This window comes from Sphingomonas yabuuchiae (assembly GCF_014199595.1).
Classification (GTDB): Bacteria; Pseudomonadota; Alphaproteobacteria; order Sphingomonadales; family Sphingomonadaceae; genus Sphingomonas; species Sphingomonas yabuuchiae.
In genome coordinates this window covers 57,672-113,653 of sequence record NZ_JACHNX010000001.1, presented here as the reverse complement: position 1 = coordinate 113,653, position 55,982 = coordinate 57,672, and the positions used below count along the sequence as shown (strand labels likewise).

At 67.3% G+C, this 55,982-nt stretch carries 52 protein-coding genes (2 of these 52 cut by a window edge); 35 read left to right on the top strand and 17 right to left on the bottom strand.

Features of this window, described 5'->3' with window-relative positions; translation table 11 throughout:
- Together flgC and flgB are read right to left on the bottom strand one after the other, a co-directional pair.
- Positions 1-130: the beginning of a flagellar basal body rod protein FlgC gene (gene flgC / locus GGQ89_RS00480; protein WP_056432238.1), read on the bottom strand. Its footprint begins 281 nt before the window's first position; the window shows 130 of its 411 coding nt (coding positions 1-130); it begins with the start codon at positions 128-130; its stop codon lies beyond the left edge, outside the window.
- A 3-nt stretch (positions 131-133) separates the two neighbouring features.
- On the bottom strand, positions 134-484 hold the full coding sequence (gene flgB / locus GGQ89_RS00475) for a flagellar basal body rod protein FlgB (RefSeq protein WP_056432241.1): 351 nt from the start codon (positions 482-484) through the stop codon (positions 134-136).
- A 222-nt stretch (positions 485-706) separates the two neighbouring features.
- Between flgB and GGQ89_RS00470 the strand changes: the two genes are divergently transcribed.
- The 9 genes from GGQ89_RS00470 (at position 707) to GGQ89_RS00430 (ending at position 8,548) form a co-directional block, all read left to right on the top strand.
- Complete coding sequence (locus GGQ89_RS00470) at positions 707-1,411, top strand: motility protein A (protein WP_184103226.1); 705 nt, start codon at positions 707-709, stop codon at positions 1,409-1,411.
- Positions 1,408-1,959: a hypothetical protein gene (locus GGQ89_RS00465; protein ID WP_221238806.1), complete on the top strand. Its 552-nt coding sequence runs from the start codon at positions 1,408-1,410 to the stop codon at positions 1,957-1,959. Before GGQ89_RS00470 ends, GGQ89_RS00465 begins: the two co-directional genes overlap by 4 nt.
- On the top strand, positions 1,956-2,453 hold the full coding sequence (locus GGQ89_RS00460; RefSeq protein ID WP_184103224.1) for a flagella basal body P-ring formation protein FlgA: 498 nt from the start codon (positions 1,956-1,958) through the stop codon (positions 2,451-2,453). Before GGQ89_RS00465 ends, GGQ89_RS00460 begins: the two co-directional genes overlap by 4 nt.
- A gap of 105 nt (positions 2,454-2,558) precedes the next feature.
- On the top strand, positions 2,559-2,849 hold the full coding sequence (gene flgM / locus GGQ89_RS00455) for a flagellar biosynthesis anti-sigma factor FlgM (protein WP_076714620.1): 291 nt from the start codon (positions 2,559-2,561) through the stop codon (positions 2,847-2,849).
- Positions 2,846-3,157: a hypothetical protein gene (locus GGQ89_RS00450; RefSeq protein ID WP_056432249.1), complete on the top strand. Its 312-nt coding sequence runs from the start codon at positions 2,846-2,848 to the stop codon at positions 3,155-3,157. Before flgM ends, GGQ89_RS00450 begins: the two co-directional genes overlap by 4 nt.
- Before the next feature lie 221 nt (positions 3,158-3,378).
- Complete coding sequence (locus GGQ89_RS00445) at positions 3,379-4,236, top strand: lytic transglycosylase domain-containing protein (protein ID WP_184103222.1); 858 nt, start codon at positions 3,379-3,381, stop codon at positions 4,234-4,236.
- Positions 4,237-4,239: 3 nt separating this feature from the next.
- Positions 4,240-6,321 carry a flagellar biosynthesis protein FlhA gene (gene flhA / locus GGQ89_RS00440; protein ID WP_184103220.1) on the top strand — a complete coding sequence of 694 codons (2,082 nt, stop codon included), beginning with the start codon at positions 4,240-4,242 and terminating at the stop codon, positions 6,319-6,321.
- Positions 6,318-7,136 (top strand): sigma-70 family RNA polymerase sigma factor, encoded by an 819-nt coding sequence (locus GGQ89_RS00435; RefSeq protein WP_184103218.1) that lies wholly within the window; start codon positions 6,318-6,320, stop codon positions 7,134-7,136. Before flhA ends, GGQ89_RS00435 begins: the two co-directional genes overlap by 4 nt.
- Before the next feature lie 185 nt (positions 7,137-7,321).
- Positions 7,322-8,548, top strand: coding sequence for an FtsX-like permease family protein (locus GGQ89_RS00430; RefSeq protein WP_184103216.1), 1,227 nt, complete (start codon positions 7,322-7,324; stop codon positions 8,546-8,548).
- Between the two features lie 134 nt (positions 8,549-8,682).
- Here the strand turns inward: GGQ89_RS00430 and GGQ89_RS00425 are convergent, their stop codons facing one another.
- Together GGQ89_RS00425 and GGQ89_RS00420 are read right to left on the bottom strand one after the other, a co-directional pair.
- Positions 8,683-9,528 (bottom strand): flagellin N-terminal helical domain-containing protein, encoded by an 846-nt coding sequence (locus GGQ89_RS00425; protein ID WP_076714614.1) that lies wholly within the window; start codon positions 9,526-9,528, stop codon positions 8,683-8,685.
- Positions 9,529-9,741: 213 nt separating this feature from the next.
- The gene (locus GGQ89_RS00420; protein ID WP_076714611.1) at positions 9,742-10,608 is read right to left on the bottom strand and encodes a flagellin N-terminal helical domain-containing protein; all 867 of its coding nucleotides are present in this window, start codon (positions 10,606-10,608) and stop codon (positions 9,742-9,744) included.
- 286 nt (positions 10,609-10,894) lie between these two features.
- Here GGQ89_RS00420 and GGQ89_RS00415 point away from each other — a divergent pair, with 286 nt between their 5' ends.
- The 18 genes from GGQ89_RS00415 (at position 10,895) to fliS (ending at position 27,300) form a co-directional block, all read left to right on the top strand.
- Positions 10,895-12,178: a sigma-54 interaction domain-containing protein gene (locus GGQ89_RS00415; protein ID WP_184103214.1), complete on the top strand. Its 1,284-nt coding sequence runs from the start codon at positions 10,895-10,897 to the stop codon at positions 12,176-12,178.
- Positions 12,175-12,549: a flagellar hook-basal body complex protein FliE gene (fliE, locus tag GGQ89_RS00410; RefSeq protein WP_056432271.1), complete on the top strand. Its 375-nt coding sequence runs from the start codon at positions 12,175-12,177 to the stop codon at positions 12,547-12,549. Before GGQ89_RS00415 ends, fliE begins: the two co-directional genes overlap by 4 nt.
- A 1-nt stretch (position 12,550) precedes the next feature.
- Positions 12,551-14,362, top strand: coding sequence for a flagellar basal-body MS-ring/collar protein FliF (gene fliF, locus GGQ89_RS00405; RefSeq protein ID WP_184103212.1), 1,812 nt, complete (start codon positions 12,551-12,553; stop codon positions 14,360-14,362).
- A complete protein-coding gene (gene fliG / locus GGQ89_RS00400) occupies positions 14,362-15,375 on the top strand; it encodes a flagellar motor switch protein FliG (RefSeq protein ID WP_056432276.1) in 1,014 nt (337 codons plus the stop codon). The genes fliF and fliG overlap by 1 nt, the downstream gene beginning before the upstream one ends.
- A complete protein-coding gene (locus GGQ89_RS00395) occupies positions 15,368-16,165 on the top strand; it encodes a FliH/SctL family protein (RefSeq protein ID WP_076714608.1) in 798 nt (265 codons plus the stop codon). Before fliG ends, GGQ89_RS00395 begins: the two co-directional genes overlap by 8 nt.
- Complete coding sequence (locus tag GGQ89_RS00390; RefSeq protein WP_056432283.1) at positions 16,159-17,508, top strand: FliI/YscN family ATPase; 1,350 nt, start codon at positions 16,159-16,161, stop codon at positions 17,506-17,508. The genes GGQ89_RS00395 and GGQ89_RS00390 overlap by 7 nt, the downstream gene beginning before the upstream one ends.
- Positions 17,509-17,531: 23 nt before the next feature.
- Positions 17,532-17,969 (top strand): hypothetical protein, encoded by a 438-nt coding sequence (locus GGQ89_RS00385; protein ID WP_076714606.1) that lies wholly within the window; start codon positions 17,532-17,534, stop codon positions 17,967-17,969.
- Between the two features lie 10 nt (positions 17,970-17,979).
- Complete coding sequence (locus tag GGQ89_RS00380) at positions 17,980-19,554, top strand: flagellar hook-length control protein FliK (RefSeq protein ID WP_184103210.1); 1,575 nt, start codon at positions 17,980-17,982, stop codon at positions 19,552-19,554.
- A 10-nt stretch (positions 19,555-19,564) separates the two neighbouring features.
- The gene (locus tag GGQ89_RS00375; protein ID WP_056432291.1) at positions 19,565-20,269 is read left to right on the top strand and encodes a flagellar basal body-associated FliL family protein; all 705 of its coding nucleotides are present in this window, start codon (positions 19,565-19,567) and stop codon (positions 20,267-20,269) included.
- A gap of 3 nt (positions 20,270-20,272) precedes the next feature.
- Positions 20,273-21,250, top strand: a complete 978-nt coding sequence (locus tag GGQ89_RS00370) for a flagellar motor switch protein FliM (RefSeq protein WP_056432294.1) — start codon at positions 20,273-20,275, stop codon at positions 21,248-21,250.
- On the top strand, positions 21,247-21,537 hold the full coding sequence (gene fliN, locus GGQ89_RS00365; RefSeq protein ID WP_042487397.1) for a flagellar motor switch protein FliN: 291 nt from the start codon (positions 21,247-21,249) through the stop codon (positions 21,535-21,537). Before GGQ89_RS00370 ends, fliN begins: the two co-directional genes overlap by 4 nt.
- Before the next feature lie 7 nt (positions 21,538-21,544).
- On the top strand, positions 21,545-21,901 hold the full coding sequence (locus GGQ89_RS00360; RefSeq protein ID WP_056432296.1) for a flagellar biosynthetic protein FliO: 357 nt from the start codon (positions 21,545-21,547) through the stop codon (positions 21,899-21,901).
- A complete protein-coding gene (gene fliP, locus GGQ89_RS00355; protein ID WP_184103208.1) occupies positions 21,898-22,791 on the top strand; it encodes a flagellar type III secretion system pore protein FliP in 894 nt (297 codons plus the stop codon). Before GGQ89_RS00360 ends, fliP begins: the two co-directional genes overlap by 4 nt.
- A gap of 345 nt (positions 22,792-23,136) precedes the next feature.
- Positions 23,137-23,406, top strand: coding sequence for a flagellar biosynthesis protein FliQ (gene fliQ / locus GGQ89_RS00350; protein ID WP_042487406.1), 270 nt, complete (start codon positions 23,137-23,139; stop codon positions 23,404-23,406).
- Between the two features lie 2 nt (positions 23,407-23,408).
- The gene (fliR, locus tag GGQ89_RS00345) at positions 23,409-24,182 is read left to right on the top strand and encodes a flagellar biosynthetic protein FliR (RefSeq protein ID WP_184103206.1); all 774 of its coding nucleotides are present in this window, start codon (positions 23,409-23,411) and stop codon (positions 24,180-24,182) included.
- The gene (locus GGQ89_RS00340) at positions 24,182-25,309 is read left to right on the top strand and encodes an EscU/YscU/HrcU family type III secretion system export apparatus switch protein (RefSeq protein ID WP_056432304.1); all 1,128 of its coding nucleotides are present in this window, start codon (positions 24,182-24,184) and stop codon (positions 25,307-25,309) included. The genes fliR and GGQ89_RS00340 overlap by 1 nt, the downstream gene beginning before the upstream one ends.
- Positions 25,310-25,400: 91 nt before the next feature.
- Positions 25,401-26,879, top strand: a complete 1,479-nt coding sequence (gene fliD / locus GGQ89_RS00335; protein WP_184103204.1) for a flagellar filament capping protein FliD — start codon at positions 25,401-25,403, stop codon at positions 26,877-26,879.
- A gap of 1 nt (position 26,880) precedes the next feature.
- Positions 26,881-27,300, top strand: a complete 420-nt coding sequence (gene fliS, locus GGQ89_RS00330) for a flagellar export chaperone FliS (RefSeq protein ID WP_056432310.1) — start codon at positions 26,881-26,883, stop codon at positions 27,298-27,300.
- 122 nt (positions 27,301-27,422) lie between these two features.
- Here the strand turns inward: fliS and GGQ89_RS00325 are convergent, their stop codons facing one another.
- The 5 genes from GGQ89_RS00325 to argH form a co-directional block, all read right to left on the bottom strand.
- The gene (locus GGQ89_RS00325; RefSeq protein ID WP_184103202.1) at positions 27,423-28,376 is read right to left on the bottom strand and encodes a zinc transporter ZntB; all 954 of its coding nucleotides are present in this window, start codon (positions 28,374-28,376) and stop codon (positions 27,423-27,425) included.
- A complete protein-coding gene (locus GGQ89_RS00320) occupies positions 28,373-29,146 on the bottom strand; it encodes an NAD(P)-dependent oxidoreductase (protein WP_184103200.1) in 774 nt (257 codons plus the stop codon). Before GGQ89_RS00320 ends, GGQ89_RS00325 begins: the two co-directional genes overlap by 4 nt.
- Positions 29,147-29,299: 153 nt before the next feature.
- Positions 29,300-30,562 (bottom strand): diaminopimelate decarboxylase, encoded by a 1,263-nt coding sequence (lysA, locus tag GGQ89_RS00315; protein WP_056432319.1) that lies wholly within the window; start codon positions 30,560-30,562, stop codon positions 29,300-29,302.
- Positions 30,562-30,798 (bottom strand): hypothetical protein, encoded by a 237-nt coding sequence (locus GGQ89_RS00310; RefSeq protein WP_184103198.1) that lies wholly within the window; start codon positions 30,796-30,798, stop codon positions 30,562-30,564. The genes lysA and GGQ89_RS00310 overlap by 1 nt, the downstream gene beginning before the upstream one ends.
- On the bottom strand, positions 30,795-32,162 hold the full coding sequence (argH, locus tag GGQ89_RS00305; RefSeq protein WP_184103985.1) for an argininosuccinate lyase: 1,368 nt from the start codon (positions 32,160-32,162) through the stop codon (positions 30,795-30,797). The genes GGQ89_RS00310 and argH overlap by 4 nt, the downstream gene beginning before the upstream one ends.
- A gap of 16 nt (positions 32,163-32,178) precedes the next feature.
- Here argH and GGQ89_RS00300 point away from each other — a divergent pair, with 16 nt between their 5' ends.
- Positions 32,179-32,784, top strand: coding sequence for a TlpA family protein disulfide reductase (locus GGQ89_RS00300; protein ID WP_184103196.1), 606 nt, complete (start codon positions 32,179-32,181; stop codon positions 32,782-32,784).
- 105 nt (positions 32,785-32,889) lie between these two features.
- On the opposite strand, the gene GGQ89_RS00295 is transcribed toward GGQ89_RS00300, so the two are convergent.
- Positions 32,890-35,877 carry a TonB-dependent receptor domain-containing protein gene (locus GGQ89_RS00295; protein WP_184103194.1) on the bottom strand — a complete coding sequence of 996 codons (2,988 nt, stop codon included), beginning with the start codon at positions 35,875-35,877 and terminating at the stop codon, positions 32,890-32,892.
- A 196-nt stretch (positions 35,878-36,073) separates the two neighbouring features.
- Between GGQ89_RS00295 and GGQ89_RS00290 the strand changes: the two genes are divergently transcribed.
- Together GGQ89_RS00290 and mdoH are read left to right on the top strand one after the other, a co-directional pair.
- On the top strand, positions 36,074-37,621 hold the full coding sequence (locus GGQ89_RS00290) for an OpgD/OpgG family glucan biosynthesis protein (RefSeq protein WP_240456555.1): 1,548 nt from the start codon (positions 36,074-36,076) through the stop codon (positions 37,619-37,621).
- Positions 37,618-39,417 (top strand): glucans biosynthesis glucosyltransferase MdoH, encoded by a 1,800-nt coding sequence (gene mdoH / locus GGQ89_RS00285; protein ID WP_184103192.1) that lies wholly within the window; start codon positions 37,618-37,620, stop codon positions 39,415-39,417. Before GGQ89_RS00290 ends, mdoH begins: the two co-directional genes overlap by 4 nt.
- Positions 39,418-39,522: 105 nt before the next feature.
- On the opposite strand, the gene GGQ89_RS00280 is transcribed toward mdoH, so the two are convergent.
- Positions 39,523-40,521 carry a ligase-associated DNA damage response exonuclease gene (locus tag GGQ89_RS00280; protein ID WP_184103190.1) on the bottom strand — a complete coding sequence of 333 codons (999 nt, stop codon included), beginning with the start codon at positions 40,519-40,521 and terminating at the stop codon, positions 39,523-39,525.
- 19 nt (positions 40,522-40,540) lie between these two features.
- Between GGQ89_RS00280 and GGQ89_RS00275 the strand changes: the two genes are divergently transcribed.
- From GGQ89_RS00275 to GGQ89_RS00260, 4 genes are all read left to right on the top strand, one after another.
- Positions 40,541-42,952, top strand: a complete 2,412-nt coding sequence (locus GGQ89_RS00275) for a ligase-associated DNA damage response DEXH box helicase (protein WP_184103188.1) — start codon at positions 40,541-40,543, stop codon at positions 42,950-42,952.
- 362 nt (positions 42,953-43,314) lie between these two features.
- The gene (locus GGQ89_RS00270; RefSeq protein WP_184103186.1) at positions 43,315-45,414 is read left to right on the top strand and encodes a RelA/SpoT family protein; all 2,100 of its coding nucleotides are present in this window, start codon (positions 43,315-43,317) and stop codon (positions 45,412-45,414) included.
- A 409-nt stretch (positions 45,415-45,823) separates the two neighbouring features.
- On the top strand, positions 45,824-47,239 hold the full coding sequence (locus GGQ89_RS00265; RefSeq protein WP_184103184.1) for a M48 family metalloprotease: 1,416 nt from the start codon (positions 45,824-45,826) through the stop codon (positions 47,237-47,239).
- Positions 47,240-47,555: 316 nt separating this feature from the next.
- On the top strand, positions 47,556-48,548 hold the full coding sequence (locus GGQ89_RS00260; RefSeq protein WP_056432339.1) for a glycosyltransferase family 2 protein: 993 nt from the start codon (positions 47,556-47,558) through the stop codon (positions 48,546-48,548).
- A gap of 3 nt (positions 48,549-48,551) precedes the next feature.
- On the opposite strand, the gene GGQ89_RS00255 is transcribed toward GGQ89_RS00260, so the two are convergent.
- From GGQ89_RS00255 to GGQ89_RS00235, 5 genes are all read right to left on the bottom strand, one after another.
- Complete coding sequence (locus GGQ89_RS00255; RefSeq protein WP_184103183.1) at positions 48,552-49,700, bottom strand: AAA family ATPase; 1,149 nt, start codon at positions 49,698-49,700, stop codon at positions 48,552-48,554.
- 405 nt (positions 49,701-50,105) lie between these two features.
- Positions 50,106-52,445 (bottom strand): polyribonucleotide nucleotidyltransferase, encoded by a 2,340-nt coding sequence (pnp, locus tag GGQ89_RS00250; protein WP_076714573.1) that lies wholly within the window; start codon positions 52,443-52,445, stop codon positions 50,106-50,108.
- A 244-nt stretch (positions 52,446-52,689) separates the two neighbouring features.
- Entirely contained in the window at positions 52,690-52,959 is a 270-nt protein-coding gene (rpsO, locus tag GGQ89_RS00245; protein WP_007406197.1) for a 30S ribosomal protein S15, read from the bottom strand.
- Between the two features lie 12 nt (positions 52,960-52,971).
- Complete coding sequence (truB, locus tag GGQ89_RS00240) at positions 52,972-53,973, bottom strand: tRNA pseudouridine(55) synthase TruB (protein ID WP_184103181.1); 1,002 nt, start codon at positions 53,971-53,973, stop codon at positions 52,972-52,974.
- Between the two features lie 27 nt (positions 53,974-54,000).
- Positions 54,001-54,609, bottom strand: a complete 609-nt coding sequence (locus tag GGQ89_RS00235; protein WP_184103179.1) for a thymidine kinase — start codon at positions 54,607-54,609, stop codon at positions 54,001-54,003.
- Positions 54,610-54,651: 42 nt separating this feature from the next.
- On the opposite strand from GGQ89_RS00235, the gene GGQ89_RS00230 reads away from it, so the two are divergent.
- On the top strand, positions 54,652-55,245 hold the full coding sequence (locus GGQ89_RS00230) for a YceI family protein (protein WP_184103177.1): 594 nt from the start codon (positions 54,652-54,654) through the stop codon (positions 55,243-55,245).
- Between the two features lie 400 nt (positions 55,246-55,645).
- Here the strand turns inward: GGQ89_RS00230 and rbfA are convergent, their stop codons facing one another.
- Positions 55,646-55,982: the 3' portion of a 30S ribosome-binding factor RbfA gene (gene rbfA, locus GGQ89_RS00225; protein WP_184103175.1), read on the bottom strand. 71 nt of this gene lie beyond the right edge of the window; only the last 337 of its 408 coding nucleotides appear in the window; the start codon falls outside the window, past its right edge; its stop codon occupies positions 55,646-55,648.

Genomic DNA, 55,982 nt, shown 5'->3' with positions numbered 1-55,982 from the left:
ACGCGGTGTCGACCGACCCGGCGATGCCACCGGCATTGGCCAGGTTCGATGCGGTGGTGTTCATCCGCACCAGCTGCGCCGACATGGCGCGACCGGCGACCTGGAAGATGGAAAGCGGTCCGTTCGGCATCGCTTATTCGCCCTTCAGCGCACGGGTGATGGTGGAGATGCGACCGTTCAGGAACGACAGCGTCGTCTGATACTGGACCGCATTCTCGGCGAAGGCGGTCTGTTCCTGGTTGAGTTCGACGGTGTTGCCGTCGAGCGAGGTCTGGATCGGCACGCGGTATTTCATCGCATCCGCGATGCCCCGCCCCTGATCCCGACCGCCCTCGACCGAGGCGAGCGCCGCCTTGAAATCGATGTCGCGTGCCTTGAAGCCCGGGGTCGAGGCGTTGGCGATGTTCGACGCCAGCACACCCATGCGCTGTGCCCGCACCTCCAGTGCGGCACCGTGCACTCCGAAAAGCGTTTCTGCGGCCATCGTTCAACCTCCTTTCCCACGCGGGACTTCGCGATGGCCAAGCCCTCGCAATGACCGTGCCAACTGCTTGATCAGAAGGGCGGCAGGGCGGCGGCAGGCTCGGCCCGGCAATCGGTTGCCGGTTTTTGCCGGTCGGCGGCAACCAGGCGGCAGCGCTCCCGGCAGCCGCCTTGCGCGCCCTTCCCGTGCGCGAATTGGCCCGGTCTTTGCGTGGGTGCGCGCATGACTGCATTTCCTCCGCTTCATCAGTTCTTCGACGCCGCGGCGCTGGCCATCGTGCTGGGCGGAACGCTGATCGCGACGCTGCTGCGCACGCCCTGGCGCGATGCCGGGCGGGCGATGCGCGCACTCGCGGTGCTGCCGAGGCGTCCCTTTTCCGCCGATCCGCTGGTCGAGCAGATCGCGCACCTGTCGCGCATGGCGAAGCGCCAGGGTGTCCTGGCGCTCGACCGCTCGGTCATCACCGACCCCGACATGGCCGAGGCGGTCGCCGCGATCGTCGATGGCGAAGGCGCCGAAGCCGTGACCGCGCGCCTGAACCTCGCGCGCGCCGCGCGGGTCGAACGGCATGTGGCGACCGCCGATGTCTGGACGGGCGCCGCCGAGATCGCGCCCGCCATGGGCATGGTCGGCACGCTGATCGGCCTGGCGGCCATGTTCGCGACGATGAACGATCCGCAGCGGATCGGCGGCGCCATGGCGATCGCCCTGCTCGCCACGCTCTATGGCGCGCTGTTCGCCAATCTGGTCGCGCAGCCGATCGCGATGCGCCTGCGTCGCGCGGCGCGGATCGAGGCGTTCGAGCGGACCCGGATCGTCACGCCGCTGGCCGCCCTGGCCGCGCGCGAGGCCCCGCGCCCGTCACGCGGGGGCACGGACTCCAAGTCGGGTCCGAAGTCCGGCCCCAATCTGGTCAGTGTCGCATGACCGGGCCCTTTTTCCCCGAAACGCCGCCCGCGCGGCCGATCTGGCTGATCACGCTGGCCGACCTCGCGCTGTTGCTGGTCGGCTTCCTCGTTCTGGTCCAGGCTACGGGTGCGGAGCGACGCCCTGCCCTGCTCAACGGCCTGCGCGCGCAGTTCGGCAGCAGCGACCATGTCGACCAGGCGCTGCGGGCGCCCCCTGCCCCGCCGCCCGCCATGCCGGTCGCCACCGCCGCGCTGAACTTCGCCGCCGGGTCCGCCGTGCCGGTCGAGCCCGACGCGCTGTTCGTCCCCTGGGCGCGCGAGGCGCTGGCCGATCCGCGCGTCCGCCTGTCCATCGTCGGCTCGACCGACGGCAGCGCCGCCGATGTCGATCCGGTCACCCGCAGCGCGGTCGTGCTGGCCGCCGATCGCGCCCGCACCGCGGCCGCGCTGATCGGGCCCGCCGCCGCCGACCGCCTGATCCTGTCCACCGCTGGAAAGCCGGGCCCTCGCGTCGCGATGGTCACCCTGGTCTTTGCCGGCGAACCTTCACGGAGACCCTCACGATGATCCTGTCCCTGCTTCTGGCCGGTGCCGCCGGTTTCCAGGATATCGCCGCGCTCGACGCCGCCGTCACCGCCTTTACCGGCCGTCCGATCGGGGTGGAGGGCGGCCCCCGCTCGACGATCGACAACCGGCTGAAGCTCGCCCAATGCCCGACGGTCGCGCTGTCCTGGCGCACGGAGGCGCATGACGCGGTGGTCGTCACCTGCTCCAGCCCGCAATGGCGCATCTTCGTACCGGTGCTCTCCGCCCCCAGGCCCGCGCCCGAGGCGCGCGTGATCCCGGCGGTGGCGGTAAAGGCCGAACCCGTCATCAAGCGCGGCGATCCGGTCGTGATCGAAGCCGGATCGGACGGCTTTTCCATTACGCGGGAAGGGGTTGCCATGGCCGACGCGGCACCCGGCGGACATTTCCCGGTCCGCATCGAATCCGCCCGCCAGCCGATCCAGGCGGTGGCGCTGGCCAGCGGTCGCGCCACCCTGCCCGGCTGGTCCGAATGAGGGGCGCGGGCGTGGCGGAAAACGGGGAAAAAGCGTAAATTCGCGCTAAAGAATCTCCGGCCCCGGCCGTTATACCCCATGTCAGCGGAACCAGAGGGTGCGGGCATGGTGGAAGTAACAAGGCTGAGTGCCGGGGAAGCGAGGGTCGGGCGGGTCGCCGCCGTGACGCGTCCCAACGCGCTCGCTGAAGCCGCCAGCCCCGCACAGACTCCGGTCAAGGCGAACGACATGAGCGGCGTCAGCAACATGGCCCGCACGCTGGCCGCGCAGCCGCCGGTCGACATGGACCGGGTCGCCCAGATCAAGAAGGCCATCGCCAATGGCGATTTTCCGATCCTGCCGGCGACCATCGCCGACCAGATGATTGCGCTGAAGCTGGACTGGAATGGTAAATGACACGCCGTGACGCCCTGATCCGGGTCATCGAGGCCCTCCACCGCGAAATCGCGGCGCTGAAGGTCAACGACGTGGCCGCGCTGGAACGCGCGACGACCGAGAAGCTGGCCGCGATCGAAGAGGTCGCCGCGCTCGGCACCGGTCCCGCAGGCCCCGAACTGCGCGAGCTGGCCGACGAGGCCAACCGCCTGAACGAGACCTGCCGCATCTATGTGAACCTGATGGCGGCCAATGTGCGCCGCCGCCTGCAGACGCTGACCGGCGATGCGGGCATGGGCTATCGCCCCGCCATGCGCGCCTATGCCTGATTGCCGCTTGCCGGGCGGCAACGGGTTGCCGCTTTGCCGGATCGGCGGCGGCATTCCCGGCAGGACGATCGGCAGCCCGAACTAGCCTGAGCGAATAAGAGCCCGGTTTTCCGGGCTTTTTTATTGCCCTCCGCCGATTCCTGTCGCGCCCCTGACGGCACCGTCAGGAATTGGCACGCCCCTTGCTGTGTATGGCCCGAACAAGGGCTTTTTACCGCAGCATGACCGTCCAACCCGTCTCCCACGCCAGAATCCAATCGGCCATCGCGCTGGCATCCAGCCGCACGGGCGTCGATTTCGGCTATCTGCTCGGCCAGGCGAAGCTGGAGTCCGGCCTGAACGCCAATGCCCGTGCGGGCACCTCCTCCGCCTCGGGGCTCTATCAATTCGTCGAGCAGAGCTGGCTGGCGGTCGTGAAGAAGCACGGCGCGGAGCATGGCCTGGGCTGGGCCGCCGATGCGATCGGCCAGTCGGGCGGACGCTATTATGTCTCGGGCGGCGCGCGCTCGGCGGTGATGGGGCTGCGCAACGATCCGACCGCCGCCTCGCTGATGGCCGCCGAACATGCCTCGGACAACAAGTCCGCGCTGGAATCTACGCTGGGCCGCGATGCCAACGGCACCGACCTGTACATGGCCCATTTCCTGGGGCTGGGCGGCGCGACCAAGTTCCTGGGCACCATGGCCAGCAACCCGCAGGCCAGCGGCGCGTCGCTGTTCCCCGCCGCCGCGCGCGCCAACCGTTCGGTCTTCTACGCCTCGAACGGCCAGCCGCGCTCGCTCTCGGACATTTACGACCGCTTCTCCGCCAAGCTGGCCGGCACCAAGGCCGACAGCGACGAGACGCGCGCTGCCAATCTGCAATTCGCGGCCCAGGCGCTCGCGCTCCAGGGCATGAACGGCGACGCGACCGTCGTCACCGGCAACAACGAAAGCGCCGCCGATGCGATCGCCTGGGCCAACAGCACCATGAACCAGCTGGGAATGCGCGGAAACGCCGCGACCGGCGACAGCGTGCTGCGGCCCAAGCCGGATCACGCGCGCCTCGCCTACATGATGCTCGCACGGATGGGTGGCTAAGCGATGGGCAAGCTCTTCTCCAGCGGCCGCACCATGGCCCTGCCCGCCGCGATCCTGCTGCTGGTGCTGGTCATGGTCGTGCCGATCCCGCCGGCGCTGCTCGACATCTTCTTCGTCGCCAACATCGCGATCAGCCTGGCCGTACTGATGGTCGCGCTGAACGCCGAAAAGCCGCTCGACTTCTCGGCCTTCCCGACCGTCCTCCTGTTCGCCACCCTGTTCCGCCTGGGCCTCAACGTCGCCTCGACCCGCATCGTGCTGGTCCATGGCCATGAGGGCGAGAGCGCGGCGGGTCACGTCATCGAGGCGTTCGGCACCTTCCTGATCGGCGGCGACTATGTCGTCGGTCTCTTCGTCTTCGCGATCCTGATGATCATCAACCTGATCGTCGTGACCAAGGGTGCGGGCCGCGTGTCGGAAGTGTCCGCTCGCTTCACCCTGGACGCCCTGCCCGGCAAGCAGATGGCGATCGACGCCGACCTGAACGCCGGTCTCATCACGCCGGACCAGGCCAAGGCGCGCCGCGTCGAGGTGTCGACCGAGGCCGATTTCTACGGCTCGATGGACGGTTCGTCCAAGTTCGTGAAGGGCGACGCGGTCGCCGCCATGCTGATCCTGGCGGCCAACGTCATCGGCGGCCTGATCCTGGGTCCGGTCAGCCATGGCATGGGCATCGCCGACGCGGCCAAGACCTATATCCTGCTCGCCATCGGCGACGCGCTGGTCGCGCAGCTCCCCTCGCTGATGCTGTCGATCGCCGCCGCCGCCATCGTGACGCGCGTGTCGTCGGACAGGGATCTGGCGGGCCAGATCGGGTCGCAGTTCGGCGCGTCCAAGACGTGGATCCCGGTCGCCGCGATCCTGGGTCTGCTGGGCGTCCTGCCGGGCATGCCGCATCTGGTGCTGCTGCCCGCCGCCGGGATCGCCGGGTTCACCGCCTGGAAGCTGCGCCAGATCGAGAAGCGCCCGGTCATCGCCCCCGCCGCCCCCGCGCCCGAGCCGGTCGACCCCTCGCGCATCGGCTGGGACGAGGTCATCGACGGCATGCAGGTGCATATCGACATCGGTTACGGCCTGGTGCCGCTGGTCGACGAGCGTCGCGGTGCGCCGCTGATGGCCCGCATCACCGGCGTCCGTCGCCAGCTGTCCAAGGACCTGGGCTTCGTCGTGCCGCAGGCGCGCGTGCGCGACGACATCAACCTGGCGCCCTATAGCTATCGCATCATCATCAACGGCGTCGTCGCCGCCGAGGATCAGGTGTCGCCCGACGAGATGCTGGCGCTCGACACCGGCCAGGCCTTTGGCGAACTCAGCGGCAAGCCGGTCAAGGACCCGACCTTCGGCCTGCCCGCCACCTGGATCCTGAAGGGCGACGCCGATGCCGCTACCGGCATGGGCTACCTGGTGGTCGATCCGGGCACCGTCATGGCGACGCACCTGAACCACATCCTGTCCTCGAACGCCGCCGAGCTGCTCGGCCCCGACGAGGTCCAGTCGCTGCTCGACGGCCTGAAAGAACGCGCCGCGCAACTCGCCGCCTCGCTCAGCCCGAACCCGCTGCCGCTCACCACCCTGACCCAGGTTCTCAAGGGCCTTCTTTTGGAGAACATCACCTTGAAGGAGTTCCGCCGCATCGCCAGCGCGATCGCCGTGGCGGCCCAGAAGACGCTCGACGCCGAAGAGATCGTCGAGCTGATCCGGCCGCAGCTGGGCGCGCTCATCATCCAGAAGCTGTGCGGGATGCGCGAGCCGCTGCGCGTCATGACGCTGGACGGCCAGCTCGAAGGGCTGCTGGGCCAGGCCATGCGCGCCGATACGGGGCGCCGCCATGTGATCGAACCCGATCTGGGCCGCCGCATCACCGAGGCGCTGACCCAGGCCGCCCAGCCCCTGATCGCCGAGGCCAAGCCCTTTGCGCTGGTCGTGCAGCCGGGCGTGCGCATCGCGATGCGCAAGCTGGTCCGCACCTGCCTGCCCGACACGCCCGTCCTCTCCTTCTTCGAAGTGCCCGAGGACAAGGCGGTCGAAGTCGTCGCCGTCATCGGCTCTCCCCATCATCACCAGCAACAGGCGTTGGCCGCATGAGCGCACATCCCCTGAGCGGCGCGTTCATGGACGCGCAGACCTTCAACCCGGCGAATTTCGATCCCGCGCTGGCCAATCCCACGGTCGCCGACCAGCCGCTGACCTATCGTCCCGCGCCGCGTCGCGCCGGGATGCCCGGCGGCGACGCGAATGCGGTCATCCGCCAGCATCTGCCGCTGGTCCGGCGCATCGCGTGGCATGTGCATGGGTCCATGTCGAGCATGATCGAGGTCGAGGACCTGGTGCAGGTCGGCCTGGTCGCGCTGGTCGAGGCCGCCGCCTCATTCGAGGAGCGCGGCGTCGAGTTCGGCCATTATCTGAAGTCGCGGCTGCGCGGCGCGATGATCGACGAGCTTCGGCGTCAGGCGACGACGACGCGCGGCGCGATGCGTCGCCGCCGCCAATATCACGAGGCGGTCAACACGTTGTCGCAGACCGAGGGCCAGGCCCCGTCCGACGAGGCGGTCGCCGAAAAGCTGGGCATCACGGTCGAACGGCTGCGCGCCGACTACAAGACCGCCGAGGCCGTTCGCATGGAGGCGATCGACGATGTCTATGCGGACGACCTGCCCTGGTTCGCCGACGACACGCCCGACGCCTTCGAGCAGCTGGCCGAAAGCGATCTGCGCGACGCGCTGATCGCCGCCATCTCCGCGCTTCCCGAGCGCGAGGCGATGGTGATCCAGCTTTATTATGTCGAGGAACTGAACCTGGAGGAAATCGGCCAGGTGCTGGGCGTCGGCGCCGCGCGCGTCTGCCAGATCAAGAGCGCGGCGCATGCCCGCCTGAAAAAGGCCCTCGCCAGCCAGCGGTAAATCATTCCTCCCCTGCAAGGGGAGGTGGCAGGCCGAAGGCCTGACGGAGGGGTGTCACCCTCTCGATAGCGGGACACCCCTCCGACGCGCTACGCGCGCCACCTCCCCTTGCAGGGGAGGAATGGGTCGCCATTCCCGATCCCCCCATCTTGCTCTAAGCGCGTCCCCGATGACCGGGGACGCCGATGCTCGCACGCCATGAACGCCATCTGATCGCCCGCTATCTGTGGCCGGGTGCGGGTGGGCGGCTGGTCCTTCTGGTGGCGGCGATCGGCTGCACCGGCGTCATGATCGGGGTCGCCGCGCTGGTGCTGGTCATCGCGGTGATGAACGGCGCGCAGACCAGGCTGGCCGACAGCGTCGCGCCGGTCGACGGGCATCTCAGCATTACCGTGCCCGCCGGTGCCCGACCGACCGAGGCGCAGGTCGCCGCCGCCATCGCCCGCATCGCGGGCGTCATCCGCACCGAGCCGATCCGCGAGATCACCGCCGGTCTGTCGATCGACGGCCGGATCACGCCCATCACATTGCAGGGCCGCGATCCACGCACACTCTATAGACTCGTGCCGACGATGCGCTCGGCGCTGGCGCATAGTCCCGATCCCGCGAGTGCGGTGGCGATCGGCCAGACTGCCGCGCTGCAACTGGGCCTGTTCCCCGGCGACCGGATCGCGATCGGCCGGGTCGTGCTCGGCCCCGACCGCACCCTGTCGCTCGACCTGACCCCGGCGCGGGTCGCGACCTTTTATCTCGACGACGACAAGGGCGGCGATCGGGTGACGGTCTATGCCCCGCTCGATTCGCTGCCCATCCTTCAGAACGACTCGGCCGTCACCCGCCGCGTCGCGGTGGTGTTGGCCGACGCCACGCAGGAAGCGGCCGTGACGGCGGCGATTCGACGGCGGCTGGGTCCGGCCTATCCGATCATCAGCTGGCAACAGGCGAATCGCGCGCTGCTTGCCGCCCTTGTCACCGAAAAGATCGGCATGACGATCGCGGTCGGGCTGGTCACCCTGGTCGCGCTGTTCAACATCCTGTCGTCGATGACCTTGCTCGCACGGGCCAAGCGGCGCGAGATCGCGATCCTACGCACCATGGGCGTGACGGCGCGCAGCATCATGCGGATCTTCGCCACCGTGGGCAGCATCATCGCATTGATCGGGGCGGGCATCGGCCTGTCGCTGGCCGCCGCCCTGTTGACCCAGCGCGGCGCGATCGTCGCGGCCGTGCGCCATCTGTCGCCCGCGCGGCAGGCCGAATGGGACGTATTCCTGTCGCTGCCGATCGGGATTTCGGCGCGCGAGCTGGCGGTGATCGCATTGAGCGTGCTGGCGGGCGCGGTGCTGGCCAGCCTCTATCCCGCCTGGCGCGCGGGGCGAACCTCGCCCGCCCTGGTGCTGCGCGCGGATTGAGTCGATACGAGTAAACCCCGGCGGCATCGCTGCCGCCGGGGTTTGTCCTGCAAACCGGTCCGTGAGGATCTCTCGGCCGGTCGGCCCCGTCACCCGAGTGGGGGCGCGGTGCCGGGGCGCTCAGGATCCGGGGATTACTGTCCGAGCAGCTTGAGCACGCCCTGCTGCGACTGGTTGGCCTGGCTCAGCATCGCGGTCGAGGCCTGGCTCAGAATCTGAGCCTTGGCGAGCGCAGTGGTTTCGGCCGAGAAATCGGTGTCCTCGATGCGGCTGCGCGCGTCCGTCAGGTTGGTGACGTTCGAGGTCAGGTTGTTGACCGCCGACTGGAGCCGGTTCTGCGTGGCACCCAGGCCTGCGCGGATATTGGCGACCTTGCCGATGGCCTTGTCAAAGCTCTCCAGTGTCGCAGTGGTGGCGATGGTGCTGGGGCCGGTCGCCGGATCGACCACGGCGATGGCGCTATTGATATCGGCGTCGGTGGTCAGGTTGCTGAAGGTCATGCTGATGGCGTCGCTGGTGTTGGCGCCCGCCTGAATCTTCACCACACCGGCCGCACCCGCCGAACCGTCGAGCAGCTTCTGACCGTTGAACTGGGTGTTGAACAAGATGTTCGACACCTGCGACGCCAGCGCGTTCTGTTCCGACGTGATGTTCGCCTTGTCGTTGGTGGAATAGATGCCGTTGGCCTTCTGCACCGCCAGTTCGCGCATCCGCTGGAGCATGTTGCTCACCTCGTCCAGCGCCCCTTCGGCGGTCTGCGCCATCGAGATGCCGTCGTTCGAGTTGCGGATCGCCTGATTCATGCCGCGCACCTGCGAGGTCATCGAGGCGGCGATGGCGAGGCCGGCGGCGTCGTCCTTCGCGGAATTGATTCGCTTGCCGGTGGACAGGCGCTGCATCGAAACGTTCAGCGCTTCCGTCGCGGCGCCGTTGGCGCTCGAGGCGCGTAACGCCGAGATATTACTGGCGATAACCGTCATGGTCGTTCTCCAAAGCCGGAGCTCTCCGCCGCCCCCAAGGCGAAGGTCGAGCTGCCAAGACGGGTAACGACCGCTTGAGGCAGGGCTTTAGAGAAAAGAGTCGAATGGGCGCATTTTTTCGGGCGGAGCCCCCCGACACCTTATTATAAGGCATCGGGGGGTCCACCTTCCGCGACCGAGGGGATAACCGCGGTCGGCATTCGCCCAGGGCGATTAGCCGAGGAGCTTCAGCACGCCCTGCTGCGACTGGTTGGCCTGGCTCAGCATCGCGGTCGACGCCTGGCTCAGGATCTGCGCCTTGGCGAGCGCGGTGGTTTCTTCCGAGAAGTCGGTGTCCGAGATGCGGCTCTTGGCTTCGGCCAGGTTGGTCATGTTCGAAGTCGCGCTATTGACTGCCGACTGGAGTCGGTTCTGCGTCGCACCCAGGCCAGCACGGATCGATGATACGTCGGCGATCGCGGCGTCGTAGTTGGCCAGCGTATCGCCACCCGCCTTCAGCTCGGTGCTGCCAGCAGCCGGTGCGAAGTCGACGATGGCACCCAGCTGCGAGCCGGTAGCGGCCGCACCGCCCGTTGGCGCCACATACGTGGCAGTCAGATCACGCAGACCGATGCTGACCGTGTCATTGCTCGTCGCGCCGGTCTGGATCGCAACAGTCGAAGCAGCATTGAACAACTGCTTGTTGTTGAACTGGGTGTTCTTCACGACGGCGCTGATCTGCGCGGCCAGCGTCGTTTGCTCGTTGGTGATATTGGCCTTGTCGGCGGTCGAATAGGTGCCGTTCGACGACTGGACCTTCAGCTCACGCATACGCTGGAGCATGTTGCCGACTTCGTTCAGCGCGCCTTCCGCCGTCTGCGCCAGCGAAATACCGTCGTTCGCGTTGCGGATGCCCTGCGCCATGCCCTTGATCTGCGAGGTCATCGAGTCGCTGATGGCCAGACCGGCGGCGTCGTCCTTTGCCGAGTTGATGCGGTTGCCGGTCGACAGGCGCTGCATCGAGGTGCTCAGGGCCAACGAGGCCGAGGTCGACGCGGCGGTTGCACGCATAGCACTGATATTGCTGGCAATAACGGTCATGTGATGTCTCCAAATCTGCCCGGCGATCCGTCTGTGTCCCCTCTGGACCCCCGAGCCGCCGAGTGGAGTAACGGCCGTTTTCCGGCAGGCTTTAGCCGGTTCCATGCAAATTTTTGCCGGTGGGCTTGCCGGTTTTGCCGAAACGGTCGCGCGCGCGGCCGGGCGTCGCCCGCACACGTACGAGCGCGCGTCGCGCCCGGAAAAAACTTGCCGTTCGCGTTGCCGAATTAACCACGGTTTTACCAAACAGGGGCCATTGCGGAGTCACGAAAGGACTCCACGCCAGATGTCGTCGATTCACCCCTCCGCTGCGCTCGTTAGGCAGAAATACGCCCTGATTTCCGGGCTGCGGGCCCAGGGCATGGCCATTGCCGAGCAGGGCGCGGCCGCCCAGGCCGGGGACCTGTTCCTCGTCACCGACGGCGACGTGGTCGAGCATCCGGCGCGCACCATCGTCGTGTCCGACGGTCCGGTCCCCGCCATCATCCCGGCAATGGGCGGCCAACCGGCCAGCGTGACCTATTCCGCCGCCGAGTCGGGCGTCGGCAACAGCTTCGTCCGCGCGCTGCTGGCGGGTTCGGCCATGCCGACCGCCGCCGATCCGGAGAGCCTGGCACTGTTCACCCTGGCCGAGCGGGTCGCGCAGGCGGACATCACCGTCCTGATCAACGGCCCGACCGGCACCGGCAAGGAAGTCGTGGCCCGCGCCATCCATGCGCAGTCGGCCCGCGCCAACAAGCCCTTCGTCGCGATCAACTGCGCCGCTCTGCCCGAGTCGATGCTCGAAGCACTGCTCTTCGGACACCAGAAGGGCGCGTTCACCGGCGCGGCGCAGGCGGGCGAAGGTTTCTTCCGCGCGGCGGACGGCGGCACGCTGCTGCTCGACGAGATTGCCGAGATGCCGCTCCAGCTCCAGGCCAAGCTGCTCCGCGTGTTGCAGGAGCGCGAGGTGATCCCGCTCGGCGCGTCGATGCCGCAGTCGGTCGATGTCCGCGTCATCGCCTGCGCCAACCGCGACCTGCAGGCCGAAGTGGCGGCCGGCCGGTTCCGTGCCGACTTGTACTACCGCCTGTCGGTCTTCCCGCTGACCACCAAGGCGCTGGCCGAGCGCCGCATGGACATCCCGGCGCTCGCCGCGACGATGATCCTGCGTCACGCTGCGGGCCGCACCGCCATTCCGTGGCCGAGCGCGGCGGCGATCGACAAGCTGGCCATGCACAACTGGCCCGGCAATGTCCGCGAGCTGGAAAACGTCATCCAGCGTGCGCTGCTGTTCGCCGGTGGCGCGACGATCGAGCCCGAGCATATCGTGTTCGACCGTCCGATGGTCGCCAACGACCTGGACGACGAGCCGCTGACCGTGACGACCGCGGAAGCGACGCTCGGCAAGGTCGTACAGATGAGCGAGTTCGCCGCGATCCGCGAAATGCTGGCCGCGTGCGGCGGCAACCGGGTCGAGACTGCCAAGCGCCTGGGCATTTCGGAGCGCACCCTGCGCTACCGTCTCGCCAAGGCACGCGAACAGGGCGAGGAGATCATCCGACCCTCTAGCCGGGCCGTGATGGCATGAGCGTCGGTGGTGTCGGCGGTGCGATGAGCGTCGACCGGGTGATGGCGCTTCGTGCGCAGATCCTGGAACGCAATCAGGCACTCAAGGCGGCAAGCCAGGCCGGTGCCAACCAGGCGGCACAGGCCGCCCAGACTCAGCCGGTCGCTTCCCCGACCAGCTTTGCCGATACGCTCGAGTCCGCGCTGAAGGGCGTGAACGAAGGCCAGCAGCAGGCCGCCCGCCTGTCCGAATCCTACGAACGCGGCGAAACGGTCGACATCGCCAAGGTGATGATGGCCCGCCAGCAGGCGTCGGTCGGGTTCGAGGCGACCCTGCAGGTCCGCAACAAACTCCTGTCCGCCTATAAGGACATCATGAGCATGCCGGTGTAAGATGAGCACTGCCCTCACCCCCGCATCCGCCAATCCCGCACCGGCCCTGCCGCCCTTGCCGGAAAAGTTCGCCAACCCGCTTCGCCAGATCAAATCGGTGATGGCGCAGCCCGCCGTGCGCCGTTCCGCGCCGATGGCGATGCTGATCGGGCTGATCGCCGCCGCCGCGCTCGCCTGGATGGCGCTGTCCAGCCCGCCGCAGAAGACGCTGTTCGACAATCTGTCGGACGCGGACAAGCAGGCGGTGACGACCGCGCTGTCGGCCGCGAACATCAAGAGCAAGATCAACGACGGCACCGGCGCGCTGACCGTGAACGAGGAGGATTACTCCAAGGCACGGATGCTGCTGGCGGGCCAGGGCCTGCCCAAGCAGGCGCCTGGCGGTTATGCGATCCTCGACCAGTTGCCGATGGGCGTCAGCCGCGCGGTCGAGGGCGAACGCCTTCGCCAGGCGCGCGAGAGCGAATTGGCGCGGTCGATCGAGGAGATCGATGCGGTGGCCGAGGCGCGCGTGCACCTCGCCACGCCCGATGCCTCGCCCTTCATCCGCGACAAGTCCTCGCCGTCGGCCTCGGTGGTGCTCAAGCTCAACGCCGGGCGCTCGCTGTCGGAATCGCAGGTCCAGTCGATCGTCAATCTCGTCGCCTCGTCGGTGCCGGGCATGAAGCCCGAGGACGTGACCGTGGTCGACCAGATGGGTGGCCTTTTGTCCAAGAAGGGCGCGGACGGCGCGACCGGTGACGATCGCCGCATCGATTTCCAGCGCCGCCTGGAGGAGAAGTACCGCACCCAGCTGATCCAGCTGCTGACCCCGCTGGTCGGTGCCGGCAACTTCACCGCCGAGGTGCAGACCGAGGTCAATCTGGACGAGACCAGCGCGACCCGCGAACGCTATGACAAGGACGGCGCGCTGCGTGCCGAAACCGGCAACTGGACCGGCAATCAGAAGGACCCGACCACCCCCGGCGGCATTCCCGGCGCGCTGTCCAACACGCCGCCGCCCGCCAGCACGCTGCAGCAGCCGCAGCCCGCGAACGGCGCGAGCGGCAACCCGCCCGCCGATGGCAAGCCGGTCGCCGGTGGCCCGGGCGTGAACCCGGAAAAGCAGTCGGACGCCTTCCAGCGTGCCTATGACCTGAACAAGGAAGTGTCGGTGACCCGCGCCGCGCCGGGTTCGATCAAGCGGCTGACCGTTGCCGTCCTGCTGCGCGATCCCGCCACCGGCAAGCGCAGCCAGATGGAGATCAACCAGATTTCCGACCTGGTGAAATCGGCGGTCGGCTTCGACCAGCAGCGCAACGACAATGTGACGGTGATCAGCCGCAAGTTCGCCGACGCCAATGTCGACGACAAGCGCGCCTGGTACGACAATAGCTGGCTGCCCATCGTGGCCCGCAACGCGACCGCGCTCGTGATCGCACTGCTGGTCCTGCTGCTCGGCGTGCGGCCGATGGTGAAGGCCATGTCGAAGAAGAAGGACGCGGCCGACGCCGCCAAGGCGCTGCCCATGGGTGCGGCCGATGGCGCGGGCGTGGGCAATGTCCTGCTCGGTGCCGATGGCCAGCCGGTGATGGGTCCCGACGGACAGCCCGTGCGGATCGGTGCCGATGGCCAGCCCATGTGGGTCGGCGCGGACGGCCAGCCCATGGCGGGCATGATCGGCCAGCAGCCGCCTGCCGTGACGCTCGACGAGATCGAAGAGACCAACAATTTCAACGAGCGGATCACCAAGGTGCGTGGCTTCACCCGCGACAATCCGGCGCGCGCCGCGCTCGCCGTCCGTGACATGATCCGTTCGGAGGCGCAGCAGTAATGGCATCGGTCGAAGAGGGGCGCGTCTATTCGGGGGTCGAGCGCGCCGCCGTCCTGATGATGCTGGTCGGCGAGGAAGAAGCCGCCGCCATTCTCCAGAAGCTGGAACCCGATGAAGTGCGCGAGCTGGGCAAGGCGATGTATTCGATCGCCGATGTCAGCGAGCAGGATGTCGGCTTCGTGCTCGACGATTTCGTCGGCTGTGCCCGCGCCCGCGCCTCGATCGCCTTTCAGCCCAAGCCGATCGTCGAGAATGTGATGAACCGGGCGCTCGGCCCCGAGCGCGCCAGCAGCGTCCTGTCGCGCATCGTGCCCGCCGAGGCGCAGTGCGAGATCGAGATGCTCGGCTGGCTCGACCCGATCGACATCGCCAAGATCGTCGAGAAGGAACATCCGCAGATCGGCGCGGTCCTGATCGCCAATTGCGACCCCGCCGTGGCGGGCAAGGTGCTGGAGCTGCTGCCCGAGGTGATGCAGCCCGACATCCTGCACCGCGTCGCCCGGCTGGGTCCGGTGACGCCGCAGGCGATCGACACGCTGAACGGCGTGCTCAAGCGCTGGAGCGAAGGCGGCAGCGGCGGCCAGGGCCTGGCCATGGGCGGATCGCGCGAAGCGGCCAAGATCCTGTCGAGCGCACGCAAGGCGACCGAGCAGCGGGTCATGCCCAAGCTGTTCAAGATCGACCGCGACGTCGCCAAGCAGATCGAGGAAGCGCTGTTCATCTTCGACAACCTGCTCGACATGGACGACAAGAATCTTGGCACGCTCATCCGCAACGTCGATGGCGAAGTCCTCACCCGCGCGCTCAAGGGCGCGGACGAGGCGGCGCGCGAACGCTTCCTGGGCTGCATGTCGGCACGTGCGGCGGCCGGTATCCGCGACGAGATCGAATCGCGCGGTCCGATGAAGCTGTCCGAAGTGCTCGAAGCGCAGAAGTCGATGATCACCACCGCCCGCAACCTCGCCAAGGAAGGCACGATCATGATGGGCGGAGGCGAGGACGATTATGTCTGATTTCGTCGCTGGTTTCTCCGCGCGGCAAAATGCGGCGGCGGCCGCGCTGCAACAGGCGTTCGCGCCGCCCGGCGGCTTTGCGCCCTCGGGCATGCCGGGCGTCAACATCGATCTGGGCTCGGGCCCGATCTCGTTCCGGCCGCAGGCGCCGACCGGCGGCCTGGGCGCGACCTCGGCCGACAATGTCGCGCCCGGCCAGCCGCGCCATTTCCACCCCGCCAGCCGCGATCACGATCCGACCCAGGGCTGGGACCCCTTTGCCGCGTGCGAGGATGTCGCCGAACCGGCGATCGATCCGCTCGCCGCCGCCCACGCGTCGGGTCATGCCGAGGGTTATGCCGAGGGGCTGGCCGCCGCCCAGCGCCAGTTCCAGGCGCAGGCCGAGGCCGAGGCGCGCGACGGCCACATGGTCGCTTCCATCGCCGAAGCGCTGTCGGCGCGCATCGATCGCCAGGCCATGGCCGAACAGCTGCGCCAGACCGTGCTGATGCTGGTCGGCAAGCTGGTCGGTGAGATCGGCGTCGATGCCGACCGGCTGACCGGCCGGATCGAGGCGGCGATGGACATGCTGTCCGATGCCAAGGAAGCCGCGATGCTGCGCGTCCATCCCGACGACGTGGCGCTGCTGGCCGAGCGTCTGCCGCAGACCGTGTTCCCCGTCGGCGATCCGAATGTGGAGCGCGGCGGCTTCGTCCTCGAAAGCGCCTCGACCATCGTCGAGGATGGCCCCTCGCTGTGGCTCGACCAGCTCGCCGCCGCGATCGACAAGGTGCCCGTTCCCCAATGCTGAACCGTTTCACGACCGATTATCTGGAAACGCTGTCCCAGGCGGATTTCGCGCCGCGCCCCGTCGTGGCGGGGCGGCTGGCCTCCTATGACGGCCTGCTGATGGAAGCGGTCGGGCTGTCGCTGCCGGTCGGCACGGTCTGTGCTATTGGAGAGAGGGGCGGCGAGAAGGACGGGCACTGCGTCGAGGCCGAGGTGATCGGTTTCCGCAACGGCCGCACGCTGATGATGAATCTGGGCGGCCCCGCCCCCCTGCTCCCGCGCGCGCCGGTGCGCCCGCTCGGCCCTCCGGGCGAGGCGGAAGTCGGTGCCGCGATGCTGGGCCGCGTGGTCGACGGGTCGGGCAAGCCGATCGACGGCCTGGGTCCCATTCGCGGTGCCAGCCACTGGCCGCTGGCGGGCAAGATGCAGTCGCCGCTCGACCGGGGCCGGGTGCTGGAGCCGATGGACGTGGGCGTGCGCGCGATCAACGGGCTGCTGACCATCGGTCAGGGCCAGCGTGTCGGCATCATGGCGGGGTCGGGCGTCGGCAAGTCGGTGCTGCTGGGCATGATGGTCCGCGCGGCACGCGCCGACGTCATCGTCATCGGCCTGATCGGCGAGCGCAGCCGCGAAGTCGCCGACTTCCTGGAAACCAAGGTCGCCGGGGCGGCGCGCGCCCGCTCGGTCGTGGTCGCGGTGCCCGCCAACCATTCGCCGGTGCTGCGTATCCGGGGCGCCCTGCGCGCCACCGCCATTGCCGAGGCGTTCCGGGCCGAGGGCAAGAAGGTCCTGCTGATCATGGATTCGCTGACCCGCGTCGCCCATGCCGGGCGCGAGATCGGGCTGGCGCTGGGCGAACCCGCCTCTGCGCGTGGCTATCCGCCGTCCGCCATCGCGATGCTGCCCAACCTGATCGAGCGAGCGGGTGCCGATGCGCACGGGACCGGTTCGATCACCGCCATCTACACCGTGCTGGCGGACGGCGACGACGGCAACGATCCGGTCGTCGATTCGGCGCGGTCGATCCTGGACGGGCATATCGTGCTCAACCGCCATCTGGCCGAGCGCGGCGTCTATCCCGCCATCGATATCGGCCCCTCGGTCAGCCGCGTGATGACCGATATCGTCGGCCGCCCGCATGCCCAGGCGGCACGGACGCTGCGCCGTCATCTCGCGACCTATGAGGAAAATCGCGATCTCGTCCTGATGGGCGCGTATCGCGCGGGCGCGGACCCGGCGATCGATGCCGCCATCGCCTGCCACCCGGCGGTGATGGAATATATCCGGCAGGACGCCGACGAGGTCGTGCCGCTCGACCATGCGGTCGAGGAACTGGTGGGCATTTTCGGCCAGCCGCTCGGCTGATCCGCATCCAAGGGGGGACATGAATGGCATCCCGGCAACAGACGATGCTGGCCCGGCTTCACCGGGTCCGCACGCTGCAACTCAATCTGACCATGGCCGATGAGGCGCGCGCGCAGGAGCGGGTCGCCTCCGAGCATCAGCTGTCGCAGCGTATCGGCCAGCTGATCGATGCGGTGACGCCGACCCCGGCAGTGACCGCGTCCGCCGCCTCGCTGATGGCGAATGCGCATTTCCGTAACCGCCTGCTCGAATCGGCCGATGCCGCGACGGCGCGCATCCAAGTGGCCGAACACCGCGCCGCGCAGGCGGGCGAACAGACCAAGGCCGCCAAGCGCGACCAGACCGCCGTCGAAAAGCTGATGGACCGCGCGCGCATGGCCGCGATCCGTGCCGAGATGCGCGCGCTGGAGGATATGCCCGCCAGCGGCGGCGCGCGTCGCAATCGGCACGATCCTTGCTGACAGACTTGTCATGATGTCCTCCATCTCCTCGCTCACGCCCCCCGGCACCGCGTCCGCCCGCTCGGCAGCAGGGGGTGTTACCGGCGATCCGATGGCGTCCGCCTTCGCGATGCTCTTCGCGCTGATGCCCGGCATGGGCGATGCGGCGGGTTCGGACAGCGCCGAGGGCTCGCCCAAGTCGGAAGGCGACACGACCAAGGACGGCAGCACGACCGAAAAGGACGGCAAGGACGTGCCGAGCGACGCCATCGCCTTGCCGGTGATGCCGTTCGCGATCCCGACCGTCGCCCTGGCCCCGCCCGAACCCATCGCGTCGCCGGTCGCCGCGTCGAGCGCTTCGCCCGCGCCGATCACCACGCTTCTCGCGGCCATGCCGACCCTGCCGGACGCCGGGCCCGCCCCGACGAGCAAGCCGGTGGCGGACACGCCGATCAGCGTCGACCCGCTCAGGGGCACGATGCCCGTACCGCCCGCCATGACGCTGCCCATTGCGGATGACGGCGCGCCCGAGCTGCCGATCTCGGACCGAACCGCTACGCCGCTGACGGTGACTCCGCCGACCGTTACGGCCACGACGCCATCGTCTGCATCACCCGCGATAGTGGCGCCAAAGGCGGGTTCTACCATTCCGTCCACGCCCTGCCTCGATAGGCCCGTCGCGATGATGACTGGAGACGCGGTGCCGAGTGCCCCGTTGGCGACACAGGCGAATGCGTCCGCGTCCACGGTTGCGCGTGACACGGCGCCAGCCCAGCAAACCGCCGCACCCACAACCGAGCAGGTCGTCCGTGCCGCCGCGCCCGGCATCCCGCTGGCGATTCGCGCCGATGCCTTGCCGACCGCGATTCCGATCGAGGCCCCGGCAACCGACAGCGCATCCACCATACCCATCCGGCAGGACACGCCCCTTCGCTTTGCCGTGACGAACGGGTCCGCGCCTGTCGTCGCCCCCCTGCCGATCCAGGCCCCTGCCCCGATTATCCAGACGGGCCAGAGCGCTCCCGCGATACAGCTTTTCGGGACCGCAATGCGCAGCGAGCAGAGCTTCGATCCGCGCACCGATCGCCGCAAGGACGAAGCCGCGCTGTCGGTCGACCCCGCGACGCTGACCCGCGCCGATTCGCTGACCGCCGCGCCGGTCGTCGCGAAGACGGGGGCCGATCAGGCCCCGCTCGACATGACGCAACATCATTGGCCGCAGGGGATGATCGACCGCATCGACCGGATGCGCGAGGACGCCGCCACCGCCGATACCCGAATCCAGCTGTCGCCCGACGCGCTGGGCGGCATCGCGGTGAACCTGCGTCATGAGGACGGGACGACGCATATCCACTTCACCGCCGATCAGGCGCAGACCGCGTCCCTGCTCGCCGACGCCCAGCCGACACTGGCGCGACTCGCCGAGGAGAAGGGGATGCGCCTGGGTCAGACGGCGGTCGATCTGGGCCAGTCGGGCATGGGCGGCGAGCGACAGGCGCCGCCGCGTCGCCCGGATCCCGTCATGCCGACCCGCCCCGCCTTTGCGGGCACCACCGCTTCCAGCGACGCCGGGGACCCGGCCGCCGCCTCCACCCGAATCGCCTGAGGACTGAACCATGAGTGACGCGAAGGAAACCGACGAAAAGGCGCCCAAGAAGAAGGGCAAGCTGGGCAAGATCATCGTGATGGTGGTCGGCGTGCTCGTCCTGCTGGGCGGGGGCGTGGGGGCCGGGCTGTATGCCGCCAATTCCGGCCTGATCGGCGGCGGCGGCCATGCCAAGGAAGACCATGGCGAGGCCGAGGCCGAGGCCAAGCATCCCGGCCCCAAGCTGGTGCCCAAGTCCGAGCAGAAGCGCGCCGGGGCCGAGGGTGAAGGCGGCGAGGGCGGCGAAGGCGGTCATGGCGGCGGCGAAGGCGGTGGCGAGGGCGGCCATGGCGAAGGCGGCGGCGAGGCCCATGAAAACAAGGGCATGCCGACCCCGGTGGGCGATGGCGGCGAACGCTATGCGTCCAACTATTACGAGCTGCCCAAGGACTTCACCTCGAACATGCGCGACTCGGTGCATATCATCCAGGTGGGGCTGGCCATCTCGACGCCCTATGACGACACGGTCATCAACAATCTGAAGACCAACGACCTGGCGGTCCGTTCGGCCATCCTGATGACGCTGGGCGACGCCAATGAGGAAATGGTGTTTTCCAGTGAGGGCAAGCGCCAGCTGCAACGCAAGCTGGTCGACTCGATCAACGAGATTCTGCGGCAGAAGGAGGGATTCGGAGGCGTCGCTAACGTCTACTTTACCAATTTTGTTGTTCAGTGAGGCATGGTTAACGCCGCCCCTCAGGTTGAACGCCGCGAACGCGGTCGTGAACAGACCGCCGATCACGGCGTGCTGGGCACGACCAAGCTCAATCCGTTCGGCGACCTGCATACGATGCAGCATCTGTCCGCGCGTCTCGCGCGGTCGCTGCGGGGGCTGTTCGAATCCCTTCTGCGTGAGGAACTGCGCTGCTGGGCGGAGCCGCTGGTCGTCCAGCGCTTCGCCGATTACCGGGCCGAGCGTGGCGACGGCCTGAGCGCGTGGCTGCCCATGGCGATGACCTCGCCCAGCGGCATCACCTCCGACGCCCAGGCGCTGATCGTCATCGACGGCGCATTCAGCCTGGCGATGATCGACCTGCTGTTCGGCGGCACCGGGGCCGTGCCCGACGTCCTGCCGCCCGAATTCTCGCCCGCCGCCGAGGCGATGGTGAGCCAGCTGGGCGACATGATGGCCGCGCCGCTTCGCGGTGCCTGGGAATCGCTGGCCCGGATCGACTTTCGCGCCGGTCACCCTGAGGCATCGCCCGCCATGCTGTCGGGCATCGAGGGCGACGACGCGATGATCGTCACCCGCTTCGGCATCGACGGCCGCAACCGCCGTCCGACCATGATCGACATCCTCTACCCCGTCAGCGCGTTGAAGCCGCATGGCTCCGCTTTGACCGGCAAGGTCGTCGACAAGCAGGCCGAGGTCGATCCCACCTGGCGCGGCGACCTGACCCGCGCGGTGATGACGGTGCGCTTCCCGGTCCGCTCGGTCCTGGCCGAACCCGTCGTGTCGCTCAGCCGCCTGATGGAGCTGAAGATCGGCGACGTGATCCCGATCAGTTTCGGCCCGGAAGTGCCGGTGATGGTCGGCGGCGACCTGCTCGGCATGGGCACGGTCGGCACCGCCAATGGCCGCGCCGCCGTCCAGCTTACCTCGCTCAACCGGTCCATCGAAGGACTGGCCCGCGCTCACGAAGGATTCGAAGAATGAACGATATGGCCGGGGGCTTCCCCGTCGATACGTCGGTCGCGGCCAATTTCCGGCTGCTTCAGGATGTCGACGTCAAGCTGACCGTGGAGATCGGCTCGACCCAGCTGTCGCTGCGCGAGCTGCTGGCGCTGTCCGAATCGAGCGTGATCGAGCTGGACCGTCAGGCCAACGAGCTGCTCGACGTGCTGGTCAACGGCACGCTGATCGGGCGCGGCGAAGTGGTGACGGTCGGCGACCGGTTCGGCGTGCGCCTGACCGAGCTGGTCAACCCCGACAAGCGCGGCTGAGCCAAAGATGCTCTGGTCCTATATCCTGAAGCTGGTCATCCTGCTGCCGCTGATCTGCGGCCTGATGATCGGTTGCCTCTATCTGTGGCGCCGTCTGGAAAGCCGGATGCCGGGTCGCCCCGCCACGCGGCTGATCCATGTCCGCGAGACGATGATGATCTCGCCCGGCCTGCGCCTGGCGGTCATCGAATTCGAGGGGCGCAACCTGCTCGTCTCGGTCGGGCGCGGCGGCGTCCAGCTGGTCGACAAGGTCGAGGGCAATGGGACCACGCCTGCGGCGCCGAACCCCGCGCCGCCGACGCCGACCACCCCGCGCCGTCCCGATTTCGTCTCGCGCTTCGCACCCAAGACGTTCGACCAATGAGCATTTCCGTCACTCGCCGGGGCACCGGCCCCGCGTTGATCCGCGCGCAGGACCGCGCCCTGGGCCGTGACATGCCGAAGCGCAGCCTGAAGCCGTTGTGGATCCTGCTCGCCCTGCTGCTGGCGCTGGTCATCGCGATGCCCGCCTTCGCCCAGGCCGCGCCTGCCGCGGCTCCGGCGGCGGCTCCCGCACCGGGCGTCGGCGATGCGGTCGACCGCGCGCTGGGCCAGTTGGGCGGCGGTGCCAATGGCGGCTCGGGCTCGCTGAGTCTGTCGCTCCAGGTCCTGATCATCATGGGCCTGCTGACGATCCTGCCGGGGATCATCCTGATGATGACCAGCTTTACCCGGATCGTCATCGTGCTCGCCATCCTGCGCCAGGCGCTGGGCCTGCAACAGACGCCGCCGAACCAGGTGCTGATCGGCCTGTCGGTCTTCCTGTCGCTGTTCATCATGGCCCCGACGATCAGCCAGATGAACACCAACGCGATCGAACCCTATGCGCAGGGCCGCCTGCCCGGCACCGAGATGATCAAGGCCGCCGGCGCGCCGCTCCACGCCTTCATGGCCAAGCAGACGCGGGTGAAGGACGTGACGATGTTCGCCGAAATGGCGAAGTCCGGCCCCTATGCCAGCCCCAACGACATTCCCTATGCCGTGCTGCTGCCCGCCTTCGTCACCTCCGAGCTGAAGACCGCGTTCCAGATCGGCTTCCTGATCTTCCTGCCCTTCATCGTCATCGATCTGGTCGTCGCCACCGTGCTGATGGCGCTGGGCATGATGATGCTGTCGCCGTCGATCATATCCCTGCCCTTCAAGCTTCTGCTCTTCGTGCTGGTCGATGGCTGGGCGCTGACCATGGGCAGCCTGGCGAACAGTTTCGCGACATAGGTACTTTTTCCCTCTCCCCTGGACAGGGGAGAGGGTTAGCGGAGCTTGCCAGCGTGCTGGCTAGCGCAGCTTGGGTGAGGAGTTGAGCGAGCCTGAAGGCTCGCGCGCGCGTTACGCGCGCCCACCCCTCACCCAGCTCCGACTAAGCCTTTGCTTTCGCAAAGGCCAAGTCTGCGCAACCCTCTCCCCTCTATGAGGGGCGAGAGAGGAATAGCAGTGCGACTCCACCCTGCGAAACGGCCGACGACGCAGGCCTTCGTTAACCATTTTCGCCGATAATTCGCATCAGCCTGAGCGACGCAGAAGGCGACGGAAAACACCCCATTCGGGACCAAAGACCGCATCATGGACGCCCAATATTTCCTGACGCTGGCCAACCAGAGCATGTGGGTGCTGGCGCTTGCCGCCGCGCCGATCCTGGTGCCCGTGCTCGTTTCGGGCCTGGTGATCGGCATGATCCAGGCCGCGACCTCGATCAACGAACAGACCCTGTCGTTCGTCCCCAAGCTGATCGTCGTCGCCGTTTCGATCCTGATCTTCGGCAGCCTGATCGTCGGATTGCTCAGCGACTTCATGGTCAGCATGTTCGAGCGCATTCCCGATCTCGTGAAGTAACCATGCTCGGCTTCGGCCTCTCGATCGAGCCGCAGGCTTGGGCGATCCTGTTCCTGATGATCCGCATCGGGGCCGCCTTCATCACCGCGCCCGTGTTCGGCGCGGTGTCGATCCCCCTGCCCGTGCGGGTCAGCCTGGCCGGTGCGATCGCCTTTCTGGTGAACTCGGTCCATCCGGTCGTGCCGCCGCCCGTCATCTTCTCGGTCCCCACCATCATGTCGGTCGCGGCCGAGGCGATCGTCGGCCTGGCGCTGGGCCTGATCCTTCAGATCGCCTTTACCGCCCCACTGGTCGCCAGCGAGCTGATCGGCGGGTCGATGGGCCTCAACTTCGCCACGACCGTCGATCCGCTCAACGGCCGGTCGAGCCAGGCGCTGGGCCAGTTCTTCACCGTCATGCTGACGCTGTTGTTCCTGTCGGTCGACGGCCACCTCGTCCTCGTCGAGACGATCGTGAAAAGCTATGAGGCGATGCCGCCCGGACAGGCCTGGATGGCCCCGGCACAGTTCAAGGCGATAGCGCTGTTCGGCGGCTATGCCTTTCTGGCCGGGCTGCTGCTGGCGCTGCCAGTCGGTTTTCTGCTGCTCTGCCTGAACCTCGTCATGGGCATGATGAGCCGCGCCGCGCCCTCGCTCAACCTCTTCTCGGTGGGCATGCCCGCTGCGCTGACCATCGGCGTCATTACCATCGCCGTCGCCTTCCCGGCGATGGGCGACTATATGCTCGTCATCATCCGCGAGGCGCTGGCCGCCACCGAGACATTGGTGATCGGCTGATGTCGGAGGGCGGCGAAAAGACAGAAGCCCCAACCCAAAAGCGCCGCGACAAAGCGCGCGAGGACGGGCAGATCCTGCGCAGCCGCGACCTGGCGGCGGCCCTGGTGATGATGGCGGGTATCGCCTGGCTGATGTTCGCGGGTCCCACCTTGCTGGGCGCGTGCAAGGCGGTGATGGCGACGAGCTTTCAATTCACCCATGCCGATGTCGAGGATTTCGAGCCGTTCCGCCCCTTGCTGGAGGCCGGGGGCAAGCTGTGGCCCTCGCTCGCCTCGCTGTTCGCGGTCACGATCGTCGCGACCATCGCGTCGCAGGCGGGCCTCGGCTCGCTCCAGTTCAATCCCAAGGCGATGGCGCCCAAGCCGTCCAAGCTGAACCCCGCCTCGGGCCTGAAGCGTATCTTCGGCGCGCATGGCTGGATCGAACTCGGCAAGTCGCTGCTCAAGGTCGTACTGCTCGGCGCGCTGGGCGCCTATATGCTGTGGAAATCGTCCCGCACGACCTTGGGGCTGGCGCAGTCGGACCTGAACGGCGCGATCGGATCGCTGGGCGGCACCTTCATCACCATCCTGCTGGTCATGGGCTTCGGCCTGATCCTGATCGCCGGGTTCGACGTGCCGATCCAGATCATCCAGCTCTTCTCCAAGCTCAAGATGACCAAGCAGGAGGTCAAGGACGAGCATAAGGAAAGCGAAGGCAACCCGGAGGCCAAGGCGCATATCCGTGGCAAGCAGCGCGAGATGTCGCGCCGCGCGGTGCGCGCGGCGGTGCAGGAGGCGCATGTCATCCTGACCAACCCGACCCATTTCGCCGTCGCCCTGCGTTACGACCGGGGGCAGGACGAGGTGCCGGTGGTGGTCGCCAAGGGACGCGGCGCGACCGCGCTGGCCATTCGCGAACTGGCGGCCGAGCTGGATACGCCGGTGCTGGAATATCCGCAGCTCGCCCGCGCCGTCTATTACACCAGCCGCGAGGGCCAGGAGGTGCGCGCCGACCTGTACCAGGCGATCGCCGTCGTGCTCGCCTTCGTCTTCGGCCTCAATGCGGGGGCGGGCGGTACGTCGCAGCCACCGGTCGAGGTGCCAGTGGGCGCCCGCTTCGACGAGAACGGCGTCGAGCAGCCATGATGCGTCTCGCTCCCCGTCATTCGTCGCATCCCCCTAAAGCCCGGCGGCTGGCGGCCGTTAAGCATGGCAAGCGCGCGCCGGAGTATCGTCGATGACCACCGTTTCCTCGAGCACATCGTCCAATACCACGACGACCTCCTCCAGCTCGACGAGTTCGACCAATGCGGCGCAGAATGCGACGAAGACCGCCGCCCAGCAGCTGTTCAACTCGTTGCAGGCGGGTTCGGGCATCGACCTGTCGACGGTCGTCCCCTCGCTGATCGAGGCGCAGTTCGCCGCCAAGACCGCGGCGCTCAAGGCGCAGTCCGACACGCTGACCGCAAAGATTTCGGGTGTGTCGTCGATCAAGAGCGCGATCACCGATTTCGCCTCCGCGCTGGCCTCGCTGGCGAGCGGGGGAACGCTGGCGACTCAGGCGACCAGCTCCGATCCGTCGACCATGAGCGTGACGACGGCCGCGGGCGCCAAGCTGGCGGGCATGTCCAAGTCGATCACCGTCAATGCGCTGGCCAGTGCGCAGGTCTCCTCGACCAAAGCGTCCTTTTCCAAGACGGCCTCGCTGGGCACCGGCAGCCTGTCGATCAAGGTCGGATCGAAGGATGCCGTGTCGGTGTCGTTCGGCGCCAACGACTCGACGCCCGACCAGCTGGCGGCCAAGATCAATGCCGCCAATACCGGCATCACCGCATCGGTCGTCACCGACGCCAGCGGCAATGCCTTCCTGTCCTTCACCGGGACCAGCGGCAAGGACAACAGCTTCACCATCACCGCGACCGAAGGCGATACGGCGGGGCTCGCCCGGCTGAACGTCGGCAACGGCGCGACCGGCACCGCGACATCGTCGACCGCCGCCAATGCCAGCATCACGATGGACGGCGTCACCGTCGAGCGGGCCAGCAATACCATCAACGACCTGGTGCCCGGCGTGAACATGACCCTGTCCGCGGTATCGACCAAGCCGCTGACGCTGACCGGCTCCAGCCCCAGCGCGGCGCTCAGCACCGTCGTGTCCAACTTCGTCTCGACCTTCAACGACAATATGACCGCGTTGAACAAGGCGATCGACCCGATCACGGGCGATCTGCGCGCCGATCCCGCCGCGCGTTCGCTGGCCCAGTCGATGCGCTCGCTGACCACCACCAAGCTGGTACCCGGCAGCGACGTCGATCTCGGCCCCAAGACGCTGGCCGACCTGGGCGTCAGGACCGAGAAGGACGGCACGCTGACCATCGACCAGACGCAGCTGTCCAAGGCGCTGTCGACCTATCCCGGTTCCGTCGAGAAGATGTTCCAGGCCAGCGGCGACAATTTGATCGGCCTGTCGGCGCGGATGAACAGCATCCAGCTGTCGGCGACCAGCAGCGTCTATGGCCTGACCGCGTCGTACAGCAACCTGACACAGGCGCAGAAGGACCTGGCGGATCAACAGAGCCGCCTGTCCGACAATCGCGAACGGGCCAGCGACGCGCTGACCGCGCGCTTCGCGGCGATGAACAGCCGCGTGTCGGCCTATAAATCAGCACAGGGGCTCATGGATCAGCAGGTCAAGATGTGGACGAAGAGCAACTGATATGACTTATGCCTCCGCCCTTCTGACCGATCCCGCCGCCGTCTATCGCCAGATCGACGTGGTCGGTCGCACCGCCATGGCCGACGGCCCTGCGCTGGTGCAGCTGCTCTACGAGGAACTGATCTCCGCGCTCCGTTCCGCCGCCTGGGCGACCGAGCATGGCCAGCTCGCGCGTAAGAGCGAGCGGGTGACGCGCGCCACCGCCATCCTGTTCGCGCTGGAGGCGGGCCTGGATTTCGAGAATGGCGGCGAGATGTCGATCACCTTCGCCCGCCTCTATGGCGGCGCGCGCAAGCAGATCGTGGACGCCTCGCTGGGCCAGGACGCACAGATCTTCCGCAACGTCGCGGCCAGCATCGCCGATATCGCGGAGGCATGGGAAACCGTGCGCAAGATGAACGCGCCGAAGAAGGGTAATTGAATCGGGCCGCGAATCGCCGCCCTCCGTTCGCGCTGAGCGAAGTCGAAGCGCACGTTACGCGCTATGTTACCCTTGGCCTTCGACTACGCTCAGGCTGAACGGAGCATTGGGCTGATCCCGTCTTACCGCCGGAACCAGTGTTTCTGGACGAAGTAGATGACGATCCCCGCCGCGATCAGCGCGCAGGCGCCCAGGATCGCATCGCACGCCCAAGGTTCCTCGGCATAAGGCAGGTTCTTGACGTTCATCCCGTAAAGCCCGGTGATGAAGGTCAGCGGCAAGAACACCATCGCCACGATCGAGATGACCAGCGCGCGATTGTCGATCTGCTCGGCCCGCATGTCGGTCAGCGTTTCGTGGACCAGCGCGGCGCGTTCTCGGATCGACTCCAGCTCCTCGGCCATGCGCGCGGCGCGGTCGGCGGCGGCGGACAGGTGCAGCCGGTCGTCATCGGCCAGCCAGTCGCCGGGCAGCGCCGCCAGCTTCTCCAGCGCGGCGCGCTGCGGATTAAGGAAACGACGGTAACCGATCGCGGCGACGCGCACCCGGCTGACCGTGCGGCGCAGCTGGAAGACGCGGTGTTCGTCCAGCTGCTCCTCGCAACTGTCCAGCTCGTCGCCCAGACCCGCCACATCGGGATCGAGATCGTTGGTGATGGCCGTGGCGAAGGCGGTGATCAGGTCGCCCGGATCGGCGATGGTGCCGCCCTCCACCTCCTTGCGCACCGTATCGACCGCCAGCAGCGGGCGGCGGGTGACCGAATAGACGCGGCCCTTCATCGCCCAGATCCGCACCGAGGCGAGCATGTCCGATCCGTCGAGCGGCGCGCTGCTGCGCCCGCGCAGGTTCAGGAACGCCCCCTCGCCCACTGCCTCGCAGCGCGGGCGGGTTTCGGCGGCGGTCAGCGCGTCGATGACGTAATCGGCCAGATGCGCCGAATCGCGCAGCCAGCGCTGCGCCACCGCGTCATTGGTCTCCAGATGCACCCAGACCAGCCGTGCCTTGGCCTCCACCGCCGCGCGGATCGGGATCGCCTCGGCCTGGCCGCCGTCGATGCTGTAGGCGAAGCCGGTCATGCGCGGTGGTCCATGCTCAGGTCGACGATCTGCCCCTCACCCGGCTCGACCGGGAGCGCGTCGCTTTCGATCCGGACCGCATCGGCGCGGGCCCGGTCGAGGATCGCGGGCGGCACATCGGCGCGGTGATAGACCCGGTCGGCCGCCGCCAGCGCGCGCGCTTGCCGTAGGGTCAGGTCGTCAGGGTCGGTCGAGGTCAGGACGAACGCCTCGACCTGGGCGGCGGGGCGGGCCGCACCAGCCAGCCAGCCCGCGACATCCGTATGGCCGGCCAGCGGGTCGAGCGCACCACCGGGTGACAATGCCGCACCGATGGCCCGCCGCCGCTGCGCGCCATCGGGAAAGCGCGCACGCAGGCCCGCACGCGCCGCATAGAGACCTTCGGCAAGCGCCCCCAGTCCGGCGGGCAGGATCGTCTCCAGCCGCTGGCGCAGCGCCGCCGCGAGTCCTGCCGACACGCCGCCGGTGCCGATCGCGACGATGACCGGCCCGCGCTCGACAATGGCGGGCAGCGTAAAGTCGCACGCGGCCGGACGGTCGACCGCGTTGACCAGCACGCCGCGTGCCTTCAATCGCGCGATGGCGGCTTGTGCTTCGTCCTCATCCTCGATGGCGACGATGGCGAGCGCGGCTTGGGCATCCTCCCCGACGACCAGCGCCCCGGCGCGTTCGAGCAGGCGGCGCTTGGCCTCGGCGGGTTCGCCCTCGCCCAGCAGGATCACCGGGCGACCGCCCAGCCGAACGAACAAAGGCAGGCTGGCGAGGCTCACGTCACCATTCCTCCCCATCGTCAGATGGGGAGGGGGACCGCGCCCGCAGGGCGTGGTGGAGGGGCATGGCCGGTCCGTCGCGCCCCTCCACCATTGCTGACGCAATGGTCCCCCTCCCCAAGCCCAGCTTGGGGAGGAATAGGGCGGCAGGCATCACTTCTTCAGCCACTCCGGCACGCGCTCGGCGGCGATGATCGTCTCGGCGGCGATGCGGTCGGCGACGACGGCGAAGCGGTCGCCCTCGACCATGACTTCGGGCACCAGCGGGCGGCTGTTATAGGTCGACGCCATGGTCGCGCCATATGCACCCGCCGTGCGGAACACGGCGAGGTCGCCCGACTTCACCGCGTCGATCTCGCGGTTCATGCCGAAGGTATCGCCCGTCTCGCACACCGGGCCTGCGATATTCGCCATCATCGTCTCGCCGGTCGGCTTAACCGCGACGAAGTCGTGATGCGCGTCGTAGAGCGCAGGGCGCATCAGGTCGTTCATCGCCGCATCGACGATGACGTAAGGATTGGCGACGCCGGGCTTCACCCAGACGACTTCGGTCGCCAGCACCCCGGCATTGCCCGCGATCACCCGGCCCGGCTCGAACATCAGCTCGACATCCCAGTCCTTCGTCACGCGCGCGACCATCTCGCCATAAGCGGCAGGCGCGGGCATGACGTCGCCCGGCTTGTACGGCACGCCCAGGCCACCGCCCAGGTCGACGCGGCTGATCCGGTGCCCCGCCCCGCGCAGCTCGGCGACTAGCTCGCCGACGCGCTTATAGGCGGCCTCCAGCGGCGCGAGATCGCCCAGCTGGCTGCCAATGTGGCAGGCGACACCCTTCAGGTCGATGCCGGGCAGCCCCGCCAGACGGTCGAACATGCCCAGCGCCTGGTCGATCGGCACGCCGAACTTGTTCTCCTTCCGGCCGGTCGAAATCTTGGCATGGGTGCCCGCATCCACGTCCGGGTTCACGCGCAACGTAGCAGGCGCGACGAGGCCGCGTGCGTGGGCCAGCTCGGCGAGGACCGCGCCCTCTTCTTCCAGCTCCAGGTTGAACTGGCCGATCCCGGCCTCCAGTGCCGCGACCAGCTCTCGCTTCGTCTTGCCGACGCCGGAGAAGACGATGTCCTCGGCCTTCATCCCCGCCGCCAGCGCGCGGCGCATCTCGCCGACCGAGACGACGTCCGCGCCGTATCCCTCATCGGCCAGCACGCGGAGCACGGCGATGTTCGGGTTCGCCTTGATCGCATAGGCCAGATGCACGCGCGGCAGGGCGCTCAGCCCCTCGCGGAACACCTGCGCATGACGGCGGAAGGTCGAGGCGGAGTAGATATAGACCGGCGTGCCGACTTCGGCGGCGATCCGGGATACGGGCACGTCCTCCACATGGAGTTCGCCGTTCGAAAAGTGAAAATGGTCCATCAGCGGGGGGGCAAATCAAATTCGTCCGAACGCCGATCCTGCGACTGGGTCATCAGTTCGTCGGAGCGTTGCGGGCGTTGTTGGGGGGTGACCGTCAGCAATTGCTGCGGCGTCGGGGTCGCGGTGGCGCCGCGCGGCGCGACCGGCAGGCTCTCGCCCTTGGCCGGTTGCAGCCGGTTGGCCGCGCCACAGCCGGTCAGCGCCAGCGCGACCAGCAGGGCGATGGCGGGCTTCATGCCCGCAATCCCCGCGCAGTCGCGATCGCGGCGCGGACATTGGCGGGCGCGGTGCCGCCGAAGCTGACCCGGCTGGCGACCGAGGCATCGACCGACAGCACGTCATAGATGCTGTCATTGATTCGCGCGTCGATGCCGGTCAGGTCGTCGATCGACAGCTGGTGCAGCATCACGCCCTTCTCCTCGGCGAGCTTCACCGCGCGGCCGGTGATGTGATGCGCCTCGCGGAAGGGGATGCCGCCGACACGGACGAGCCAGTCGGCCAGGTCGGTCGCGGTCGAGAAGCCCGCCTCCGCCACGGCGCGCATCCGCTCCGTCCGGAACGTCGCGCTCTGGACCATGCCGGTCATCGCCGCGATCGACAGCGCCAGCAGGTCGTGCGCCTCGAACACCGGCGGCTTGTCGTCCTGCATATCCTTGGAATAGGCGAGCGGCAGGCCCTTCATCGTGACCATCAGGCTGGTCATGCAGCCCATGATCCGCCCGGCATGGCCGCGCACCAGCTCGGCCGCGTCGGGGTTGCGCTTCTGCGGCATGATCGAGCTGCCGGTCGACCATTGGTCGGACAGCGCGACGAAGCCGAAGGGCTGCGACGCCCAGAGCACGAACTCCTCGGCCAAGCGCGACAGATGCAGGGAGCAGTTGGTCGCCGCCTGGAGATAGTCGATCGCGAAGTCCCGGTCGCTGACCGCATCGAGCGAGTTGCGCGTCGGCTCGTCGAAGCCCAGCGCCTCGGCGGTCATGTGGCGGTCGACCGGAAAGCCGGTCCCCGCCAGCGCCGCCGAGCCCAGCGGGCACTGGTTCATCCGCGCTCGCGCCGCGACGAAGCGGCTGGCGTCGCGCACGATCATCTCGTGATAGGCCATCAGGTGATGGCCCAACGTCACCGGCTGCGCCGACTGGAGGTGCGTGAAGCCCGGCATCACGCTGTCGGCATGGTCCTCGGCCCGCGTCAGCAACGCGTTCCGCAACGCGCCGAGCGCCGCCAGCGTCTCGTCGATCGCATCGCGCACCCACAGGCGGAAGTCCGTCGCCACCTGGTCGTTGCGCGACCGCGCGGTGTGCAGACGCCCCGCGACCGGGCCGATCAGCTGGGCCAGCTTCGCCTCGGTCTGCATATGGATGTCTTCGAGGGTCAGGTCCTCCGACACGCCGTTGGCGGCATAATCCTCGGCCACCTGGTCCAGCCCGGCGGAAATCGTCGCGGCGTCCTCGGCCGAGACGATGCCCTGTTTGCCCAGCATCGCGACATGCGCTTTCGACCCGGCGATGTCCTGTTTCCACAATCGCTTGTCGAAGGGGATGGACGCGTTTATCTCGCGCATCACCGCGGCGGGACCTTCTGCGAAGCGCCCGCCCCACATTGCGTTGGAGCCGCCCATGTCGTCGCGTACCGTGATCGCCTGTCTCCTGGGGCTGATGGTCGCCGGGTGCGATAAGCAAAGCCCCGCCCCGGAGCAAGCCGCCAACACCTCCAGCGGCGAAGTTTCGAGCGGCGAAGTCACCAGCGGCGAGGCGTCCGGCGCATCGGCCATAGAGGCGCCCAAGCCCACGGGCGCGGTCGACCGCAGCCACAAGGGCGAGGCCGCGCCGCTGCTGCCCTTCACCGCCATGGGCGGCAAATCGACCAGCCTCGCCGATTTCCGGGGGCGGCCGGTGCTGGTCAACCTCTGGGCAACCTGGTGCGGGCCGTGCGTCGCGGAAATGCCGACCCTCGCCGCCACCGCCCAGCGGCTGAAGGGCAAGGTCGCGGTAATCGCGGTCGCCCAGGACGACATGGCCAAGGTCAAGCCGTTCCTGGCGGGCAGGAAGCTGGACGCGCTGCCCATCTATCTCGACCCGAAGCTGACCCTGAGCGTCCATTACAAGGCCAATCTGCCGACCACGATCCTCTATGGCGCGGACGGCAAGGAGATCTGGCGCGTGACCGGCGGCTTCGACTGGGCCGGGGCGGAAGCAACCAAGCTGCTCGCCGAAGCGAAGTAAGCCGGACGCCCCCATGAAAAAGTCCCGCCCGGGGTGAACCGGACGGGACAGGCTGGGGTAAAATGGTTTGAACCGGGGGCGGCGCTCGACCGCCCCCTTTTCGCATCAGAACTCCGCCGTCAGGCCGATGAACACGGTGCGCCCCACCGCGTCGTACATGCCAGGATAGGTGTTGCCGTTGCCGAACGCGGCCAGCAGGCCCTGCGCGATGATCGGCGGATCCCGGTCGAACAGGTTGTTCACGCCGGCGCGGAAGACGATGCCGTCCTGCACCTTGGCCGTGCCCGCCAGATCGAAGTAATTGTACGTCTTGATCCGGCTGTTGAAGATCGACGGCGTGTTCGCGAAGTTCGGGTCGGTCGAATTGTTGGTCAGCTTGGTCGGGCCGATATAGCGCCAGTTGAGCGAGATCGATCCGACCTTCGCCGCATCGGTCCAGGTGAAGCGCGACTGGTGCCGCCATTCCGGCATGGGCTGGCCGCAGGTCGGGCCGAAATAGCCGACGCAATCGAAGGAGCCGAGGCCCTTCACCGGCTCGTTCACCAGCTTGCGGTTCCAGGTGCCCTGGAAATCGACGGCGAGCGAACCCGCGCCGCCCAGCGGCTGGGAATAGCTGAGGCCGAAATCGACGCCCGAAGTGCGCAGCGAACCGGTATTCTGCGTCGTCGAGACGATATAGCCCTGATCGCCGAAGATGATGCCGCCGCGCGGATCACGCTTGAACAGGTTGCAGAAGAACGGATTGCCGGTCGCGATGCACTGGCTGATCGTCTGCGGCACCGAAATCGAGCTGATATAGTCCCGCACCCGGATGTCGAAATAATCGACCGTCAGCGACAGGCGGCGCAGGAAGGTCGGGGTGAAGACGATGCCCGCCGTATAGGTATCAGCGGTTTCGGGGCGAAGCGCGGGATTGCCGCCGAACTGCGCGGTGCAGGTTTCCGCCGGACAGTCGGTGATGCGGCCATATTGCGCCTGGGTCACGCCGGTGCGGGCGCACTGGGCGAAGGTCGCGGTCGGCGTCGCGGTGGCGCAGGGGTCCTGTGCGCTGACATTGCCGTTGAACTGCGGCCCGAACAGCTCGGACACATTGGCGGCGCGGATCGCGCGGTTATAGCTGCCGCGCAGGCGGATATCGCTGCTCGGCGCCCAGGACAGCTCGGCCTTGTAGGTCGAGACGATCTTGGACAGGTTGGAATAGTCCGATCCGCGATAGCCCGCGTTCAGCGCCAGTTCCTTGACGAAGGGCTTGTTCTGGATCAGCGGCACTTCGATTTCCGCGAACACCTCGTTCACGTCGAAACGGCCCTGGGTTTCCTTGGTCCCCTTTTGCAGCGCCAGCGCGTCGGCCTTGAACTCCAGGCTCTCGTACCGGTGCTCGACGCCGAGCACGACGCCGATGCCGTCGTCCGACCAAGGCGACTTGACGCCGTACGTGCCCAGGTCCGCGCTGATGTTGCCGCTGAGCACCGTTTCGCGGTCGACGCCGCGGGTCGAGGTCGGCGCATAGATATAGCCGAACGCCGCGTCCGAAATGCCGTTATAGCGGAAGATGTCGAGCGGCACGCACTGCGGGTCGCTGCCGTCGATCACCGACTTGCACGTCGGGGTACCGTTGACGTTGACGACCTGGATGCCACGATTGGCACGCGACGGGTCGATGTCGTTCTCATAGGTCTCGTTGTAGAGAACCGTCGAGAACAGCGCGTTGGCGTCATAGCGGATGCCCGGCGCGATCTCACCGCGCACGCCGCCGGTGACGCGGAAATCGGTGTGGCGCAGGTCGTCGCGACGCGGACGGGCGTTCCCGGCCACCGGACGATAGCCGATATAGGCCTGTTGCGTCGCATTGGTGCCATAGGCATTGCCGCACAGGATCTGGCCCTGCTGCGCGCTCAGGAACGGATTGTCGCAGTTGATCGAGTAGGTATAGCCCTGGAACAGCGCGGACGGGGCGACCTGTGAATTGGTATGGTCGTCCATGAACATGAAGCTGCCATAGGCTTCGATGGCAGGCGAAATTTCATATTTGGCAAAGGCGCCCGCCGTGTAGCGTGTGTCGTTGCGCTGGAAATAGTTCAGCGGCGCATAATTGTAGCGGAAGCTGGAGTCATAGGGCACCCAGGTCCGGTTGCCGTCGCGGGTGTTGTTGAACCGGCCCGCATCGGCGTTCGGCCCGGTGATCGGGTCGAACAGGCCGTACTGGTTGTTGCTGGATCCGCCGCAGGTCAGCGTCGAATTGCCCGTCCCCGCCGGATCGAAGGCGCAGGACGACACGTCGCGGTCGCCCTGCAGCACCGGCTTGGTGTCGCGATAGCCGAAATAGGCAGTGACGTTACCGCGACCGTCGGGGAAGTTGGTGCCGAAGGCGACGTTCACGTCCAGCTTCTGTCCGTCCAGGATCATCGGCTGGGCCAGGCGATAATTGGCCTGGCTCTGCACGCCGCGCGCGAACGCGTTGTCATTCTGGTGCTGGGCAAAACCGTACTGGATATCCGTGCGCACGCCGTCCAGGTCGTCGCGCAGGATGAAGTTGACGACACCTGAAATCGCGTCCGAGCCATAGACCGCCGACGCGCCGCCGGTGACGACGTCGACCCGCTTGATGAGCGCGGCGGGGATGAAGTTCAGGTCGTTGGCCTGCACCGGCAGCATGCGCTGGCCGTTGACGAGCACGAGGTTCCGGTTGCTGCCCAGGTTGCGCAGGTTGACGCGCGCGGTGCCGTCCGACCCGTTGGAGCCATTCTCGTTCGCGTCCGGCGTCACCTGCGGCAGGCGGTTCAGCACGTTTTCGACCTGGATCGCGCCCTGAAGGCGGATTTCGGTCGCATCGACGACCGTCAGCGGGCTGTTGCTGGTGAAATTGGGACGCTGGAGGCGAGTGCCGGTGACGACGATACCCTCGCCCTCAACGGCAGGATTGCCATCCGAAACCTGTGCCGCATCGGGCGGGCAGGGCTGGTCCGGCAGGCAGCGTGTGTCCTCGCTTTGGCCAGCAGCCTTCTTCACCTGCGCCTGAACCGGCGAAACCGAAAGCAACGCGATCGCAATCGCGCCAGCCGAACAGGCCAGCCGCGTGTAATTTCCATTCATCGATGGACCCCTCTTGATCTTATTCTTGCTATATGACCAAAAAACTACCTTTCGTCAAATATAATATACTTTCTTCAAATTAGCGGCAGAGGCGCTTGTGATCGTGCCCCGGCAACCGATCGCCGCATGCTGCGTTGCACAATCAGCCGAATTTCGCGCAGCCGTTATGCGCGCTCCGCTCCGAGCGTTACGGGAGATGCTGAAGCCGATGATGCAGGCCAACCGTCGAGAACTAGTCGCGGCGCTTGCCGTTCTGGGTCTGACCCCGACCGCCGCCGCCCGTGTCGCCGCGCAAGGGAGCGGCGGAGGCACGTCGCTGGGTGCCCCCAAGCCCTTTTCCTGGGCCGCATTGCAAGCCCAGGCCGAGGCGCTGGCGCGGCAGCCTTACCGGGCCCCAGCCAAGGTCGCGGCGGCCGAAGCCATCGGCTATGACGCGGTCGGCACCATCCGCTACCGCGACGACCGGACACTGGCCGGGGGCATTCGGCTGTTCCCGCTGGGGCGTTATGCGCCCATCCCGGTCGGCATCCACATCGTCGAGAATGGCCAGGCCCGCGCCGTGCCCTTCTCCCCCTCGTTGTTCAGCGCAGAGGCGGGCCACGCGCCGCCGCTGGGCATTGCCGGATTCCGCGCGATGACGGCGGACGGGAAGAGCGACTGGCTGGCCTTTCAGGGTGCCTCCTATTTCCGCACGGCGGGTGCGCAGGACCAATATGGCCTGTCGGCGCGGGGCATCGCGATCGACACCGGCATCGACGGGCGCGAGGAATTCCCCGCCTTCACCGATTTCTGGATCAAGCGGACGGGGGCGCAGGGCTATACCGTTTATGCGCTGCTCGACGGACCGAGCGTCAGCGGCGCGTACCGGATCGATTCGACCAAGAGCACAAACGGCGTCGAGCAGCGCGTGTCCGCCGTCCTGTTCTTCCGCCGAGACGTGGAACGGCTTGGCATCGCGCCCGCGACCAGCATGTTCTGGTATGGCGAGGGCAATCGCACCGCCGCGCGCGACTGGCGGCCCGAGATCCATGATTCGGACGGGCTGGCGCTGCTGACCGGCGCAGGCGAGCGGCTGTGGCGACCTTTGGTCAATCCACCGCGCCCTACCCTCGACAGCTTCGCCGACACCAATCCGCGCGGTTTCGGCCTGCTCCAGCGCGACCGGAACTTCGACCATTATCAGGATGACGGGGCCTTTTACGACCGTCGCGCGAACCTGTGGGTGCAACCGCAAGGGGATTGGGGGCGTGGGCAGGTGATGCTCTATGCCTTTCCCACCGCGAGCGAGACGGTCGACAATATCGTCGCCTTCTGGAACCCCGCCGAGGCACCCAGGGCGGGGCAGAAGCGGCAGTTCGACTATCGCCTGAGCTGGGGCTCCACCGACCCGACGATCGTGCCCGGCATCGCCCATGCGGTCGACAGCTGGACGGGCGATGCCGGTCGGCCGGGTGCCGAGCCGACACCGGGCGCGCGCAAGCTGGTCGTCGATTTCACCGGCGCCGCCCTGGCCGGGCTCGACCGGCAGAGCGGCGTCACCGCCGACATCTCCGTGGCGCGCGGAAGGTTGCTGGCCCAGGCCGCCTATCCGGTCGTCGGTCAGTCGAACCGCTGGCGCGTGACCGCCGATATCGCGCCCGAAGGACAGTCCAATGGAGGGGGCCCCGCCGATGTCCGCCTCTATCTGAAGCAGCAGGCCAGGGCGCTGAGCGAGACGGTGTTGATGCCCGTCTTCCTGCCATGACCGACAGCCCCGCGATGATGCCGCCGCCCGCCCCGCTGACCATGGCGGTGCAGCGGTTCGACGGCCTGCCGCCGCCGCACACGGCACCCGAGCCGCGCGAGGGCGTCAACCTGTCGCCCGACGATATCCTGACGCGCCGCCTGCTCTTGGTACTCCTCACCGGCTTGCTGGCGACGGCCGCCTCCGCCTCGGTCAAGGAGGCGTTGCTCAGCGACGGGTTCGAACTGCTCGACGGGCTGTTGCTGCTGCTGTTCTTTCCCCTGTTCGCCTGGATCTCGTTCGGGTTCGTGACGGCGGCGATCGGCTTCGTGCTGCTGATCTCGCGCGCGCATCCCGGCATCACGCCTGCGCCCAAGGGGGCCGCGCCACCGACCGCGCGGACGGCGGTGCTGGTGCCGGTGCATAACGAGGATGTCGACGCGGTGTTCGACCGGATCGCCCGCATGGCCGTGATGATCGACCGCGCAGGCGCCGCCGACCGCTTTGCCTTTTTCGTGCTGTCCGATTCGGGCGAGGCCGCCGAAGCAGAGGAACGCGCCGCCTGGGAACGCCTGGCTCCCCGGCTGCGCGTGCCGCTCCATTATCGCCGCCGGACCGAGAATAAGGGCCGCAAGCCGGGCAATGTCGCCGAGTGGATCCGCAATTACGGTGGCGGATACGACTTCATGCTGATGCTCGACGCCGACAGCCTGATGGGCGGCGACACGATCGTCGGCATGGCGCAGATCATGGAGCAGCGCCCCTCGATCGCGCTGTTGCAGACGGTGCCGATGATCATCGGCGCGACGACCTTCTTCCAGCGCTGGATGCAGTTCGCCAGCCGCTTCTACGGGCCGATCTCGACCGCCGGGCTGGTCTGGTGGTCGGGGTCGGAGTCGACCTTCTGGGGGCATAACGCGCTGATTCGCATTCGGGCCTTTGCCGAGAGTTGCGGCCTGCCCGACCTGCCCGGACGCCCGCCTTTCGGCGGTACGATCATGAGCCACGACATGGTCGAGGCGGCGCTGCTCCGGCGGCGCGGCTGGCGGCTGCACATGCTGATGGTCGAGGACAGTTTCGAGGAGTTTCCGCCGACCCTGATCGACCAGGCGGTGCGCGACCGGCGCTGGGCGCAGGGCAATATCCAGCATCTGAAACTGCTGGGCGCGAGCGGTTTCCACTGGATCAGCCGGCTGCAACTGCTGATCGGCGCCACCGCCTATCTGATGTCGCCCGCCTGGCTGATCCTGATCGCCACCTCGATCGCGCAGAGCCTGTCCGACGATGCCGCGACGGTCCATGCCGTCACCTCGGCGCGGGTGCTGGCGGTGACGCTGGTGCTGCTGTTCGGGCCCAAGATCCTCAGCATGATCTGGGCGCTGGCGGACCGCGACCGCCGGGCAAGCTATGGCGGGGTGCGCGGCATCCTGTCTTCGGTCGCGCTCGACGTGCCGCTCTCGATCCTGACAGCGCCGGTGATCGCGCTGACCCAGACGATCGACCTGATCAACATCGTGCGCGGCAAGCCTTCGGGCTGGAACCCACAAAGCCGGGTGCGTGACGGGCTGGCGGCGGCGGACGCAATGCCGCGCTATCGCTGGCATCTGGGGGTCGGCGCGGTGTTGGTGGTCGTGTCGTTCCTGAACCCGATGCTGGGGGCATGGCTGTCACCGGTGACCCTGGGGCTGTTGCTGTCGCCCTGGCTGGCGATGGAGACGGCGAAAGTCCGGCCGGGCGAGCGACTGGCGAAAAAGGGCGTGTTCGCAGTGCCGGGGTCGGAGGTGGCGGAGCCGGTTCGGCCTTTGGCCTTGGCATGAAGCCCTTGGGCTTCGACTTCGCTCAGTCTGAACGGGGTTTTGGGAAGATATCTATTTACAACAACCGTTCAGCCTGAGCGAAGTCGAAGGCCACGCCCCACCCTATCAATCATCCTCATCCTCGAACCCCACCAGCGCCAAGGCCCGCGCCTTCATCTGCCGCGTCTCGCACCAATGGACCAACGCCTCTTCCCGGCCATGCGTCACCCATACCTCGCGCGGGGCGATCTCGGTCAGCGTCTGGGTCAGTTCGTCCCAATCGGCATGGTCGGACAGGATCAGCGGCAGCTCGACATTCTTCTGCCGCGCGCGCTGACGCACCCGCATCCAGCCGCTGGCCATCGCCGTGATCGGATCGGGCAGCCGCCGCGACCAGCGATCGTTGAGCGCCCCCGGCGGGCACATGACGACATGCCCGGCCATCTCGGCCTTGGGCGTGTCCGCGACCATCCGCAGCTCGCCCAGATCGACGCCCAGTTCCTGATAGAGCGCACATAGCCGTGCCAAAGCGCCGTGCAGATAGATGGGCGCGTCATGCCCGCGCACGCGAAGTTCGGCGATCACCCGCTGCGCCTTGCCCAGCGCATAGGCGCCGACCAGTACGCAGCGCGTCGGATTGGCGTGGAGGCGCGCGATCAGCTTGTCGATCTCGTCACCGGTCTCGGGATGACGGAACACAGGCAGTGCGAAAGTCGCTTCGGTGACGAAGACGTCACACTTTACCGGCTCGAAGGGCGTGCAGGTCGGGTCGGCGCGGCGCTTATAGTCGCCCGACACCACCACCCGCTCGCCGCGATAGTCGAGCACGATCTGCGCCGATCCCAGCACATGGCCGGCGGGCACGAAGCTGACGTCCACCCCGCCCAGCCGGATCGTCTCGCCATAGCCGACGCCGATGCCGTTCTGCGGGCCGTAGCGCGCCGCCATGATCGCCAGCGTATCGGGCGTCGCCCAGACGGTGCCATGGCCACCGCGCGCATGGTCGGCATGGCCATGGGTCACCAGCGCCTTGCCCTCGGGTTCGGACGGATCGACCCACACATCGGCGGGGGCCACGTAAATCCCATGTTTATGGGGCTGTATCCAGTCGCCGAGCTTGACCATGATACCTATATCCTTCGGGATGCCCCCCGGTTCCCTCCCCTCCGCCCTGACCGACTGGTTCGCCGCCAAGGGCTGGTCGCCACGCACCCATCAGCTGGCGATGCTGGAAGAAGCCCGCGCAGGCCGCCACGCGCTGCTGGTCGCGACGACGGGCGCGGGCAAGACGCTGGCGGGGTTCCTGCCGACGCTGACCGAGCTGATCGAAGCCCCGAGCGAGGGGCTGCACACCCTCTACGTCTCGCCGCTCAAGGCGCTGGCGGTCGACATCCGCCGCAACCTCGTCACGCCGATCGAGGAGATGGGCCTCGACATCCGGGTCGAGACGCGCACCGGCGACACCTCGTCGGACAAGAAGGCCCGTCAGCGGGTGAAGCCGCCGCAGATACTCCTCACCACACCCGAATCGCTGTCGCTGCTGCTCAGCTACCCGGATGCCACAACGATGTTCGGCGGGTTGAAGACCATCGTGGTCGACGAGGTCCACGCCTTCGCCACCGGCAAGCGCGGCGACCTGCTGTCCCTTTGCATGGCGCGGTTGCAGCGGCTTTCCCCCGATCTGCGCCGCGTCGCGCTGTCGGCGACGGTGGCGGACCCGGACGGCTATCGTGCCTGGCTGGCGCCCGATGGCGATATCGATGCGGTCGGCCTCGTCACCGGCGAGCCGGGCGCGCCGCCGGATATCTCGATCCTGCTGCCCGAGGACCGCGTCCCCTGGGCGGGCCATTCGGGCCGCTATGCCGCAGCCCAGGTCATGCGGGTGATCGAGGCGAACCGGACCACCATACTCTTCTGCAACACGCGCAGTCTGGCCGAACTGATCTTCCAGGATCTGTGGAAGGCCAATGACAAGAGCCTGCCGATCGGCGTCCATCACGGCTCGCTCTCGCTGGAAGCCCGCCAGAAGGTGGAAGCCGCGATGGCGGACGGCAAACTCCGCGCGCTGGTCGCGACCGCCAGCCTCGACCTGGGCGTCGACTGGGGCGATGTCGATTGCGTGATCCAGATGGGCGCCCCCAAGGGCTCGTCGCGGCTGCTCCAGCGGATCGGCCGCGCCAATCACCGGCTGGACGAATCGAGCCGCGCGATCCTGGTCCCCGGCAACCGCTTCGAATATCTGGAAGCGCGCGCCGCGCTTGATGCGGTGGAGGCGGGCGAGCTGGACCCCGACATCTTCCGCCCCGGCGCGCTCGACGTGCTGGCGCAGCATGTCATGGCCTGCGCCTGTGCCGCGCCGTTCGAGCAGGGCGCGCTGCTGGACGAAATCCGCTCGGCCATGCCCTATTCGGCGCTGGACGACGAGACGTTCGACCGCGTGCTGCGCTTCATCGCGGACGGCGGCTATGCCTTGCGCGCCTATGACAAGTTCAAGCGGCTGGTCCAGCAATCGGACGGGACATGGCGCGTCACCCATCCGCAATTCGTCGCGCAGCATCGCCTGAACGCCGGGATCATCGTCGAGGCGACGATGCTGAAGGTGCGCTTCCGTAACGGCCGCCAATTGGGCCGGGTGGAAGAGGGTTTCGCCGCGACGCTGGCGCCGGGCGACACCTTCTTCTTCGCCGGTTTGAGCCTGGAAGTGGAATCGATCGACGGCGAGGACCTGATCGTCCGCGCCACTTCGCGCCCCGCCCGCATCCCGACCTATGGCGGCAGCCGGATGCCGCTGTCGACCAGCCTCGCCGACCGGGTGCGGGAGTTCCTGGCCGACCGGCGCGCATGGGATCGTTTTCCCCCGGACGTGCATGACTGGCTGGAGATGCAGGACCGTCGCTCGGTCCTGCCCCGCCCCGGCCAGTTGCTGGTCGAGACCTTCCCGCGCGAGGGGCGGCATTATATGGTCGCCTATAGCTTCGAGGGGTGGAATGCGCACCAGTCGCTGGGGATGCTCATCACCCGGCGGATGGAGGCACAGGGGTTGAAGCCGCTCGGCTTCGTCGCCAGCGACTATGCGCTGGCCTGTTACGGGCTGGAGAAGGTGACCGATCCCGCGAGCCTGTTCTCGCCCGACATCCTGGAGAACGAGTTCGTCGACTGGGTGCAGCAATCGCATCTGCTCAAGCGCGCCTTTCGCGAGGTCGCGGTGATCGGCGGGCTGGTCGACCGCCAGCATCCCGGCAAGCGCAAGACCGGGCGTCAGGTGACCTTTTCGACCGACCTGATCTACGACGTGCTGCGCAAATACGAACCCGGCCATCTGCTGCTCCAGGCGGCGTGGGACGATGCGCGGGCGCGGATGACCGATGTCGGGCGGCTGGCGAACCTGCTCGACCGGGCGGGGGGCACGATGCTGCATGTCGATCTGGAGCGGGTCAGCCCGCTGGCGGTGCCGGTGCTGGTGCTGATCGGCCGCGAGAAGGTGTCGACGGGGAGCGCGGACGACGATCTGTTGATCGAGGCGGAGGCGCTGGCGGCGGAGGCGATGGGGGAGTGAGGCTTGTGGCCTTCGACTTCGGCGCTTTGCGCCGAAGTTTATCCTGAGCGGCTGGCTCGCCAGCCAGCCGAAGGGCTCAGGCTGAACGGGGGTCGGGAATTGAGGTTTTCTACGACCCCCGTTCAGCCTGAGCGAAGCCGAAGGCCACGCCCCACCCTCGCCTCTGGCCGCTCCCCTCCCGCTGGCGGGAGGGGATGGGGGAGGGCACGGGGTCTCATAGAGACCAGCCCCCGTGGCTCTTGCCCCTCCCCACCCCCTCCCCCTGCCGGGAGAGGGGCTTAAGAAAGAAGGGCCGCAATTCGATCACCCTGATCGCATCAAAAATGTTGCATTGCCCATCCCTACCACGCAAATCTGATATCGTGCTCCGCCAGTATGAACTCGTCGACCGCGTGCTCGACTACGACCCCCAGGCCGATGAGGCGCTGCTCAATCGCGCCTATGTCTTCTCGATGAAGGCGCATGGCAGCCAGAAGCGTGCCTCGGGCGATCCCTATTTCAGCCATCCGATCGAGGTGGCCGGCATCCTGACCGACCTGCATCTGGATGACGAGACGATCGCCACCGCCATCCTGCACGACACGATCGAGGATACCGTCGCCACCTATGACGAGATCGAGCGGCTGTTCGGTCCCAATGTCGCGCGGCTGGTCGACGGCGTCACCAAGCTGTCCAAGATCGAGGCGCAGACCGAGAGCGAACGCGCGGCCGAGAACTTGCGCAAATTTCTGCTCGCCATGTCGGACGATATCCGCGTCCTGCTGGTGAAGCTGGCCGACCGGCTGCACAATATGCGCACGCTCCATCACATCGCGAAGCCGGAAAAGCGCCGCCGCATCGCGAAGGAGACGATGGACATCTATGCCCCGCTCGCCGAGCGGATCGGCATGTATGAGTTCATGAAGGAGATGCAGATGCTCTCCTTCCAGCAGCTCGAACCCGAAGCCTATGAGTCGATCACGCTGCGTCTCGCGCAGATGAAGGAAGGCGGCGGCGACCGGATTTCCAAGATCGCCTCGGGCCTGAAGCTGCTGATGTCGCGCGGCGGCGTGGATGCCGACGTGACGGGGCGCGAAAAGTCCGCCTTCTCAATCTTCCGCAAGATGAACGAGCGGCATATCAGCTTTGAGCAGCTGTCCGACGTCATGGCGTTCCGCGCGATCGTGCCGACCGAGGAGGATTGCTACCGCGCGCTGGGGCTGATCCATCGCCGCTGGCCGATGGTGCCGGGGCGGTTCAAGGACTATATCTCGACGCCCAAGCGCAACGGCTATCGCTCGCTCCACACCAGCGTCATCCATGCCGACAATGCCCGCATCGAGATTCAGATTCGCACCCCCGAAATGCATGCCGAGGCCGATTTCGGCCTGGCCGCGCACTGGACCTACAAGCAGGCGACGCGCCACGACGCGCAGGTCAGCTGGATTCGCGACCTGGTCGAAATCCTCGATACCTCGGACAGCCCCGAAGAGCTGATCGAGCATACGAAGATGGCGATGTATCAGGATCGCATCTTCGCCTTTACCCCCAAGGGCGAACTGATCCAGCTGCCGAAGGGCGCGACGCCGATCGACTTTGCCTATGCCGTGCACACCGATCTGGGCGACCAGGCGGTGGGCGCCAAGCTGAACGGGCGGGTCGTGCCGCTGTCGACCGTCATCTCGAACGGCGACCAGGTGCAGATATTGCGCTCGGCCGGACAGACGCCGCAGGCCAACTGGCTGAACCTGGCGATCACCGGCAAGGCGCTGGCCGCGATCCGCCGCCACCTGCGTCATGCCGAGCGTACCGAACAGGTCAGCCTGGGCAGCAAGCTGTACGAGGACATCGTCCGCCGCCTGCCCGCCCAGATCGGGCCGGACGCACTGACCCATGCGCTGCAACGGTTGAAGATGCCCGACGAGGCGCATCTGATGATCGCGATCGCGCGCCGTACGGTGTCGGATGCGGCGGTCATGGAGGCGCTGATGCCGGGCTCGGCCGGGGCGGACGTCGCCGCCCTCCCGCCTCAGTCGAGCGCCATCTCGATCAAGGGGCTGACGCCGGGCGTCGCCTATGACTTGGCGCAATGCTGTCACCCGGTGCCGGGCGACCGCATCGTCGGCCTGCGCCGCCCGGATGCGGGGATCGAGGTCCATGCGATCCAATGCCTGGTGCTGGCCGAACTGGCCGACCGCACCGATGAGGAAACCGACTGGGTCGACGTCTCCTGGGGCGACGAGAGCGAGGGCGCGACGGCGCGTATCTCGGTCATGGTCAAGAACGAACCCGGTGCGCTGGGCATCCTGGCGACGATCATCGGCCAGCATAAGGCCAACATCATCAACGTCCGTCTGGATACGCGCGACACGCGGTTCCACACCAACCTGATCGATGTCGAGGTGCACGACCTGCAACATCTGATGCGCCTGATCGCAGCATTGCGCGCGGCGGATGTGGTGAGTTTGGTGGAGCGGGTTTAGTTCGCGCGGAAACGCGGAGGAATGTAAGCGGCACCAGCTGCGCCTGACTCGCTTACTTTATCCCCCCTTGCAGGGGAGGAAGATAGGCCCGGAACGCCGTGTAGAATAGGCCAGCATCTGCGGCGGGCCAAACACCTCCGCGTCTCCGCGTCTCCGCGCGAACCAATTCTTCCTGTTCCCCGGCGAAGGCCGGGGCCCAGTTGCGGTGAATGATCGAAGACGCAGAGCAGGTGCTTCCCCCGCACCGTTTTGCGCGCCATCTGCAACGAAGAAACTGGACCCCGCCCTTCGCCGGGGCACGGCACGGTGCCAACGGAATCCTGACAGCAAAATGACGCGTCCGTAACAAAAAGCTGGAACCCGCGCCCGTCACGCGCTTTGAAAAGCGCGAACAGGGAGTCCGTCACCGATGCGTTTCGCCACCGCCGCCGCCATGCTCGCGCTCGTCGCCGCCCCCGCCGCGGCCCAGACCACCCGCTCCATCTCCGCATCCGACAAGGCGCAGGGGGCACAGGCCAATCCGCAGCTCGTGGCGCAATATGGCGGCCGCTACACCGGCCCGCAGGCCGCGTTCGTCGAGCGGGTCGGCAAGCGCGTCGCGGTCCAGTCGGGCCTGTCGAACGCGCAAGGGGACTTCACCGTCACCACGCTCAACTCACCGGTCGAGAACGCCTTCGCCATCCCCGGCGGCTATATCTATGTCACCCGCCAGCTGCTCGCGCTGATGAATTCGGAGGCCGAGCTGGCCTCGGTCTTGGGCCACGAGGTCGGCCATGTCGCCGCGCGCCATTCGCAGAGCCGCAACACCCGCTCGACCATCGGTTCGATCCTCGCGGCGGGCGCGGGCCTGCTGACCGGCAGCAATATCGCCAGCCAGGTCGTCGGCACCGGCGCGCAGCTCTACACGCTGAAATATGGCCGCGATCAGGAATATCAGGCCGATGGCCTCGGCATCCGCTACATGACGGCCGCCGGATACGACCCTTACGCCTCGGCCGACATGCTCGCTTCGCTGGCGGCGTCGAGCAACTTGGCCGCGCGGACCTCGGGCAGGAACGCCAATGCCGTCCCCACCTGGGCCTCGACCCATCCCAATAGCGCCGACCGCGTGCGCCGCGCCGCCGCGCTCGCCAAGCAGACCGGCCGCCCCGAAACCACCCCGCCCCAGGACACCGCCTATCTGCGGATGCTCGACGGCATGCCTTATGGCGACGATCCCAAGGAAGGCATTGTCGACGGCCAGACCTTCCGCCATCCCGGCCTCAAGCTGAAATTCACCGCCCCCAATGGCTATGCGATTGCCAATGGCAGCGATGCGGTGACGGTGGTCGGCCAGGGCGGGCAGGCCGAGATGCGTCTCGCCCAAGGCAGCGACCTGGGCCAGGCGATCACCCAGCGCTTCGGGCAGCTCGGCACCGGCACCCCCTCGGGCCAGCTTCAGAACGGCACGGCGAACGGCATTCCCTATGCCTATGTCACCACCCGCGCCGCCGCCAACAATCGCGCGGTCGATGCCACGGTGGTCGCCTACCGCTTCCTCTCGGCCACCTATACCTTCACGCTGGTCACGCCCGCGGGCTCGGGCATCGGGCCGTTCCAGTCGCTGCTCGCCTCGGTCGCGCCGCTGTCCACCGCCGAGGCGAACGGCATTCGCGGCAAGAAGATCAGCATCGTGACGGTTCGTCAGGGCGACACGATCGACAGCCTGGCGGCGCGCATGGCCTTTCCCGATTACAAGCGCGAGCGGTTCGTGACGCTGAACGGCCTCGACCCGGAACAAGCGCTGGTACCGGGTCGCTTGGTCAAGTTGGTCGTGAATGGGTGACGGACGGCTTCGACGCCGCGAGGGTCCGGCCCCATAAGCGGCAACGGTCGTGATTGCCCTCCCGTGTTCGTCCGGCAAGAAGCGCGGTGCAGCAGGTAGCGGCGCTACCTGCAAGACGTGCGACGCAGGCGGCGGGCGCGACAGGGCAACCGCTGTGCGGCGGGCCGATTTTGCCCCAGTGCGGCGTCGCGAGCCAAAATGGCTTGGGGTCACGATCCGCAAGCATCGCTCCACTCCTCGCTTCTTGCCCTGAATCAAAATCGGCTCCGTCACGACCATTGCCGTTTATGGGGCCGGACCTTAAACCGGCGGCGTCATGAAGCGCCCTGCCCTGTCCGTCGTCGTCCCCTGCTATAACGAAGCCGCTTGCCTGGACGTGCTCCACGCGCGCATCTCGGGTGCGGCGCGCGCGGCGGTGGGCGAGGATTATGAGATCGTCCTGATCAACGACGGCTCGAAGGACGACAGCTGGCCGGTGATGCAGCGGCTGGCCGCCGCCGATCCGCATCTGGTGGCGATCAACCTGTCGCGCAATCACGGCCACCAGCTGGCCCTGACCGCAGGGCTCGACCTGTGCGCGGGCGAGCAGATCCTGATCATCGACGCCGATCTTCAGGACCCGCCCGAACTCCTCACCGACATGCGCGCGACCATGGCGGCGCAAGGGGCGGACGTGGTCTATGCCGTCCGCCGCAAGCGGGCCGGGGAAACGCTGTTCAAGAAGGCGACGGCGGCGCTCTTCTACCGGATGCTCGACCGGCTGACCGATACGCCGATCCCGCTCGACACCGGCGATTTCCGCCTGATGAGCCGCCGCGCGCTCGACGCGCTGCAATCGCTGCCCGAACAGGCGCGCTTCATTCGCGGCATGGTCGCCTGGGTCGGCTTTCGCCAGGTCCCCTTCCCCTATGACCGCGCCGAGCGTCATGCGGGCGAGACCCATTATCCGCTGGGCAAGATGATCGCGCTCGCCTTCGACGCGGTGACGGGGTTCTCCACCGCGCCCCTGCGCTGGGCCAGCCATATCGGCCTCGCGCTGACGGCGGCGTCGTTGTTGCTGATCGTCTATATCGCGATCGGCTGGCTGACCGGCTCGGCGGTGCAGGGCTGGACCTCGACCATGCTCGTCACCGTCATCCTGGGCGCGGTGCAGATGTTCGTGCTGGGCATGATCGGCGAATATCTGGGGCGGCTCTATATCGAATCGAAGCGGCGGCCTCTCTATCTCGTTGCCGATGTGGCGGGGCCGGTGCAGGGCCATGCGCGACTGGGCTATAGCGCGCATGAGGGGGCCAAGGACCCGGCCTGACCGCTATCGACCGGGCCAGGTCCAGCGCGGACGCGCGACATCCTCGACCAGCGTCTCGCCCAGTTCCTTGTACAGGCGGATGCCGCGTGCCGCCGGGCTCCGTTCCAACGCGTCGACCAGCGGGGCGGCGTGCGACACGGTGATGACCTGGCACCGCGCCGAAGCCCTGACGATCAGCCGGGCGAGCGGGCCGAGCAGATCGGGATGCAGGCTCGCCTCGGGTTCGTTCAGGATCATCAGTTCCGGGGGACGCGGCGACAAGAGCGCGGCGGCGAGCAGGATATAGCGCAGCGTCCCGTCGGACAGCTCGGCCACCAAGAGCGGGCGCAGCAGGCCATATTGCCGCATCATCACCTCGAACCGCTCGCCGACCTGCAACGTCGCGCCGTCAAAGGCATCGGCGATGGTGTCGGCCAGCGCATCGCCCTCGCCGATCTCGAAGATGGTCTGAATCGCCGCGCCGACATCGCCGCCGTCGCCCGACAAGACCGGGGTGAAGGTCCCCACCTGCGGCCGTCGCGCGGGCGCGTCTCGGTCGGTGCGCAGATCGTCATAGAAGCGCCAGCCGCGCATCCGCTCACGCAAGGCCAGCAGCTCCAGTCCGTCGCCGCCATCGGCCCAGTGGGTGACCATCGAGTCGAACGACGCCATCGCCCGCCCGTCCGCGCGCCAAGTGCCATCCCCGGCCCGGCGCACCCGCGCATGATCGCCGCGTCGCTCCGCGATCAGGTTGGCCCGTCCTATGGCGGGACCCATCCAAAGCGCCTCCACCTTGATCTCGGGGTCATGCATGAACCGCGTCGAGCCCGGGATCGGCAGGCCCAGGTCGATGGCATAGCCATAATCGGCGGATGAAAATCCCAGTTTCAGGCTGACCGGCCCGTCGCGCCGCGTCCCCTGCACCGGCACATTACCGCTCTTCATCCCCCGGCTGAACTTTTCCGGGCCCGCCCATAAGGTGGAGTTCAGCCCGCCCTCCGCCGCCAGCGAGGCGATAACCCGGCCTTGCGCGACGTCGGACAGCAGCCGCAGTGCGCGGTAGAGGCTCGACTTCCCGCTGCCGTTCGCGCCGGTGACGATGGTCAGCGGGGCAAGCGGGACCACCACGTCGCGCAACGAGCGATATCCGGAAATGGCCAGGGTTTCGATCACGGGGTCAGGCTATGATGGGCGCTGGCGGCTGTCGATGGCGCTTGGCGGGGGAGGGCGTGGCCTTCGACTTCGCTCAGGCCGAACGGGGGTTTGTATGAGGCCCCACTCCGAACCTCAGTTCAGCCTGAGCCCTTCGGCTGGCTGGCAAGCCAGCCGCTCAGGATAAACTTCGGCGCAAAGCGCCGAAGTCGAAGGCAAAGGGATTCCTGCCCCCCTGCCCCTCCACCACCGCTTCGCGGCGGTCCCCCTCCCCAAGCACAGCTTGGGGAGGAATAGGTGCGCAAATCCTCCCCAATTCCGATGGGAGGGGAGCCGCCCGGTGCAGCCGGGCGCGGAGGGGCAAGGGCCCACGAAAAAGGGCCCGGAGTTTCCCCCGAGCCCTTGTCCGTCATCCGAAGATAAGGATCAGTCGCGATCGCCGGTCAGGAAGGCCGGAGCGGCGAATTCGGGCGAACCGCCCTGCTCGCCACCTTCGCGACGGGGACGGTCGCCACGGTCGCGACGCGGGCCGCTGCGGCCTTCGCCACCGCGATCACCACCGCGCTCGCCGCCACGGTCACCACCATCGCGGCGCGGACCACGACCGCCTTCACGGGGACCACGATCGCCGCGCGGTTCACGCGGTTCGCGGGCCGGACGGTTGTCCTCCAGCTCGGCGCCGGTTTCCTGGTCGACAACGCGCATCGACAGGCGGACCTTGCCGCGCGGATCGATCTCGAGGACCTTGACCTTGACTTCCTGGCCTTCGGTCAGGACGTCCGAGACCTTCTCGACGCGCTCGTTCTTGATCTCCGAGACGTGGACCAGACCGTCCTTGCCGCCCATGAAGTTCACGAACGCACCGAAATCGACCAGGTTGACGACCTTGCCGTTGTAGATCTTGCCGACCTCGGCCTCTTCGACGATGCCCTTGATCCAGTTCATCGCGGCTTCGATCTGCGAACCGTCCGACGAGCTGATCTTGATCACGCCCTCGTCGTCGATGTCGACCTTGGCGCCGGTGGTGGCGACGATCTCGCGGATCACCTTGCCGCCGGTGCCGATCACGTCGCGGATCTTCGACTTGTCGATCGTCATCGTCTCGATGCGCGGGGCATGGGCCGACAGCTCGGTGCGGGTTTCGCCCAGCGCCTTGTTCATCTCGCCCAAGATGTGCGCACGGCCTTCCTTGGCCTGCGCCAGCGCGACCTTCATGATCTCCTCGGTGATACCGGCGATCTTGATGTCCATCTGGAGCGAGGTGATGCCCTCGGAGGTGCCGGCGACCTTGAAGTCCATGTCGCCCAGGTGATCTTCGTCACCCAGGATGTCCGACAGGACGGCGAAGTCCTTGCCTTCCAGGATCAGGCCCATGGCGATGCCCGAGACCGGACGCTTCAGCGGAACGCCCGCATCCATCAGCGACAGCGAGCCGCCGCAGACGGTGGCCATCGACGACGAGCCGTTCGACTCGGTGATGTCGCTGGTCACGCGGATGGTGTAGGGGAATTCCTCCTTCGACGGCAGCACCGGGTGCAGCGCACGCCAAGCCAGCTTGCCATGGCCGATCTCGCGACGACCCGGCGCGCCGAAGCGGCCCACTTCGCCGACCGAATAGGGCGGGAAGTTATAGTGCAGCATGAAGTGCTGGTAGGACAGGCCGTTCAGGCCGTCGATCATCTGCTCCGCGTCGCGGGTGCCCAGCGTCGTGGTCGCGATGGTCTGGGTCTCGCCGCGCGTGAACAGCGCCGAGCCGTGCGAACGCGGCAGGAAGTGAACTTCCGCCTCGATCGGACGGATCTGGGTGGTCGAGCGACCGTCGATGCGGCGGCCGTCCTTCAGGATCGCGGTGCGGACGATCTCGGCTTCCAGCTTCTTGACCAGCTTGGCGGCGACCAGCTGCTCCTGTGGGCTACGGTCGGCCATGGCGGCCTTCGCCTTGGCGCGGGCCTCGCCCAGCGCGGTCTGGCGCTGCTGCTTGTCGGTCAGCTTGTAGGCCGCCGTGATGTCCTTGCCGACCAGCTTCTTCAGCTCGGCCTTGACCGCCTTCTGGTCGTCGCCGACCTTCAGCTCCCACGGATCCTTCGCGGCCTGCTCGGCCAGGTCGATGATCGCGTCGATGATCTGCTGCGATGCCTTGTGGGCGAACATGACGGCGCCCAGCATCACTTCCTCGGACAGCTCCTTGGCTTCCGACTCGACCATCATCACCGCGTCGTGGGTGGCGGCGACGACCAGGTCCAGGTCACCGGCCAGCGCCTCGGCGTCGGTCGGGTTCAGCTGATACTCGCCATCGACATAACCGACGCGTGCCGCGCCGATCGGGCCCATGAAGGGCACGCCCGAGATGGTGAGCGCGGCCGACGCGGCGACCAGCGCCAGGATGTCCGGCTCGTTCTCGCCGTCATAGGAGAGCACCTGGCAGATGCAGTTGATCTCGTTGTAGAAACCTTCGGGGAACAGCGGGCGGATCGGACGATCGATCAAGCGGCTGATCAGCGTCTCACGCTCGGTCGCGCCGCGCTCGCGCTTGAAGAAACCGCCGGGGATACGGCCCGCCGACGAGAACTTTTCCTGATAGTGAACGGTGAGCGGGAAGAAGTCCTGCCCTTCCTTCACATTCTTCGCGGCCGTCACGGCGCACAGCACCACCGTCTCGCCCAGCGTCGCGATCACCGCGCCGTCGGCCTGACGGGCCACCTTGCCGGTTTCGAGGGTCAGCGTCTTGCCGCCCCACTCGATGGCCACTTTCTTGGTATTGAACATGGAATATCCTTCACTCCGACGGGCCTATCCCGCCGGGGCCTATGGGTTGAGCCAAGATTGGCTCTGGAGGTCGACCGAATTGCCGATCCTCCGATCCTACCCGCGCAGTTCGACGGGTTTCATGACATAAGGGCTTTGGGGATGCGCATGAGCGCCATCCGGTCGGCCGGGTGCTCTATACACCAGTCAATAAAAAAAGGGCACCCCGTGAGGGATGCCCTTTTTCATGGCTTTCGCCCGAGGCTTACTTGCGCAGGCCGAGCTTGGCGATCAGCGCCAGATAGCGGTCGCCATCCTTGTGACGCAGATAGTCGAGCAGCGAGCGGCGCTTGTTGACCAGCATCAGCAGGCCGCGACGCGAATGGTTGTCCTTCGCGTGGGTCTTGAAGTGCTCGGTCAGGTTCTGAATACGCTGGGTCAGGATCGCGACCTGGACTTCGGGCGAACCCGTGTCACCCTCGGCGCGGGCATGATCCTTGATGATTTCCTGGCGGCGTTCAGCGGTGATCGACATCGTGATCCTTTCTTAATCGAGGTTGAAACCACGAACGACCCGGACTTGTGCGTCCAGCGCCTCTACCAGCGCCACCGGGATATCCCCCAGCATCGCGAAATATTGGCCATCGTCCACGGCAATCCCGGCCAGCACACGCCCCTGACGGAGCGCCCCTGCCTGGTCGGGGTCGAGAGCAAGAGCCGGGATGTCGTCCAGCCCCGCCCTCAGCGGCAGGAGTATCTGTTCAAGGGTGCGCGCCTGCCCCATTTCGTTCAATTTGTCCAGCGATATCGCCGGGGCCAGGGTGAACGGCCCCGCCTTGGTCCGGCGGAGCATGGTGACATGGCCGACGGTGCCGAGCGCAAGCGCGATGTCGCGGGCGAGGGAGCGGATATAGGTGCCCTTCGAGACGTGCGCGGTAAGGGTGACTTCTTCTAGTCCTCCCTGAGCTTGCTCGGGGAGGGGGACCGCGCCCGCAGGGCGTGGTGGAGGGGCATCGCCGGTCCGTCCCGCCCCTCCACCATCGCTGCCGCGATGGTCCCCCTCCCCAAGCGAGCTTGGGGAGGACTGGAGGCTGTGAATCGTCACCGCGCGACTCGCCAGCACCACCTCTTCCCCGGCGCGCGCGAGGTCGTACGCCCGCTCGCCATCGATCTTGAGCGCGGAATAGGCGGGCGGGATCTGGTCAATCGGACCGGTGAAGCGCGGCAGCACCGCCTCCAGCGCGGCGCGGGTCGGGCGCACGTCGCTGGTCGCCACCACCTCGCCCTCGGCGTCCAGCGTCGACGTCTGCTCGCCGAAACGGATGGTGAAGTCATATACCTTGTCGCTGTCGAGCATCCGCCCGGCGAGTTTGGTCGCCTCGCCCACCGCGATCGGCAATACGCCGGTCGCCAGCGGATCGAGCGTGCCGCCATGACCGACCTTGATGCCCTTGCCATAGCCGCCCTGGCGCAAGCACCGCTTGACCGCGCTCACCCCTTGCGTCGATCCCAGCCCCAGCGGCTTGTCGAGTATGATCCATCCATGCATCGCCAAGGCGTTAGTCGGGCTTGGCCCCTATCTCAAGGACGGCGCCTCAAGCACCGCCCCGCCCGCCAGCGCCTCGCCGAAATGGCGGCGGCAGAGCGCGATATAGCGGTCATTGCCGCCGATCTCGGTCTGCGCGCCCTCGGCGATCGCCTTGCCCTGCCCGTCGACGCGCAGGTTCATCGTCGCCTTCGCGCCGCAGACGCAGACCGATTTGATCTCACTGAGCGCATCGGCCAGCGCCAGCAGCCGTGCGGAACCGGGAAAAAGCTGCCCCTTGAAGTCGGTGCGCAGGCCATAGCAGAGCACCGGAATGCGATGCCGGTCGGCCAGTCGCGCGAGTTGGTCGACCTGTTCGGGCGTCAGGAACTGTGCCTCATCGACCAGGATACAGGCCAATGGCGTCTGCCCATGCCGGTCGAGCGCGCATGCCTCCAGATCGGTGCCCATGTGAAACGGCGTCGCGGGCTGCGACAGGCCGATGCGCGAGGCGATGGTGCCATAGGCGAAGCGGTCGTCGATCGCGGCGGTGAACAGCATCGTGTTCATTCCACGCTCGCGATAGTTGAAATCGGCCTGCAGCAGCATGGTCGATTTCCCCGCATTCATGCTGGCATAATAGAAATAGAGCTTGGCCATGGCGGCCCCTTATCGGATGGGGGCCGGCTTTTCGAGCATGAGGTGGGCGGGGTGAGAATCGGTAATCTCGCGACGGTCGCGGTCGCGACGCTGGCGAGCATGGCTCCAGCGAGCGGCACCGGCGCGATCGGCTATACCATCGCCCCCGCTTATGCCCGTGTCGAGGCCAAGGTCGGCTTTTTCGGCCTGGGCAGCAAGACCGCGCGTTTTCCCCATAGCGAGGGCCATGTCGCGCTGTCCGACCGCGATGCGAAGGCCGTAACGCTGGACGTTCGGATCGACACCCGGACGCTGGAGGCGGGCGATGCGCTCACCCGCTCGCGGTTGCGGGGCGCGGACTTTTTCGATGTCGAGCATTATCCGTACGTCACCTTCCACGCGACCGGCATGACTCGCACCGGGCCGCATAGCGCGACGGTGGCGGGCATGATCTCGGCACGGGGCGTCACGCGCCCGGCGATGCTTGCGGTCGACTTCTCGCAGCCCTTCGCCGCGATGACGGGGCGCGAGCCGGTGCATATCGCCGCGACGACGCGGATCGACCGGCGGGATTTCGGGATGACGGCTTATCCGCTGATCGTCGGGCGACAGGTGACGATCGCCATCGACGCGGATCTGGTGCCGGGGCACGAGTAACGCCGTCCCACACGCCCGTTCAGCCTGAGCGAAGTCGAAGGCCAAGGGAATCCCCTCGTTTGAGGTTCGCGCAGAGGCGCGGAGGACGCAGAGGGGGTTCGTGAAGTGCCCCCCCTATCGCACCGCCCCGGCGAAGGCCGGGGTCCTGTTTGGGGACCCACGACAGCGCAAGGCATTTGCTTCCCCCGCCTTGGCACAACGCCCCATCGACGCTCAAGATACTGGGCCCCGGCTTTCGCCGGGGTGGAGCGCGCTATTGAATGCGGGGCCTTCTTCTCTGCGTTCTCCGCGCCTCTGCGCGAACCAAAAACCTTCGCGACTTCATGGCTTCGCGTGAACCCTATTTTCGACGGTCGCAGCGTGGCCTTCGACTTCGCTCAGGCTGAATGGAGGGTAGGTATCAGTCCTCGGACGACTCACCCTCGTCCAGATCCTGCGACACCTTGGGCGAGCGCAGCAGCGAATCGATGTGGCTTCCCTCGTCGAAGCTTTCGTCCGCCAGAAACTTCAGCTTGGCGGCGTATTTCATCTTCACCCGGTGCGCGACCTCGCGCTGGAGATAGGCGGTGTTGGTGCGCAGCGCCTTGATCACCACCTCCTCGTCCTTGCCGAGCAGCGGCTTCACGAAGACGGTCGCGTGGCGCAGGTCGGGGGACATGCGGACTTCGGTCACGCTCACCATGTGCTTGGCCAGCGTCTCGTCATGCACATCGCCGCGCGCGAGGATTTCGGACAGG

What these genes read in the sequence shown, in the direction of transcription:
- fliQ (WP_042487406.1), top strand. Translation starts at nt 23,137, where the DNA reads ATGGACGCCCAATATTTCCTGACGCTGGCCAACCAGAGCATGTGGGTG.
- fliF (WP_184103212.1), top strand. Translation starts at nt 12,551, where the DNA reads ATGAGCACTGCCCTCACCCCCGCATCCGCCAATCCCGCACCGGCCCTG.
- GGQ89_RS00450 (WP_056432249.1), top strand. Translation starts at nt 2,846, where the DNA reads ATGACACGCCGTGACGCCCTGATCCGGGTCATCGAGGCCCTCCACCGC.
- GGQ89_RS00370 (WP_056432294.1), top strand. Translation starts at nt 20,273, where the DNA reads ATGGTTAACGCCGCCCCTCAGGTTGAACGCCGCGAACGCGGTCGTGAA.
- rpsO (WP_007406197.1), bottom strand. Translation starts at nt 52,959, where the DNA reads ATGTCGATCACCGCTGAACGCCGCCAGGAAATCATCAAGGATCATGCC.
- mdoH (WP_184103192.1), top strand. Translation starts at nt 37,618, where the DNA reads ATGACCGACAGCCCCGCGATGATGCCGCCGCCCGCCCCGCTGACCATG.
- flhA (WP_184103220.1), top strand. Translation starts at nt 4,240, where the DNA reads ATGGGCAAGCTCTTCTCCAGCGGCCGCACCATGGCCCTGCCCGCCGCG.
- flgB (WP_056432241.1), bottom strand. Translation starts at nt 484, where the DNA reads ATGGCCGCAGAAACGCTTTTCGGAGTGCACGGTGCCGCACTGGAGGTG.
- GGQ89_RS00460 (WP_184103224.1), top strand. Translation starts at nt 1,956, where the DNA reads ATGATCCTGTCCCTGCTTCTGGCCGGTGCCGCCGGTTTCCAGGATATC.
- GGQ89_RS00295 (WP_184103194.1), bottom strand. Translation starts at nt 35,877, where the DNA reads ATGAATGGAAATTACACGCGGCTGGCCTGTTCGGCTGGCGCGATTGCG.
- GGQ89_RS00470 (WP_184103226.1), top strand. Translation starts at nt 707, where the DNA reads ATGACTGCATTTCCTCCGCTTCATCAGTTCTTCGACGCCGCGGCGCTG.
- GGQ89_RS00390 (WP_056432283.1), top strand. Translation starts at nt 16,159, where the DNA reads ATGCTGAACCGTTTCACGACCGATTATCTGGAAACGCTGTCCCAGGCG.
- flgM (WP_076714620.1), top strand. Translation starts at nt 2,559, where the DNA reads ATGGTGGAAGTAACAAGGCTGAGTGCCGGGGAAGCGAGGGTCGGGCGG.
- GGQ89_RS00385 (WP_076714606.1), top strand. Translation starts at nt 17,532, where the DNA reads ATGGCATCCCGGCAACAGACGATGCTGGCCCGGCTTCACCGGGTCCGC.
- GGQ89_RS00340 (WP_056432304.1), top strand. Translation starts at nt 24,182, where the DNA reads ATGTCGGAGGGCGGCGAAAAGACAGAAGCCCCAACCCAAAAGCGCCGC.
- fliR (WP_184103206.1), top strand. Translation starts at nt 23,409, where the DNA reads ATGCTCGGCTTCGGCCTCTCGATCGAGCCGCAGGCTTGGGCGATCCTG.
- fliS (WP_056432310.1), top strand. Translation starts at nt 26,881, where the DNA reads ATGACTTATGCCTCCGCCCTTCTGACCGATCCCGCCGCCGTCTATCGC.
- fliP (WP_184103208.1), top strand. Translation starts at nt 21,898, where the DNA reads ATGAGCATTTCCGTCACTCGCCGGGGCACCGGCCCCGCGTTGATCCGC.
- GGQ89_RS00300 (WP_184103196.1), top strand. Translation starts at nt 32,179, where the DNA reads ATGTCGTCGCGTACCGTGATCGCCTGTCTCCTGGGGCTGATGGTCGCC.
- GGQ89_RS00290 (WP_240456555.1), top strand. Translation starts at nt 36,074, where the DNA reads ATGCTGAAGCCGATGATGCAGGCCAACCGTCGAGAACTAGTCGCGGCG.
- fliE (WP_056432271.1), top strand. Translation starts at nt 12,175, where the DNA reads ATGAGCGTCGGTGGTGTCGGCGGTGCGATGAGCGTCGACCGGGTGATG.
- truB (WP_184103181.1), bottom strand. Translation starts at nt 53,973, where the DNA reads ATGCATGGATGGATCATACTCGACAAGCCGCTGGGGCTGGGATCGACG.
- pnp (WP_076714573.1), bottom strand. Translation starts at nt 52,445, where the DNA reads ATGTTCAATACCAAGAAAGTGGCCATCGAGTGGGGCGGCAAGACGCTG.
- GGQ89_RS00235 (WP_184103179.1), bottom strand. Translation starts at nt 54,609, where the DNA reads ATGGCCAAGCTCTATTTCTATTATGCCAGCATGAATGCGGGGAAATCG.
- GGQ89_RS00260 (WP_056432339.1), top strand. Translation starts at nt 47,556, where the DNA reads ATGAAGCGCCCTGCCCTGTCCGTCGTCGTCCCCTGCTATAACGAAGCC.
- GGQ89_RS00380 (WP_184103210.1), top strand. Translation starts at nt 17,980, where the DNA reads ATGATGTCCTCCATCTCCTCGCTCACGCCCCCCGGCACCGCGTCCGCC.
- GGQ89_RS00280 (WP_184103190.1), bottom strand. Translation starts at nt 40,521, where the DNA reads ATGGTCAAGCTCGGCGACTGGATACAGCCCCATAAACATGGGATTTAC.
- GGQ89_RS00325 (WP_184103202.1), bottom strand. Translation starts at nt 28,376, where the DNA reads ATGACCGGCTTCGCCTACAGCATCGACGGCGGCCAGGCCGAGGCGATC.
- GGQ89_RS00430 (WP_184103216.1), top strand. Translation starts at nt 7,322, where the DNA reads ATGCTCGCACGCCATGAACGCCATCTGATCGCCCGCTATCTGTGGCCG.
- GGQ89_RS00360 (WP_056432296.1), top strand. Translation starts at nt 21,545, where the DNA reads ATGCTCTGGTCCTATATCCTGAAGCTGGTCATCCTGCTGCCGCTGATC.
- lysA (WP_056432319.1), bottom strand. Translation starts at nt 30,562, where the DNA reads ATGGACCATTTTCACTTTTCGAACGGCGAACTCCATGTGGAGGACGTG.
- GGQ89_RS00415 (WP_184103214.1), top strand. Translation starts at nt 10,895, where the DNA reads ATGTCGTCGATTCACCCCTCCGCTGCGCTCGTTAGGCAGAAATACGCC.
- fliG (WP_056432276.1), top strand. Translation starts at nt 14,362, where the DNA reads ATGGCATCGGTCGAAGAGGGGCGCGTCTATTCGGGGGTCGAGCGCGCC.
- GGQ89_RS00395 (WP_076714608.1), top strand. Translation starts at nt 15,368, where the DNA reads ATGTCTGATTTCGTCGCTGGTTTCTCCGCGCGGCAAAATGCGGCGGCG.
- GGQ89_RS00425 (WP_076714614.1), bottom strand. Translation starts at nt 9,528, where the DNA reads ATGACGGTTATCGCCAGTAATATCTCGGCGTTACGCGCCTCGAGCGCC.
- GGQ89_RS00420 (WP_076714611.1), bottom strand. Translation starts at nt 10,608, where the DNA reads ATGACCGTTATTGCCAGCAATATCAGTGCTATGCGTGCAACCGCCGCG.
- GGQ89_RS00435 (WP_184103218.1), top strand. Translation starts at nt 6,318, where the DNA reads ATGAGCGCACATCCCCTGAGCGGCGCGTTCATGGACGCGCAGACCTTC.
- GGQ89_RS00310 (WP_184103198.1), bottom strand. Translation starts at nt 30,798, where the DNA reads ATGAAGCCCGCCATCGCCCTGCTGGTCGCGCTGGCGCTGACCGGCTGT.
- GGQ89_RS00465 (WP_221238806.1), top strand. Translation starts at nt 1,408, where the DNA reads ATGACCGGGCCCTTTTTCCCCGAAACGCCGCCCGCGCGGCCGATCTGG.
- argH (WP_184103985.1), bottom strand. Translation starts at nt 32,162, where the DNA reads ATGTGGGGCGGGCGCTTCGCAGAAGGTCCCGCCGCGGTGATGCGCGAG.
- GGQ89_RS00275 (WP_184103188.1), top strand. Translation starts at nt 40,541, where the DNA reads ATGCCCCCCGGTTCCCTCCCCTCCGCCCTGACCGACTGGTTCGCCGCC.
- fliN (WP_042487397.1), top strand. Translation starts at nt 21,247, where the DNA reads ATGAACGATATGGCCGGGGGCTTCCCCGTCGATACGTCGGTCGCGGCC.
- fliD (WP_184103204.1), top strand. Translation starts at nt 25,401, where the DNA reads ATGACCACCGTTTCCTCGAGCACATCGTCCAATACCACGACGACCTCC.
- GGQ89_RS00375 (WP_056432291.1), top strand. Translation starts at nt 19,565, where the DNA reads ATGAGTGACGCGAAGGAAACCGACGAAAAGGCGCCCAAGAAGAAGGGC.
- GGQ89_RS00445 (WP_184103222.1), top strand. Translation starts at nt 3,379, where the DNA reads ATGACCGTCCAACCCGTCTCCCACGCCAGAATCCAATCGGCCATCGCG.
- GGQ89_RS00265 (WP_184103184.1), top strand. Translation starts at nt 45,824, where the DNA reads ATGCGTTTCGCCACCGCCGCCGCCATGCTCGCGCTCGTCGCCGCCCCC.